The 56150-nt window shown below is 71.6% G+C and carries 51 protein-coding genes (1 of these 51 only partly in view); 22 read left to right on the top strand and 29 right to left on the bottom strand.

All coding sequences use genetic code 11. The annotated features are described in order from the left end of the window. The first annotated feature begins 39 nt into the window (after positions 1 to 39). The 3 genes from ACIHFD_RS50385 (at position 40) to ACIHFD_RS50375 (ending at position 3853) form a co-directional block, all read left to right on the top strand. A complete protein-coding gene (locus ACIHFD_RS50385; protein WP_397372978.1) occupies positions 40 to 1029 on the top strand; it encodes a trypsin-like serine peptidase in 990 nt (329 codons plus the stop codon). A 153-nt stretch (positions 1030 to 1182) separates the two neighbouring features. Then, positions 1183 to 2439, top strand: a complete 1257-nt coding sequence (locus ACIHFD_RS50380; protein ID WP_397372977.1) for a serine hydrolase domain-containing protein — start codon at positions 1183 to 1185, stop codon at positions 2437 to 2439. A 73-nt stretch (positions 2440 to 2512) separates the two neighbouring features. After that, entirely contained in the window at positions 2513 to 3853 is a 1341-nt protein-coding gene (locus ACIHFD_RS50375; protein WP_355197786.1) for an MFS transporter, read from the top strand. 1 nt (position 3854) lies between these two features. Here ACIHFD_RS50375 and ACIHFD_RS50370 read toward each other — a convergent pair whose 3' ends face one another. After that, entirely contained in the window at positions 3855 to 4400 is a 546-nt protein-coding gene (locus ACIHFD_RS50370; RefSeq protein ID WP_397372976.1) for a GrpB family protein, read from the bottom strand. A gap of 159 nt (positions 4401 to 4559) precedes the next feature. Here ACIHFD_RS50370 and tnpA point away from each other — a divergent pair, with 159 nt between their 5' ends. Together tnpA and ACIHFD_RS50360 are read left to right on the top strand one after the other, a co-directional pair. Then, positions 4560 to 4991 carry an IS200/IS605 family transposase gene (gene tnpA / locus ACIHFD_RS50365; RefSeq protein ID WP_397372975.1) on the top strand — a complete coding sequence of 144 codons (432 nt, stop codon included), beginning with the start codon at positions 4560 to 4562 and terminating at the stop codon, positions 4989 to 4991. Beyond that, positions 4984 to 6210 (top strand): RNA-guided endonuclease InsQ/TnpB family protein, encoded by a 1227-nt coding sequence (locus ACIHFD_RS50360; protein WP_397372974.1) that lies wholly within the window; start codon positions 4984 to 4986, stop codon positions 6208 to 6210. Before tnpA ends, ACIHFD_RS50360 begins: the two co-directional genes overlap by 8 nt. Before the next feature lie 31 nt (positions 6211 to 6241). On the opposite strand, the gene ACIHFD_RS50355 is transcribed toward ACIHFD_RS50360, so the two are convergent. The 3 genes from ACIHFD_RS50355 to ACIHFD_RS50345 are packed head-to-tail and all read right to left on the bottom strand — an operon-like array spanning position 6242 to position 8247. Next, positions 6242 to 6379 carry a hypothetical protein gene (locus tag ACIHFD_RS50355; protein WP_397372973.1) on the bottom strand — a complete coding sequence of 46 codons (138 nt, stop codon included), beginning with the start codon at positions 6377 to 6379 and terminating at the stop codon, positions 6242 to 6244. Between the two features lie 18 nt (positions 6380 to 6397). Continuing rightward, complete coding sequence (gene add, locus ACIHFD_RS50350) at positions 6398 to 7312, bottom strand: adenosine deaminase (RefSeq protein WP_397372972.1); 915 nt, start codon at positions 7310 to 7312, stop codon at positions 6398 to 6400. Next, positions 7309 to 8247, bottom strand: coding sequence for a nucleoside hydrolase (locus tag ACIHFD_RS50345; protein WP_397372971.1), 939 nt, complete (start codon positions 8245 to 8247; stop codon positions 7309 to 7311). Before ACIHFD_RS50345 ends, add begins: the two co-directional genes overlap by 4 nt. Before the next feature lie 74 nt (positions 8248 to 8321). Between ACIHFD_RS50345 and ACIHFD_RS50340 the strand changes: the two genes are divergently transcribed. Together ACIHFD_RS50340 and ACIHFD_RS50335 are read left to right on the top strand one after the other, a co-directional pair. Further along, positions 8322 to 9323, top strand: a complete 1002-nt coding sequence (locus ACIHFD_RS50340) for a LacI family DNA-binding transcriptional regulator (RefSeq protein ID WP_397372970.1) — start codon at positions 8322 to 8324, stop codon at positions 9321 to 9323. A gap of 16 nt (positions 9324 to 9339) precedes the next feature. After that, positions 9340 to 10260, top strand: a complete 921-nt coding sequence (locus ACIHFD_RS50335; RefSeq protein WP_397372969.1) for a slipin family protein — start codon at positions 9340 to 9342, stop codon at positions 10258 to 10260. On the opposite strand, the gene ACIHFD_RS50330 is transcribed toward ACIHFD_RS50335, so the two are convergent. After that, a complete protein-coding gene (locus ACIHFD_RS50330; RefSeq protein WP_397372968.1) occupies positions 10234 to 11487 on the bottom strand; it encodes an alpha/beta hydrolase family protein in 1254 nt (417 codons plus the stop codon). The two genes, ACIHFD_RS50335 and ACIHFD_RS50330, sit on opposite strands and share 27 nt — an antisense overlap. Positions 11488 to 11576: 89 nt before the next feature. Between ACIHFD_RS50330 and ACIHFD_RS50325 the strand changes: the two genes are divergently transcribed. Further along, positions 11577 to 12395, top strand: a complete 819-nt coding sequence (locus ACIHFD_RS50325; protein ID WP_350726141.1) for an AraC family transcriptional regulator — start codon at positions 11577 to 11579, stop codon at positions 12393 to 12395. A gap of 42 nt (positions 12396 to 12437) precedes the next feature. Continuing rightward, positions 12438 to 13817, top strand: coding sequence for a pyridoxal phosphate-dependent decarboxylase family protein (locus tag ACIHFD_RS50320; protein ID WP_397372967.1), 1380 nt, complete (start codon positions 12438 to 12440; stop codon positions 13815 to 13817). A gap of 9 nt (positions 13818 to 13826) precedes the next feature. On the opposite strand, the gene ACIHFD_RS50315 is transcribed toward ACIHFD_RS50320, so the two are convergent. The 8 genes from ACIHFD_RS50315 to ACIHFD_RS50280 form a co-directional block, all read right to left on the bottom strand. Further along, positions 13827 to 14684 (bottom strand): thermonuclease family protein, encoded by an 858-nt coding sequence (locus tag ACIHFD_RS50315; RefSeq protein WP_397372966.1) that lies wholly within the window; start codon positions 14682 to 14684, stop codon positions 13827 to 13829. A 141-nt stretch (positions 14685 to 14825) separates the two neighbouring features. Beyond that, positions 14826 to 15581 (bottom strand): GntR family transcriptional regulator, encoded by a 756-nt coding sequence (locus ACIHFD_RS50310; RefSeq protein WP_397372965.1) that lies wholly within the window; start codon positions 15579 to 15581, stop codon positions 14826 to 14828. After that, positions 15539 to 16375 carry a tryptophan synthase subunit alpha gene (trpA, locus tag ACIHFD_RS50305; protein ID WP_397372964.1) on the bottom strand — a complete coding sequence of 279 codons (837 nt, stop codon included), beginning with the start codon at positions 16373 to 16375 and terminating at the stop codon, positions 15539 to 15541. Before trpA ends, ACIHFD_RS50310 begins: the two co-directional genes overlap by 43 nt. Further along, complete coding sequence (trpB, locus tag ACIHFD_RS50300; RefSeq protein ID WP_397372963.1) at positions 16372 to 17565, bottom strand: tryptophan synthase subunit beta; 1194 nt, start codon at positions 17563 to 17565, stop codon at positions 16372 to 16374. The genes trpA and trpB overlap by 4 nt, the downstream gene beginning before the upstream one ends. A 64-nt stretch (positions 17566 to 17629) precedes the next feature. Further along, positions 17630 to 20104 carry a PQQ-binding-like beta-propeller repeat protein gene (locus tag ACIHFD_RS50295; protein ID WP_397372962.1) on the bottom strand — a complete coding sequence of 825 codons (2475 nt, stop codon included), beginning with the start codon at positions 20102 to 20104 and terminating at the stop codon, positions 17630 to 17632. After that, positions 20080 to 20955, bottom strand: coding sequence for a hypothetical protein (locus tag ACIHFD_RS50290; protein ID WP_397372961.1), 876 nt, complete (start codon positions 20953 to 20955; stop codon positions 20080 to 20082). Before ACIHFD_RS50290 ends, ACIHFD_RS50295 begins: the two co-directional genes overlap by 25 nt. Continuing rightward, positions 20952 to 22631 carry a PQQ-binding-like beta-propeller repeat protein gene (locus tag ACIHFD_RS50285; protein ID WP_397372960.1) on the bottom strand — a complete coding sequence of 560 codons (1680 nt, stop codon included), beginning with the start codon at positions 22629 to 22631 and terminating at the stop codon, positions 20952 to 20954. Before ACIHFD_RS50285 ends, ACIHFD_RS50290 begins: the two co-directional genes overlap by 4 nt. 21 nt (positions 22632 to 22652) lie before the next feature. After that, a complete protein-coding gene (locus ACIHFD_RS50280) occupies positions 22653 to 23075 on the bottom strand; it encodes a hypothetical protein (RefSeq protein ID WP_363970373.1) in 423 nt (140 codons plus the stop codon). A gap of 192 nt (positions 23076 to 23267) precedes the next feature. Here ACIHFD_RS50280 and ACIHFD_RS50275 point away from each other — a divergent pair, with 192 nt between their 5' ends. From ACIHFD_RS50275 to ACIHFD_RS50265, 3 genes are read left to right on the top strand one after another with little or no spacing between them, the layout of a single operon-like run. After that, a complete protein-coding gene (locus tag ACIHFD_RS50275) occupies positions 23268 to 23789 on the top strand; it encodes a SigE family RNA polymerase sigma factor (RefSeq protein WP_363970374.1) in 522 nt (173 codons plus the stop codon). A gap of 23 nt (positions 23790 to 23812) precedes the next feature. Beyond that, positions 23813 to 24670 (top strand): hypothetical protein, encoded by an 858-nt coding sequence (locus ACIHFD_RS50270; protein ID WP_397372959.1) that lies wholly within the window; start codon positions 23813 to 23815, stop codon positions 24668 to 24670. A gap of 55 nt (positions 24671 to 24725) precedes the next feature. Continuing rightward, on the top strand, positions 24726 to 25139 hold the full coding sequence (locus ACIHFD_RS50265) for a DoxX family protein (protein WP_397372958.1): 414 nt from the start codon (positions 24726 to 24728) through the stop codon (positions 25137 to 25139). 8 nt (positions 25140 to 25147) lie between these two features. On the opposite strand, the gene ACIHFD_RS50260 is transcribed toward ACIHFD_RS50265, so the two are convergent. Continuing rightward, a complete protein-coding gene (locus tag ACIHFD_RS50260) occupies positions 25148 to 26314 on the bottom strand; it encodes an FAD-dependent oxidoreductase (RefSeq protein ID WP_397372957.1) in 1167 nt (388 codons plus the stop codon). A 19-nt stretch (positions 26315 to 26333) separates the two neighbouring features. After that, complete coding sequence (locus ACIHFD_RS50255) at positions 26334 to 26801, bottom strand: SAM-dependent methyltransferase (protein WP_350726122.1); 468 nt, start codon at positions 26799 to 26801, stop codon at positions 26334 to 26336. 121 nt (positions 26802 to 26922) lie between these two features. On the opposite strand from ACIHFD_RS50255, the gene ACIHFD_RS50250 reads away from it, so the two are divergent. Further along, a complete protein-coding gene (locus ACIHFD_RS50250) occupies positions 26923 to 29646 on the top strand; it encodes an AAA family ATPase (RefSeq protein ID WP_397372956.1) in 2724 nt (907 codons plus the stop codon). An 8-nt stretch (positions 29647 to 29654) separates the two neighbouring features. Here the strand turns inward: ACIHFD_RS50250 and ACIHFD_RS50245 are convergent, their stop codons facing one another. The 8 genes from ACIHFD_RS50245 to ACIHFD_RS50210 form a co-directional block, all read right to left on the bottom strand. After that, positions 29655 to 30629, bottom strand: a complete 975-nt coding sequence (locus ACIHFD_RS50245; protein WP_350726117.1) for a sugar-binding transcriptional regulator — start codon at positions 30627 to 30629, stop codon at positions 29655 to 29657. Positions 30630 to 30701: 72 nt separating this feature from the next. Continuing rightward, on the bottom strand, positions 30702 to 31700 hold the full coding sequence (locus ACIHFD_RS50240) for a D-ribose ABC transporter substrate-binding protein (RefSeq protein ID WP_397372955.1): 999 nt from the start codon (positions 31698 to 31700) through the stop codon (positions 30702 to 30704). A 16-nt stretch (positions 31701 to 31716) separates the two neighbouring features. Continuing rightward, the gene (locus tag ACIHFD_RS50235; RefSeq protein WP_397372954.1) at positions 31717 to 32799 is read right to left on the bottom strand and encodes an ABC transporter permease; all 1083 of its coding nucleotides are present in this window, start codon (positions 32797 to 32799) and stop codon (positions 31717 to 31719) included. Next, positions 32796 to 34349, bottom strand: a complete 1554-nt coding sequence (locus tag ACIHFD_RS50230; RefSeq protein WP_397372953.1) for a sugar ABC transporter ATP-binding protein — start codon at positions 34347 to 34349, stop codon at positions 32796 to 32798. Before ACIHFD_RS50230 ends, ACIHFD_RS50235 begins: the two co-directional genes overlap by 4 nt. Continuing rightward, the gene (locus ACIHFD_RS50225; protein WP_397372952.1) at positions 34346 to 34990 is read right to left on the bottom strand and encodes a DUF2291 family protein; all 645 of its coding nucleotides are present in this window, start codon (positions 34988 to 34990) and stop codon (positions 34346 to 34348) included. The genes ACIHFD_RS50230 and ACIHFD_RS50225 overlap by 4 nt, the downstream gene beginning before the upstream one ends. Further along, on the bottom strand, positions 34987 to 36453 hold the full coding sequence (locus ACIHFD_RS50220) for a glycerol kinase (RefSeq protein ID WP_397372951.1): 1467 nt from the start codon (positions 36451 to 36453) through the stop codon (positions 34987 to 34989). Before ACIHFD_RS50220 ends, ACIHFD_RS50225 begins: the two co-directional genes overlap by 4 nt. Further along, on the bottom strand, positions 36446 to 37399 hold the full coding sequence (locus ACIHFD_RS50215) for a transketolase family protein (protein ID WP_397372950.1): 954 nt from the start codon (positions 37397 to 37399) through the stop codon (positions 36446 to 36448). The genes ACIHFD_RS50220 and ACIHFD_RS50215 overlap by 8 nt, the downstream gene beginning before the upstream one ends. Further along, positions 37396 to 38283: a transketolase gene (locus tag ACIHFD_RS50210; protein WP_397372949.1), complete on the bottom strand. Its 888-nt coding sequence runs from the start codon at positions 38281 to 38283 to the stop codon at positions 37396 to 37398. The genes ACIHFD_RS50215 and ACIHFD_RS50210 overlap by 4 nt, the downstream gene beginning before the upstream one ends. A 205-nt stretch (positions 38284 to 38488) precedes the next feature. On the opposite strand from ACIHFD_RS50210, the gene ACIHFD_RS50205 reads away from it, so the two are divergent. The 5 genes from ACIHFD_RS50205 to ACIHFD_RS50185 all read left to right on the top strand — a co-directional run bounded on the left by ACIHFD_RS50205 (position 38489) and on the right by ACIHFD_RS50185 (position 44169). Further along, positions 38489 to 39766 (top strand): ABC transporter substrate-binding protein, encoded by a 1278-nt coding sequence (locus tag ACIHFD_RS50205; RefSeq protein ID WP_397372948.1) that lies wholly within the window; start codon positions 38489 to 38491, stop codon positions 39764 to 39766. Positions 39767 to 39838: 72 nt separating this feature from the next. Then, positions 39839 to 40780 (top strand): carbohydrate ABC transporter permease, encoded by a 942-nt coding sequence (locus tag ACIHFD_RS50200; RefSeq protein ID WP_397372998.1) that lies wholly within the window; start codon positions 39839 to 39841, stop codon positions 40778 to 40780. Continuing rightward, the gene (locus tag ACIHFD_RS50195; protein WP_397372947.1) at positions 40777 to 41616 is read left to right on the top strand and encodes a carbohydrate ABC transporter permease; all 840 of its coding nucleotides are present in this window, start codon (positions 40777 to 40779) and stop codon (positions 41614 to 41616) included. The genes ACIHFD_RS50200 and ACIHFD_RS50195 overlap by 4 nt, the downstream gene beginning before the upstream one ends. Before the next feature lie 13 nt (positions 41617 to 41629). Further along, complete coding sequence (locus ACIHFD_RS50190) at positions 41630 to 42622, top strand: sugar phosphate isomerase/epimerase family protein (RefSeq protein ID WP_397372946.1); 993 nt, start codon at positions 41630 to 41632, stop codon at positions 42620 to 42622. Beyond that, positions 42622 to 44169 (top strand): DUF4038 domain-containing protein, encoded by a 1548-nt coding sequence (locus ACIHFD_RS50185; RefSeq protein WP_397372945.1) that lies wholly within the window; start codon positions 42622 to 42624, stop codon positions 44167 to 44169. Before ACIHFD_RS50190 ends, ACIHFD_RS50185 begins: the two co-directional genes overlap by 1 nt. 48 nt (positions 44170 to 44217) lie before the next feature. Here ACIHFD_RS50185 and ACIHFD_RS50180 read toward each other — a convergent pair whose 3' ends face one another. The 3 genes from ACIHFD_RS50180 to ACIHFD_RS50170 form a co-directional block, all read right to left on the bottom strand. Then, a complete protein-coding gene (locus ACIHFD_RS50180; RefSeq protein ID WP_397372944.1) occupies positions 44218 to 45477 on the bottom strand; it encodes a serine hydrolase domain-containing protein in 1260 nt (419 codons plus the stop codon). 101 nt (positions 45478 to 45578) lie between these two features. After that, the gene (locus tag ACIHFD_RS50175) at positions 45579 to 45704 is read right to left on the bottom strand and encodes a hypothetical protein (protein ID WP_397372943.1); all 126 of its coding nucleotides are present in this window, start codon (positions 45702 to 45704) and stop codon (positions 45579 to 45581) included. Between the two features lie 100 nt (positions 45705 to 45804). Beyond that, positions 45805 to 50106 carry an HAD-IC family P-type ATPase gene (locus tag ACIHFD_RS50170; protein ID WP_397372942.1) on the bottom strand — a complete coding sequence of 1434 codons (4302 nt, stop codon included), beginning with the start codon at positions 50104 to 50106 and terminating at the stop codon, positions 45805 to 45807. A gap of 42 nt (positions 50107 to 50148) precedes the next feature. Between ACIHFD_RS50170 and ACIHFD_RS50165 the strand changes: the two genes are divergently transcribed. Then, a complete protein-coding gene (locus ACIHFD_RS50165) occupies positions 50149 to 50808 on the top strand; it encodes a hypothetical protein (protein WP_397372941.1) in 660 nt (219 codons plus the stop codon). A gap of 50 nt (positions 50809 to 50858) precedes the next feature. Continuing rightward, entirely contained in the window at positions 50859 to 51089 is a 231-nt protein-coding gene (locus ACIHFD_RS50160) for a hypothetical protein (RefSeq protein ID WP_397372940.1), read from the top strand. Positions 51090 to 51202: 113 nt separating this feature from the next. Here the strand turns inward: ACIHFD_RS50160 and ACIHFD_RS50155 are convergent, their stop codons facing one another. Next, entirely contained in the window at positions 51203 to 51847 is a 645-nt protein-coding gene (locus tag ACIHFD_RS50155; RefSeq protein ID WP_397372939.1) for a TetR/AcrR family transcriptional regulator, read from the bottom strand. A 59-nt stretch (positions 51848 to 51906) separates the two neighbouring features. Here ACIHFD_RS50155 and ACIHFD_RS50150 point away from each other — a divergent pair, with 59 nt between their 5' ends. Continuing rightward, positions 51907 to 53313, top strand: a complete 1407-nt coding sequence (locus tag ACIHFD_RS50150; protein ID WP_397372938.1) for an MFS transporter — start codon at positions 51907 to 51909, stop codon at positions 53311 to 53313. A 28-nt stretch (positions 53314 to 53341) separates the two neighbouring features. On the opposite strand, the gene ACIHFD_RS50145 is transcribed toward ACIHFD_RS50150, so the two are convergent. Next, the gene (locus tag ACIHFD_RS50145) at positions 53342 to 53809 is read right to left on the bottom strand and encodes a PPOX class F420-dependent oxidoreductase (RefSeq protein WP_350726078.1); all 468 of its coding nucleotides are present in this window, start codon (positions 53807 to 53809) and stop codon (positions 53342 to 53344) included. Between the two features lie 142 nt (positions 53810 to 53951). On the opposite strand from ACIHFD_RS50145, the gene asnB reads away from it, so the two are divergent. Further along, the gene (gene asnB, locus ACIHFD_RS50140) at positions 53952 to 55796 is read left to right on the top strand and encodes an asparagine synthase (glutamine-hydrolyzing) (protein ID WP_397372937.1); all 1845 of its coding nucleotides are present in this window, start codon (positions 53952 to 53954) and stop codon (positions 55794 to 55796) included. An 81-nt stretch (positions 55797 to 55877) separates the two neighbouring features. Here the strand turns inward: asnB and ACIHFD_RS50135 are convergent, their stop codons facing one another. Next, a protein-coding gene (locus ACIHFD_RS50135) for a hypothetical protein (RefSeq protein WP_397372936.1) crosses the window boundary here: on the bottom strand, positions 55878 to 56150 show its 3' end. It continues 285 nt past the right edge of the window; 273 of the gene's 558 nt are visible here — the last part of the coding sequence; the start codon falls outside the window, past its right edge; its stop codon occupies positions 55878 to 55880.

Genomic DNA, 56150 nt, shown 5'->3' with positions numbered 1-56150 from the left:
GTGGTAAATCTTCTCCGTCACGTTTGTCACGGAGGCCCCATGCGTACCTTGCCCATCGTCGGCTTGACCACCTTGATGCTCGGGCTGGGTACCCACGCCGCCGTCGCCGAGCCCCCGGACGACAAGGCGGCGGATGCGCCGCTCGCGCACCAGGTCCCGACGACGTTTGCGGCCGGAAACGACTACTGGACGCCCGAGCGGATGCGGGCCGCCCGGCCGCTTGCCGCCCCCGATGATGCGGGGAGCGGCGCGACCAGGAGCGCGACGCCGTACGCGGCGCAGGAGCAGGTGGACATCGCACCCACCCCTTCGAAGGACACGATGCGCTGGGTCACCCCGTATGCCACCTCGGCGGCCAAGCAGCGGACGTGGAAGTCCGGCGGCCTCATCGCCAAGACGGCGGGCAAGGTGTTCGGCACCGGCGGCAACGGCAGGGACTTCGTGGCCTCCGGCAACGTCGTGACCAGCGCGGACGGGGACGTCGTCGTCACCGTCGGGCACGCGATGATCGACGGCGAGGGCCGGTGGAGCACCAACCTGGTCTTCGTCCCGGCGTACAAGAACGGCGCGGCGCCCTACGGCAAGTTCGTGGCGCGGACCATGTACATCTGGTCCGGCTACTACAAGAACGGCGCTCACCAGCCGCCGTTCGACTTCGGCATGCTGGTCGTCAAGCCGGTGAAGAGCAAGACGGTCGTGCAGACCGTGGGCGGCCAGGGCCTCAGGTTCAACTCCACCGCCGTCGGCTCATCCAACCTGCTGCTCGGCTATCCGAGCAACGGCAACGGTGGACAGACGCTGCAGTACTGCAGCGGCGCCTCGGTGACCCCGGCGTACGGGATGAAGTACGCGTTCCTGTGCGACATGGGCGGGGGCTCCAGCGGCGGTCCGTGGTTCCAGAGCTTCAACAAGATCACTGGTACCGGCTACCAGATCTCCACCCACGCGCTGCGCAACAGCACCACCAGCTACGGCTCCTACTTCGGCCCCGAGGCGCTCAAGACCTTCCGCGCGGCAGAGGCCGCCTGAGCGCGCCGCCGACCACGGTTCAGCGGCTGCCTGGGGCGCTGCCGACCACGTTGCAGCGGCCGTCTGAATGCGTCGCCGACCATCTTGGCCCGCCGCTGACCACCTGGCCCGCCGAAGGCTACTCTTGAGGCTTTTGTGACAATAGGGGGAAATGTGACCACACTCAGCCGCCGACGGCTTCTCCAGGCGGGCGCGGGTGCCGTGCCGGCGATCGCGCTCGGGGCGCGTCCCGCGTCGGCCGCCGTGGCCGAGCCGCTGACCACCGGTGTCGTGCCGAGCGCGATGGCCGGGTTCGACAAGGCGATGAAGACGTTCATCACGGAACGGGACATCTCCTGCGCCCAGCTCGCGGTCGCCAAGAACGGCAAGATCCTGCTCGCGCGCGGCTACGGGTTCTACTCCAAGACGGGCGCCCCCATCGTGCGGGTGCAGCCGACGTCCCTGTTCCGGGTCGCGAGCCTCAGCAAGAGCCTCACGGCGGCCGCGATCGTCCGCCTGGTCCAGGACGGCAAGCTGACCCTGGGCGCCAAGGTGGCCACCGTGCTGGGGCTGTCCACCACGGCGGACCCCCGGCTGGCGAACGTCACCCTGTGGCGCCTGCTCCAGCACCTCGGCGGCTGGGACAGGAACGTGTCGAAGGACCCGCTGTGGAACGACGCCACGATCTCCGCGTCGCTGGACGCGCCGCTGCCGATCGACCACGCCGACATCATGAAGTACGTCACCGCGAGGAAGCTCGACTTCGACCCGGGCACGAAGTTCGTCTACAGCAACTACGGCTACATGCTGGCCGGGCGGATCATCGAGAAGGTCTCCGGCATGAGCTACGAGTCGTACGTGCGGCAGAAGCTCCTCGCCCCCGCCGGGATCACCCGGCCGCGGCTCGGCCGCAGCCTCCGCTCCGAGGCCTTCTCCACCGAGGTGACCTACGCCTCGAAGTACACCAACAAGAGCGTCGTGGACCAGTCGGGCGCCGTCGTGCCGTACCCCTACGGCGGGTTCAACATGCCCAACCAGGACGCGAACGGCGGCTGGCTCGCCTCGGCCGTCGACCTGGTCAAGTGGGGCTTCGTCTTCGACGCCGCCGGGCCCGTGCTCAACTCCACGTCGATCTCCCGGATTTTCGCCAAGCCCGAGACCGGCGTGACCGCCGGCGGCTCCTGGTACGGCCTCGGCTGGAACGTGCGCAACAACAACGCCGGAGGGCTGAACACCTGGCACACCGGCAGCATGCCCGGCACGTTCAGCTTCCTCGCGCGGGTGCAGAACGGCGTCAGCTACTGCGCGATCTTCAACCGCAGGGAGGAGGAGGGCACGCCCGACTTCGACGCGATCGACCCCATCCTCGGCGAGGCGATCGGCACCGTGAAGACGTGGCCCACCACGGACCTGGCCCCTAGATACTTCTGAAAGCACCCTCGTGACCGCCAATGTTGCGTCATGTAACGTCGCGGGAAAGGTAAGACCTACCGAGGAGCGGTAGATGGCCGAGGAGCAGCGACTCGACGCGACAGGTCAGCAGCAGACGAGAAGGCAACTGGTCAGGGCGGTGATCGCCTCCGCCGTGGGGACCTCGATCGAATGGTACGACTTCTTCCTCTACGGCTTCGCCGCCAGCACGATCTTCGCGGAGCTGTTCTTCCCCAAGAGCGACCCGACCACGGGCCTGCTCCTGTCTCTCGGCACCTACTTCGGAGGGTTCGCCGCCCGCCCGATCGGGGCGGCGATCTTCGGGCACTACGGCGACCGGATCGGCCGCAAGGCCACGCTCATCATCACGCTCGTGAGCATGGGCATCGCCACCGCGCTGGTCGGGCTGGTGCCGACGTACGAGCAGATCGGCATCTGGGGCGGCATCCTGCTGACCGTGCTGCGGCTGCTGCAGGGCATCAGCGTCGGCGGTGAGTGGGGCGGGTCCGTGCTGCTGGCCACCGAGTGGGGGAAGTCGCGCGGCGGGCGGCGGGGGTTCCTGGGGAGCTGGCCGCAGTTCGGGGTGCCCGTCGGGCTCGTGCTCGGCTACCTGGCACTCGAGGTGTTCCAGCCGCTCGACCCCGACTGGGGCTGGCGCATCCCGTTCCTGCTCAGCATCGTGATGGCCGGCGTCGGCCTCTACATCAGGCTCGGCATCCTGGAGACGCCGGTCTTCACCAAGGTCCTCCAGGAGAACCGGGTCGAACGCGTCCCCGTACGCGAGGTCATCGTCAGGAACTGGCGGGAGATCGTGCTGAGCGCGCTGCTCCGGACCGGGCAGCAGGCGCCGTTCTACATCTTCACCGTCTTCATCCTCACGTACGCCACCAAGACCCTGGGGTTCAAGGCCGGCGACATCTACCCGTACGTCATCGCCGCCGGGATCGTGTCGCTGTTCACCGTGCCCTTCTGGGGATACGTCTCGGACATCGTGGGGCGCCGCAAGCTCTACATCATCGGCTCCGCGGCCATGGTGGTCTGGTCGTTCGTCTACTGGCCGCTGCTGGACACCCGCGTCCCCTCGCTGGTCCTGCTGGCCATCGTGCTGGCGGCGCCCATTCACGACATCCAGTACGGCCCGCAGGCCACATTCATCGCCGAGAGCTTCACCGGGCGGCTGCGATACAGCGGGGCCTCGCTCGGCTACCAGCTGGCCTCGGTGACGGCGGGCGGGCCCGCGCCGCTGATCGCGGTCTGGCTGTACGCGACGTACCAGAGCTCGTTCGCCATAGCCGTCTATATGGCGATATGTGCGCTGATCAGCGTGGTTGCGGCGTTCGCTTTGAAGGACCGGTCGAAGCAGGACTACGCCGTCGAGTACGACGACGTACGCGAGACCGAGACCAGCCCTTGAGTCACGCGTCGCTCGGGCCCGGCGTCCAGCCGGTGATCTGAGACCAGTCGTCGGCCTGGCGGAGCGTGTCCCAGATGAACGGCCGCTTCGCCTCGACGTATCGGTGCCGCTCGTGCCGGAACTCGGCCGCGAGACGCCGCTTGACCGCCGCGTACTCGGCCGCTGCTCCGGGGTGGGCGCGCAGGTAGTCGCGGAAGAGCAGGGAGAGCTGCTGGGCGAAGCTGCCCAGCACGCGTACGTGCACATGCGTGCGGCGCTCGCCCGGCGCCTCGCGGAAGTAGCGCTTGGTCAGGTCGGGATTGTCCGCCCGGTACACCAGGCCGAGGCTCTCCAGCGGCGACCTGAACGCCTCCGGCGGCTCGAACGACCGCACCGACACCTGGACGTCGATCACCGGCTTGGCCGCCAGGCCGGGCACCGCGGTCGATCCGATGTGATCGATCCGCGGTGCCACGTCGCCGAGCCGCCGGCGCAGGGCCTCACCGATCCTGGCGAACTCCTCGTGCCAGGCCGGGTCGTGGTCGGCTATCTCGACGGGGTCTGCCATGCGCCGATTATGTCGAAGGCAGGGGACTGTCGCCTTCAGACGAGGGGGAATGCCCAGCTGGAGTGCCCGCTGGGGCGCGCCCGTGCATGAACTCACAGGTTGGAACCCTTGCTTGCCGTCTCCTGGAATTATGTGAACATCAGTTCTTATAATGATCGTGTGACCCGTCAGGTGCGGATCTCTCCAGGGGCGGCGTACGACTTGGGCTACCACGTGTGGTGCCCCAGGTACTGCCGCCGTGTCCTGGGCGGCAGCATAAAGACCCTGGAGAAGTTGATCCGTACCAAGGCGGCCGAACGCGACGGGGAGATCGACGCCCTTGAGGCGATGCCCGATCACGAGCATCTGTTCTTCAAACCGCACCCGAAGAACTCGCCGTCGTATGTGACCGACCAGTTCAAGGGTTACACCGCGCACGTGCTCCGGGCGGAGTGCTCGCACCTGCGCTCCGCGTTGCCCATGGTGTGGTCGCGGTCCTCCTTTGTGGCCTCGGTGGGTGCGGTGGCGTGGTCTCGGCCGCGATCGTGCAGCGCTCCACCGAGACCCCCGGACGACAAAGCCCCCAAACCGGGGGCGGTGAGCCGTGCGTAGGTCGTTCAAGTTCGTGCTGCGGCCGACCCGGCACCAGGAAATCGCCTTGATCGCGATGCTCGAAGATCACCGAGTGCTATACAACGCCGCGCTGGAGGAACGCCGTGAGGCATACCGGCGGGCGAAGGTGAGCATCCGCTACGGTGACCAGTCCGCCCAGCTCAAGGAAATCCGCTCCGATGATCCGGACGGGCAGGGGCGGTGGTCGTTCACCAGCCAGCAGCAGACCTTGCGGCGGCTGAACAAGGCGTTCGCCGCGTTCTTCCGCCGAGTCACGGCCGGGCAGAGGCCGGGCTACCCCCGGTTCAAGGGCAAGGGCTGGTTCGACACTGTCACCCTAGTCGAGGGCGACGGCGCGAAGTGGGACTCCCAACCCCAGCGCTCCTTGGCGACCTACGTCCGGATACAGGGCATCGGGCACGTGCGGGTCCACCAGCACCGCGCGGTGGCCGGTCGGGTCAAGACGGTCGAGGTCAAGCGCGAAGCCGGGCGCTGGTACATCATCCTGTCCTGCGACGAGGTGCCCGCCCAGCAGCTGCCGGCCACCGGGCGGGAGATCGGCGTCGATATGGGCGTCGTCCACTTCGCCACCATCAGCGAACCACTTTCCGGGCTGACCGACGACGATGGGCATATCGAGAACCCCCGCTACCTCAAGACTGCCGCCGCCGAACTCGCGACGGTCCAGCAGGCGTATGCCCGGACCAAGCGGGGCTCCCAGCGGCGGAAGAGGGCCGCACAGAAGATCGGGCGGATTCACCGCAGGGTCGCCCGTCAGCGGACTGATCACGCGCACAAGACCGCCCTGAGACTGGTGCGGAACGCCGACTTCGTCGCGGTCGAGGGCCTCAACATCGCGAACATGACCAAGAGTCCTGCCCCGAAGCCGGACCCTGCGCAGAGGGGAACCTTTCTGCCCAACGGGGCCGCGGCCAAGGCCGGACTCAGCAAGAGCATTCTGGACGCGGGTTGGGGGGTGTTCCTGACGATCCTCACCAACAAGGCTGAAAGCGCTGGTCGGCACGTGATCGCGGTGAACCCCTGCAACACCTCCCGCACCTGCCCGCACCCCGAGTGCGGGCACGTCGGCGGCGAGAACCGCATCAGCCAGGCCGACTTCAGGTGCGTCCGGTGCGGTTACACTGCGAACGCCGACGTCGTCGGAGCGCAGAACGTCTTGAGGGCCGGGCTGGTCCTCCACTACGCCCGAGGGGCGTAGTGAGAAGCCACCCGTTTACGGGGTGGAGGAGTCACAACAAGATGAAGTTCGCTGCCGATCCCTTCGTACGGGTGCCGGCCCACGGCACTTCGCCGGTGCTCTGCCAGCGCTCGGGGATGAAGACGGTCTTCGCCGCCGGGGTGGTGGCGAGAGACGCGGTGACAAGCATCAGAAGTCGGTGAAACTTTCAGTTCTGAAAGGCTGCCTCCGCCGCGTTCGCCTGCGCGAGCTTCTCCTGCTCGGCCGTCCACCCGGCGAACTCCCGCTCCAGCGTGGTCCCGGCGGTGGTACGCGCGTCGGTGCTGATCGTGACCGCCAGCCCGTCCTCCAGGAGCGGGATCGCGGGGTGCTCCGACATGCCGGGGACGGCGCCGGTCAGCACGTTGCTGACCGGGCACATGTCCAGGGCGATCCGGTCGCGGCGCAGCCGTTCGAGCAGCGCGGAGTCGCCGGTGCAGCGGACGCCGTGCCCGATCCGGCGGGCGCCGAGCACGTCGATCGCCTCCCACATGCTCTCCGGGCCGGCCGCCTCGCCGGCGTGCACCGTGCAGGGGAGACCGGCCGCGTGGGCGAGGTCGAACGCCGCCCGGTGCGGCGTGGCCGCGTACAGCAGCTCGTCGCCGGCCAGGTCGAGCCCGGCCACCTTGTCGCGGTGCCGCAGCGCCGTCTCGGCGACGGCCAGGCTCTGCTCCGGCGTCTGGTGCCGCAGGCAGCACAGCAGCAGCCCGGTACGCACTCCCGTCGCCGCCTCGCCCGCCGCCAGGCCCTCGGCTACGGCCTCGACCGCCTCGTCGATGGTCATGCCCAGGCGCCCGTGCTGCTGCGGCGCGAAGCGCGCCTCGCCGTAGACCACGCCGTCCGCGCTCCAGTCCTCCACCAGCTCGCGGGCGGCCCTGCTCAGCGCGTCGGGCGTCTGCAGCACCTGGAGGGGCACCTCGATGTACGTCAGGAACCGGCCCAGGCTGCCGCACCCGGCGGGCGCCGTCACCAGCTGCTCGACGGGGGCCTCCAGGGTGATGCCCTGGCGGCGCGCGAGATCGGCGACCGTGCTCGGGCGTACCGATCCGTCGAGGTGGCAGTGCAACTCGTAACGCTGGTTCATCGCGGTCCCTCACAGGTGTCGAAGAGCAGTTGCTTGAAAGCGGTCTCGTCGACCCGCCGCACCAGCGTCAGGTTCGGGGCGGGGGCCGAGCGGCGGCGGTCGATGATGAGCTGGCCGCGGGTCTCGTCGCCGAGCGCGACGTCCACGTAGGCCCGCTCCCGCTCGACGGCCAGCTCGGGCCGGAGCGCCACGGCCATGGCGACGGGGTCGGGCAGGTCGTAGCCGGACAGGCCGGTGACGTCGCGGGCCCACTCGGCGACCGTGCGGTTGACGCGGTGGGCGAAGGTGGCCATGGGGGTGCCGAGCTGCTCCAGCCGGAGCTGGTCCGCCGGGGTCATCACGGCATCCCGGCGCGAGACGTCCCAGCCGATCCAGGTCACCTGGTCCGGCGTGGCGGCCTGGAGCACCACGCGGGCGGCCTCGGGGTCGGCCCACACGTTGAACTCGGCGGTGGCCGAGACGTTGCCCCACAGGTCCGCGGCGCCGGCCATGCAGTACACGTGCCGGTAGCGGGAGAGCAGGTCGCGGTCGCGGAGCAGGGCGGCGGCGAGGTTGGTGAGCGGCCCCAGGGTGACCAGCGTCAGCTCGCCGGGGAGGTGGCGGGGCGCGGTCAGCAGGACGTCCACGGCGTGCTCGCGCTCGGCGACCCACTGGGGGTCGGGGAGTCCCAGATCGCCCATCCCGTCCTGGCCGTGCACGTGCTGGGCGGTGGACAGCGGGCGGGTCATGGGGCTCTCGCAGCCCTCGTGGACGGGGATCTCCGGGCGGCCGGCCGTCTCCAGGGAGATGAGCGCGTTGCGGGTCGCGGTCGCCAGGGGCACGTTGCCCGCCACCGTCGTCACCGCACGTACGTCGGCCAAGCCGCTGGCGGCGGCCAGCAGCAGCGCCACGGCGTCATCCGAGCCGGTGTCGGTGTCGACGATCAAGGGCAGCACGGTCACCTCTTGTCTAATCGTTTAGAACTGCCAAGTGCATATCTAATCGATTAGATGCGAGAATGTAAACCGCCATGAGGAAACGTCCGAGCACTCTGGCCGACGTGGCCCGCCGAGCGGGGACCTCGACGGCGGTGGTCAGCTATGTGATGAACAACGGGCCCCGTCCCGTGGCGGCCGCCACCCGCGAGCGGGTCCTGGCCGCGGCGGCGGAGCTCGGCTACCGGCCCAACCGCATCGCCCGCGCGCTGCGCTCGCGCACCACGGGCGTGGCCGGGCTGGTGCTGGCCGACGCGTCCAACCCCTACTTCGGGGCCCTGGCCAGGCACGTCGAGCGGGCGCTCGAGAGCCGCGACCTGCTCACGCTGGTCGGCAACGCCGGCTACTCGGCGCAGCGCCAGCGGCATCTCGTCGAACGTTTCCTGGCCGCGCAGGTCGACGGCCTGGTGATCGTCTCGGCCGACTCCGTGGGCGACGTGGCCGAGGTGGCCGAGGCAGCCGGCGTACCGGCCGTCTACGTCCACAACGGGCCTCCGGGCGCGCCCGTGGCGGCGGCCGACAACCAGGACGCCGCACGGGAGGCGGTCGCGCACCTGCGTGGGCACGGGCACCGGCACATCGCCTTCCTGGCCGGCCCCGACGACGAGGGGCCCGTGGGCGTGCGGCGGGCGGCCTGGCACGCGGCCGTCGCCGGCGACCCCGGCGCCGCGCTCCTGCGCTGCGACTACTCGCGGGCCGCCGCGGACGCCCTGACCCGCAGCCTCGCCGACGCGGGCACCCTGCCGCATGCCCTGGTCACGGCCACGGACGAGCAGGCCATCGGGGTCCTGTCCGGCGCCTGGGCCCGCGGCGTCGCCGTCCCCGACCGGCTGGCCGTGATCAGCCTCGACGGGACCCCGGAGAGCGCCCACACCGCTCCGGCGCTCACGGTGACCGAGCAGCCGCTCCAGGCCATGGCCGAGCAGGCTGTCGCCCTGCTGTTCGACGAGGCGGCCGCCCCGCTCGCCACTCGCGCCGCCCTGATCCCGCGGCGCAGCTGCGGCTGCGGAGGAGGAGATCTGGACCTACTCTCGTAAGAGAAGGGATAGGTCCATGGACATCAACATCGTGCTCGGAGTCATCGCCTTCTTCCTCTTCTTGGTGATGGTCGCCGGGGTGAGAGTCGTCAATCAGGTCGAACGCGGCATCGTCTTCCGCTTCGGCCGGGCACAACAGCAGATCCGCGACCCGGGCCTGAGGTTCCTGATCCCCGGGGTCGACCGCATGCGGAAGGTCAACGTCCAGATCGTCACGATGCCGATCCCCACGCAGGAGGGCATCACCAGGGACAACATCTCCGTACGGGTCGACGCCGTCGCCTACTTCCGGGTGCAGGACCCGATGCGGGCCGCGATCGAGGTGCAGAACTACCTGTTCGCCGTCGAGCAGGTGGCGCAGACCTCGCTGCGGTCCATCATCGGCAAGAGCGAGCTGGACGACCTGCTGACCAACCGCGAGGAGCTGAACAGGGGCCTCGCGCTCATGATCGACAGTCCGGCGCTCGGCTGGGGCATCCACATCGACCGCGTGGAGATCAAGGACGTGCAGCTGCCCGAGGCCATGAAGCGGTCGATCGCCCGCCAGGCCGAGGCGGAGCGCGAGCGGCGCTCCAGGGTGATCGTCGCCGACGGCGAGCTGCAGGCCGCGAGCAAGCTGGCCGACGCCTCGGGCATCATGGCCCAGACGCCGGGCGCGCTGCAGCTGCGCCTGCTGCAGACCGTGGTGGAGGTCGCCGCGGAGAAGAACTCCACGCTGATCATGCCGCTACCGGTCGAGCTGCTGCGCTTCTTCGAACGGGCGACGCAGAACGCCGCACCGGCCGAGCCCGCCACGGTCGGCTCCGAACGGGTGCGGCCCGAGCGGCCCGCGCTCACGGAGGAGGAGGGCGTTCCCGAGCTGCCGGCGCAGCGGAGCGAGAGCGAGTCGGCCCTTGAGACCGGACAGAAGTCAGGTGATCTCCCGCTGACCCGGTGAGAGCCACTCGGCGATGTCGGCGACCACGGCCGGATCGACGTGCTGGGGCGGCTCGTACTCCGCCGGGGTCGAGGGGCCCGCGCCGGGGAAGAACAGGTGGTTGCCGGCGTCGTGGACGCGGAACGTGACGTCCGGCCGGTGCGCGAGCCCGGCCCGCCACCGCGCCAGGTCGTCGTCGACGGTCACCTGGTAGTCGCGGCCGCCCTGGAGGATGAGCATCGGCTTGTCCAGCGCCGCCGCGGTCGCCACGGGGTCGTAGCCGCGCATGTCCAGCCAGTACGAGCCGGAGAAGCCGAACGGCAGGTCCTCGGCCGGCGTGGCGGGCGACAGGTCCGGGCCGGCGACCGTGGCAGCCTGTTTGGTGATCATCTCGACCGCCGCCTGCCAGTCGGGATTCACCGAGGCGAGGTAGCGGACGACGCGTACGGCCGCCTCGTGCATCGGCTGGGCGTCCCCGGCCATGATCACCAGACCGGCCACCGACGGCTCGGCGGCGGCGATCCGCGGGGCCGCCTTGCCGCCCATGCTGTGGCCGAGGACGAAGACCCGCCCGGGGTCCACCTCCGGCCGCCGCCGGAGCAGGTGGACGGCGGCGACCGTGTGCGGGACGTACTCGTCGGCCATCGTGAAGTCGCCGGCCAGCCGGTCGGCGTGGACGTGGGTGACCTTGTCGTAGCGCAGCACCGCCACACCCCGGCTCGCCAGGCCCCAGGCCAGATCCTTGAGCGGCTTGTTCGGCCCGCTGGTGGCGTCGCGGTCGAACGGCCCGCCGCCGCTGAGCAGCACCACACCGGGCCACGGGCCTGGACCGCGCGGCAGGCTCAGCGTCCCGGGCACGGCCGGCGGGCCGGAGCCGACGGTGACCTCGTGCTCCTCGAACCGCTCCGGGCGGGCGTAGGCCGGCGGCTCCCACACCGCGGCGTCCAGGGGCGCGAGGCGCAGGCCGTTCAGCAGGCCGGCGTCGTCCACCGACATGACGACCGCGAGCCCTCCGCGCTCGCACGTCACCGGAACGCTCACCCGGACCAACCCCGCCCGGATCGGCTCGCAGGCCGGCTCCCCGACGGCGGAGACGGGCCCGATCTCGGCGGCCCAGGCGGCCCGCAGCGCCTCGGCGGACACCTGAGCCCGCAGCGGCCCCGCGAACAGGCCCTCGATTTCCGTGAAGCGTCCCTCGCGGGCCATCTCGACGACCGTCGTGGCGGTCGCCGCCGGGTCGGCTGCCATCACGTCTCAGCCTTTCTCGATTTATGCGAAAGGTAGCACAGGATGAGATCGTAGAAAATGCCTACTCTGGACCTAACGGGGAGGACGCCATGGCATCTGCGGAGTTCGCCAGCTATTGGCGTTATCGCGGTCTCGGCGGCCTGGATCTGATGCGGGCGCGTTTCGTCCGGCGCCGGTTCGCCCGGCACAGCCATGAGACGTACGCGATCGGGACGCTGGAGGCGGGCCTGGAGGAGATCCGTTTCGCCGACGGCGTCGAGTACGCGGGCATGGACGACGTCGTGCTGATCGAGCCCGGCATCGTCCACACCGGCGAGCCCCCGACCGCCGACGGGTGGACGTACCGGGTGCTGTACCCGAGCGTCGAGCAGGTGCGGGAGGTCGCGGACGAGCTCGGCCTGCCCGCCGGGATCCCGTCGTTCGACCGGAGGGTGGTGTCCGACGTACGGGTGGCCCGGCGGGTGACGGCGGCCCATCGCGCGGCGGAGTCCGGCCCTTCGCTGGCCGCCGACTCCCAGCTGCACGCACTGCTGACCCTCGTGCTCGGCGCGTACGGCACGCGACTCCCGAGGCGCCCGGCCCGCTCGGCCGGGCGGAGGAGCATGGCCCGGATCCGCGACCTGCTGCACGCGACCATGCCGGACCCGCCCGGCCTGAACGAGCTGGCCGCCGCGGCCGGGGTCACGCCGTTCGCGCTGTTGCGCTCGTTCCGGCGCGCGTACGGCATGCCGCCGCACGCGTACGTGACCCAGCTGCGCGTCGCGAAGGCCCGCGAGCTGCTGCGACAGGGTACGCCGCCGGCCGAGGCCGCGGTGGCGGTGGGGTTCTGCGATCAGTCGCACCTTTCGCGGCACTTCCGGAGCCTCGTCGGCGTCCCGCCCCGCGCCTACCAGCGCGGAGTGCAATAACGTCCAATCCTTGACCTCCGCCACCGGTCTACGGTGCCTCGCGTGACGACCGACGAAAGTGCTCTTCCCCTCGAACTCGACCGATCCGCCGTCGCCCGGCTGGGTCGCCAGGCGGTGGACTTCCTGGCCGACTGGGTCGCCGAGCTGGACTCGGCGCCCGCGAGCGACTACGGGCAGGCGGACCGGCCGGCCACCGCGCTGCTCCGGCCGCCTGCCGACGGCCCCGGCGACTTCGGCGCGCTCCTGGAGACGTTCCGCCAGGCGGCCGGGCAAGGCGTGAACACGGCGGGGCCCGGCTATCTGGCCTACTTCCCGGCGGGCGGGCTGGTCACCGCGGCGCTGGCGGAGCTGCTCGCCCAGACCGCCAACCGCTTCACCGGCGTGGCCCAGATGTCACCCGCCCTGGTCGCCATGGAACACGGGGTGCTGACCTGGTTCTGCGACCGCTTCGGCCTGCCCGCGGGAGCGGGCGGGCTGGTCACGACGGGCGGCTCGCCGGCCACGTTGTCGGCGCTGCTCGCCGCCCGGCACGGCCGCCCGGGCGACGGCACGTTGTACGTGACCGAGCACACGCACTACTGCGTCGCCAAGGCCGCCCGCATCGCGGGCCTGCCGCCGGAGCGGATCCGCGTCGTGCCCGCCACCGCGGACCTGCGCATGGACGTCGCGGCGGCGGCCAGGATGATCGCCGACGACCGCGCGGCGGGACTGCACCCGTTCCTGCTGGTCGCCACCGCCGGAACCACCAGCTCCGGCACCGTCGACCCCCTGCCCGAGCTGGGCGAACTGGCCCGCCGCGAAGGGCTCTGGTTCCACGTGGACGCGGCCTACGGCGGCGGCTTCCAGCTCACCAAACGCGGCCGGACCCGGCTCGCCGGGATCGAGGCCGCCGACTCGATCGTGCTGGACCCGCACAAGAGCCTCTTCCTTCCGTACGGCACCGGCCTGCTGCTGGTACGCGACCCGGCCGTGCTCCACGCCGCCCACGCGGCCGACGGCCGGTACCTTCAGGACCTGCGGGCGCTGGACGGCCTGCCCGACTACGGGCACCTCGGGGTGGAGCTGACCAGGGAGTTCCGCGGCCTGCGGCTGTGGCTGCCGCTGCACCTGCACGGCGTGGGCGCCTTCGAGCGGGAGCTGGACGAGAAGCTCGACCTCGCCGGCCACGTCCACCGCCGGCTGGCCCAGGACCCGCGCTTCGAGGTGCCGTGGCGGCCGGACCTGACGGTCGTGCTCTTCCGGCTGCGCGGCTCGGACGAGCGCAACCGGCGGCTCCTGGCGGACATCAACGAGACCCGGCGCGTGTTCCTGAGCAGCACCACCGTCGACGGGCGGTTCTTCCTGCGCCTGTGCGTGCTCAGCTTCCGCACCCACGCCGACCGGGTCGAGGAGGCCCTGGGCATCATCGGCACGGCGGCGTGAGCGACGGGCCTAGTGCTTGATGGGCAGGTCCTTGCGGGCCTGCTCCAGATCCTTCTTCCAGATCCACAGCCGGTTCGGCGGCGGGACCTGGTGGTAGCCGAACAGGCCGACCTCGGTCAGGGTGCGCAGGTCCACGCACACGCGCTCGTAGGCGTTCGCGACGGCCTCCGCGGGGTTCTTCAGGTCCTTGGTGCCGAGCTTGACGCAGGCCCGGTACTCGTAACCCAGCAGCAGCTCCGGGCCGAACTGCGCCCACGCGCCGCGCTTCTGCTGCCAGGCCACCTCGGCCTCGTCGAGCATCAGGTTCAGGTCGAACGAGGGCGGGATGGAGGGGTAGATGAGGAAGCTGGCGGCCCACCCGAGGGACAGCAGGTCGAGGTTGAAGGTGCGGCGCTGCGGGTCGTCGCGGGGCGGCATCGGGTCCGACGTCCCGCCAGCGAACCAGGGCGCGGTGTAGGCCAGCAGGCGGCCGTGGTTCTCGACGAGCTCGCCGGTGGCGACGACGGCCAGCTTGCGCTGGGTGCCGTCCGGCCGGGTCAGGCGGGTCTTCACCATGGTCTTGTGCGCCTCGGCCGCCAGCTGGCCGGCGGTCATGTGGTGGTCCGCGGCGTTCGGGGTGATGCGCGAGATGAGGTATTCGCGTAGATGCTCGGGGATGGCGTTGTACGTGCCGTCCTGCAGGCGGGCCTTGGTCCGCTCGAGCGCGGCCTGGGCCGTGACCGGGGTGCCCCCGAAGTGGGTTTCCGGGGTGTCGATGGACACCATGCGGACCGACATTTCGATCTTCGGGGTGTCACCGTCGACCACATCGGTGAGCTTGTAGTCATTGGCGGGACGGCTGGGCCCGACGAAGCCGAGATTGATCATTTTGCGCTCCAACACCGGGTGAGACCTGGAGCGCCAACATCGCAGCCGATCGGTCTTCCCTGGCGACTGACACGCTGACCTGGGCCGACGTAGATCGAAAACATTGACCAAGATCTACCTGGGCGGCCTTGCGTGTGGAGGTCAGGTGCTCGGGCCCCAGGTGAGGGAGAGGCCGGTGGCGGCCCGTTCTGTGCGGATCTCCATCATGCTGCCCAGGATGGTGGCGTGGTCGGCGACCAGCGCGGTGGCGTCGAGCGCGTACGTGATCCGCTCGCTGAGGAAGACCGGGCTGCCGGGCGGCTCCCCGAGGTGCGCCGCGACGGCCGGGTCGAGCCGGCCGGGCCGGATCTTCTCCGAAGCGCGCGCCACCGCCACGCCGCAGTCGGCGAGGGCGCCGTAGAGGGAGACGGCGGTGAAGTCGCGATCGCGGATCTGCTCGGCCGCCGGCCGCCGGATCCAGGAGACCTGGTGGATCGCGGGGCGGCCGGCGAACTCGCGCACCCGTTCCAGCCGCAGCGCGCTCTCGCCGGGAGCGGTGCGCAGCTGCGTGGCGACCCCGGCCGGGACCCGGCGCAGCGAACGCCCGAGCACGACCGTGCGTACCTCGTGGCCCTGCTTCCTGAGGTCGTCGGCGAGGCTCTGCAGGGAGCCCAGCTGGTAGGCCAGGTGCGGCGGGGACACGAACGTGCCCCGGCCGGCCTGCTGCACGATCAGCCCTTCGTCGCTGAGCTGCTGGAGCGCCTGGCGGAGGGTCATCAGGGTGACCCCGTACGAGGCGCTCAGCTCGCGTTGGGGCGGCAGCGCCGCGCCGGGGGCGTAATGTCCCGACCGGATCTTCGCGGCGAGGTCGGCGGCTATGGCGCGGTACCTCGCCTCGTGTCCGGCGTCGCGGGCCATCGTGTTTCGTCACGCTCCTGGTCAAGGGCCCGCCGCAGGCCCGTCAGGTAGGCGCCGACGTCGTCCGGCGCCGCCCCGTCGAGGATCCGGCGCATGATCGCGGCACCGATGACGACACCGTCGGCGCGCCGGGTGGCTTCCACGGCCTGTTCCGGCGTGGAAATGCCAAATCCTAGCAAGACCGGCCGGTCGCTGCCCTGCTTGATCCGTTCGGTGAGGGCCGCGGCGGGTTCGGCGAGCGCGGCCCGCTCGCCGGTGGTGCCCATCACCGAGACGGCGTAGACGAAGCCCCGGCTGCGGCGCGCGATCTCGTCCAGCCGTCGCCGCGGAGTCGCGGGGGAGGCGAGCAGGACCAGGTCGACGCCGGTGGCGGCGGCCGCGTCCGCCAGCTCGCCGGCCTCGTCCAGCGGCAGGTCGGGCACGATGAGCCCGGCGATCCCCGCCCGGCGCAGCGCCCGGCAGAACTCCGCGGGCCCGTCGCGCAGCACCAGGTTGTAGTAGGTGCTGGCGACCAGCGGCACGTCCAGGCGCAGCTCGGCGACCTCGGCCAGGATGCCGTGGGCCGTCGCGCCCCGGGCCAGCGCCGCGTCCGACGCCTCCTGGATGGTGGCGCCGTCGAGCGTCGGGTCGGAGAACGGCAGGCCGAGCTCGATCGCGTCCGCGCCGGCGGCGGCGAACGCCCGCAGGTAGCCGGTCCAGCCGGGGGCGATGCCGCCGGTCACGTACGGCATGAGCAGCTTGTGGCCGCCGTCGCGCCGGGCGCGCAGCGGGCTTTCGAGCAGGCCGGTGCTCATACCAGCTCCTTCAGGGTCGAGATGTCCTTGTCGCCCCTGCCGGACAGGGTGAGCAGGACCGTCGCACCCGGCGGCAGCTCGCCCGTACACGCCGCGCGGATCACCCACGCGACCGCGTGCGCCGACTCCAGCGCGGGCACGATGCCCTCGGTACGGGCCAGCCGCACCGCCGCGTCCACCACCTCCTCGTCGGAGACCGTGACATAGCGCGCCCGGCCGAGGTCGCGCAGGTGGGCGTGCTCCGGCCCGACCCCCGGGTAGTCGAGGCCGGCGGCGATGGAGTGCGCCTCGGTGATCTGCCCGTGGTCGTCCTGGAGGAACAGCGAGCGGAAGCCATGCAGCACGCCGAGGCTGCCCCTGGCCGCCCCGGCGCCGCCCTCCGCCTCCACCCCGACCAGCCGGGCGGCGGTGTCGACGAACCCGGCGAACGTGCCCGCCGCATTGGAGCCGCCTCCCACGCAGGCCACGACGTAGTCGGGCACGGCGGCCGGGAGCGCCCCGGCGCACTGCCCGCGCGCCTCGTCGCCGATGACCCGCTGGAACTCGCGCACCATCCACGGGTACGGGTTGGGCCCGATGACCGAGCCGACGCAGTAGTACGCCTCCTCTGTCGCCGTCACCCAGTGGCGCATGGCCTCGCTGGTGGCGTCTTTGAGGGTACGGCTGCCGGTGCCGACCGGTACGACCTCGGTGCCCAGCATGCGCATCCGGAACACGTTCAGCTCCTGCCGCTCGACGTCCCGTTCCCCCATGAACACGGTCGCCGGCAGCCCCAGCACCGCGGCGGCGGTCGCGACGGCCACGCCGTGCTGCCCCGCGCCGGTCTCGGCGATCAGCCGCTTACGGCCCATCCGGAGCGCGAGCAGGGCCTGGCCCAGCACGTTATTGATCTTGTGGGAACCGGTGTGGGCGAGATCCTCCCGCTTGAGCAGCAGGGTCACGCCCAGCTCCGCCGACAGCCGCCGCGCCGGGGTCAGCGGCGTGGGCCGCCCCACGTGCAGGGCCAGCGACTCCGCGAGGCTCTCGCGGAACGCCGGGTCGGTCCTGGCCTCCCGGAAGGCCGCCTCCACCTCCCGGCAGGCCGCGACCAGCGACTCCGGCACGTAGAGCCCGCCGTACTCCCCGAACCTGCCCCGCTCCCCGGGATCCTCCATCACACCTGGCCGCGTCGCCAGGACTCCTGTCGTCATGTGCCTCACCCATCTAGAACTCTTCGGACTGTTCTATAACTGTGGCACAGATGCCGTGGAAGCGCTACGCCGCCCCAGCGACGAGCCGCAGTCCGTCGTGTCCGTAGGCCCTGGCGAGGTGGGTGAGAGGCTGGCCGAAGAAGTCGGTGACCGCGAGGGCCTGTTCCTGCGAGGTGAGCGCGTGCCAGCCGAGGAACCGCTCGTCGCCGTACCAGGAGACGAAGAAGTCCGGCTCGAAGGGGATCCGGGCGGCCCGGGCGCCGTCGGCGGTCCGCCAGAGACAGGTCTGGCTCGTGCGTCCGGGGCAGCGGGTGGCGAAGAGCAGGCCGGAGGGGGACGCCCACTTCTGTCCGTCGATCAGCTTCCCGACGTTCTGGAGGCGCCGTTCGACGGTGCCGCCGAGGTCGAAGAACGTGACGTCGAGATCGTCGTTCGCGGTCTCGTAATCGCTTTCGGGGCCGGACTGCACGGCGACGGTCCTGGCGTCGCCTCCCCAGCGGAACGCTCCGGAGTAACGTTCTCCGTGGGTGACGCGGACGAACCGGGGTCGCATCGTGGCCAGGTCGATGATCACGAACCCGGTGATCACGCCCCGGTCGGTGGCGGTCAGCAGCAGCAGCCGGCCGTCCGGTGACCAGACGGGCGAGGCCACGCCCATGGGAGCTTCGACCGTGGGGATCCGCCGGACCGACCGCGTCCGGGTGTCCAGGAGCGTCACCGGGTCCCGGCCGCGCGAGGGGTAGTTCTCCGTCGTCCGGGCTCCCCAGGCGCCGCTCGGCGAGAGCGCGTGCACCTTTGTGCCCAGCCGGGTGAAAGTTCCCTTCGCGCGGACGTAGGGGTGCCCGTCCAGCAGGTACGCGGTGACCACGGGTGGGGCCGTGACATCTTGGGCCACCGTCACCTTCGTCCCCGGCAGACGGGACAGGCCGAGCCGCCGCGAAGGCGCGACGGGAAGCGTGGTCCGCGCCTGGACGCCAGGGCCCGCGTCGCGTATCCGGTCGGCGATCGAGCCGGCGAGCGCCGTCAACCGGCGCCGGACGGGGAGGTCGCTCGACACCACGGTCGCCACCACCGGGCCGGCCCGGAAGTAGATCCTGGCCGGCGGGGAGGAGTCCGCCACGGCCTGGTCCCCGATCCCGGCGGCGGGCCGATACGCGTAGACGTCTCCCAGCGTCTCGACCATGTCCGCGGCCTCGTCCGCGTCGCCGGCGATCCAGAGCACGCGGACGCTGAAGGAGCCGCCGCCCGGCTCGGCGTAGCGGCAGGAGACGGATCTGGGCAGCGTGTACCCGTACAGGGTGGTCTGGGGTGGGCCGGGGGAGAACGTCCCTCCCGGCAGGAGCGCGCAGGCGTCCGGCCAGCGGCCCGGGTCCACGCCCCCGAGCAGCGAGGAGCCTCTGCCCGGCGGGAGGCGCCGCAGGGCCGAGAAGCGCACGCGGCGCGTCTGTCCCGCCGCCGGAATGACGCTCCCGACGTAGAGCCGCTGACCGGCCGACGCCAGCACCTCGGCCGGGACGGGCAGGGTGTACGAGGTCGCCGCGCCGGTCCCGGGATCGATCGCATCGACGACCGGGAAACCGCCGAGCCCTGCCCGGGCTGCGATGCCGCCCTCGACCAGCTTCGCGTACACCGGGGCGGGCCTCACCTGCCACAGGGGCGCGCCGTCCGGCCAGGACGTCGCCGCCAGGACGTCGTCCTCGCCGCTGTGATAGGTCGTCAGCACGAGGCCGGGCCCCCGGGCCACGGCGCATCGCGGCCAGCATTCGCCGTGGTGGAGCACGGCCCGCCCGCGGTCGTCGAACAGGGTCATCGCGCGGTCGCCGAAGACCGCGATCATCCCCTCGGCCACCTGGAAGTCCGGGGAGGTCCCCGCGGGGAGCGGGATGGAGCGGAGTGTCGTGCCCGTGGCGGCGTCCAGCAGGAGCACGCGCGGCGACCGGCCGCAGGCGAGGAACAGCACCACGTCGGCGGCGCGGGCCGCCGAGCCGGAGACCTCACACCCGGCGGGCATGCGGAAACTCCACACGTCGCGGCCCGCTCCGGTCGAGATCCCCCTGATCGCGCCGGTTTCCAGATCCTTGACGGCGAACACCGGCGAGCCGGCCCGGGGAGCCGACGATCTCCGCCAGCCCGGCGGGAGGGACGTCCGCTGCCTGCGCCAGAGCTCCTTGCCGGTGGTGCTCGACACCGCGACCAGCTCATGCCTGCCGCTCGCCTGCTCGGCCGGCCGGTAGTAGTCGATCACGGCGACGTCCGAGGCGAGGTCCCAGCCCGTGGCGGACGCCGTGGTGAGCTGGTGCTTCCACCTCGGGCGCCCGTCGTCCACCCCGAACGCGAGCACGCCCCGCGCGGTGCGTACGAGGAAGTCGCGGGAGGTCACGGCGTGCTCGTAGCCGTCGCGCGTGATGGGCACGTCGGCGTGCCAGAGGGGGACGAGCCGCGCGCTCGGCAGGGCGCCGGCCGGCGCGCTCGCCGGCAGCAGCGCCAGGCCCAGGAGGAGGGCGGCCAGGAGGGCTATCTTTTCGGTGGCTCGTGGCACGGCCGGTTCCTCTTCCACGCCCGATAGCCCGCGCCGAGAGTGGGATCGCCGTAAACGGCGGCGTACTTCTTGGCCTCTCCCGTGACCCTGAACGGCTGCCCGTCGGCCTCGCCGAAGAACGCGCTCGTGGGCTGCCCGTCGGCCTTGTAGACGTAGACCACCTCGATGTCCCACTCGTACCAGCGGTGCTCGGCCCGCACGGTGAAGTCGACCGTGACGCGCTCGCCATCGGCCAGGTCGATGCTCTTGGGCAGGTACCGCGAGCCTCCGCCTTCAGGCGCCTGGAGGTCGAGGTTCACATCGATCTTGTACTCGGTTCCCTCCCCCTGGGCTGGAATGGTGAGGCAGGTGCCCGCGGGAACGGGACCGGACCGGAGGACCCGGGGCCGGACGTCGATGATCCTGATCGGCTCGCTGCGCTGCCCTTGGAGGACGATGACCACGTTCATCTTCCCCACGCGCGCCGCGTGATTGCGTGACAGCATCTCGACCAGCTGCTTGAAGCTCGGGCCTCGCATCAGCAGGGCGTGATCGACGGGCGGCAGCCGGTCGCGCGTCGCCACGGACTCCGTCACGTAGAGCCTCGACGTGACCGTGCCGGCCAGCGCCGGTGCGCCGGTCAGATCCCGGGCCGCGTCCACCAGAGTGGGCCACATGCCGGCCACCACGCCGCAGAGCACCAGCACGACCCCGGCGGCGATCAGCCGGGGGAGCCTGGGGATGCCCCGTGAGTTGATCGTCACGTCCCGTGCGGACGTGATCTGGATGTTGTCCCCGCCGACCACCGCATCGCGCAGCACCGGGGCCGCGGCGGCCGGCTGATCCGGCTCCGTGCCGGGCAGGCGGGTCATGCTGCCGCCCGGAGGCTACCGGCCACCGCACGGGCGAGCCGCATCGTGACGTCGCGGTCCCCCGCGCCGTCCATGCGGACCAGTGCGCCGCCCACTCGTACGACCGCCGCGTCGGTCATCGAGCTGTTGACGTACAACCGCACCCCGGGCTCGGGGCTGGAAATCCCGCTGAAGTCATCCTCGCCGAACCTGACGACGATGGCTTCGAGCGTCGTCTCCGCCTCACCCGCCGTCGCGCTCACCCACAGGACGCTGAGCGTGAGCACGGGGTGCTTCGCGTCGTCGGGGACCAGGTCACAGCCGGTGGGTGTGTTCAGGCCGAGTTCGGGCGGGCCCGGCCGGGGGAGGGGCCGGTAGCGGGCCTTGGGGAACTCGGCCGCCAGCGCCGAGGCCGGGACGAGTGAGCACGCGTCCGGCCATCTCCGGCGCTCGACGCCGCCTCTCGCCGTGAGGCCGGGGTCGGTCACCGGCGGCGGGACCGTCTTGTACGCCAGCACCGGCTTCATGTCCTTGTCCGTCTCGGGGGCGACGAGCAACGCGTACCGGCTGATGCCGATCACTTCCTCGTAGATCGGGTTCGTGGCAACAGGTGTCTGCTTCCCCGTCACCGGATCCACCGCCACGATGACGGACCTTTGGAGTGCGGCGAGCCGCCTCGTCCCGTAGATCCGCCCGTCGACCGCCGCGACCGTCTCGAACTCTCCCGCCTCGCCGTGGATGGGCGTGACGCGGCGCGAACGGCGGTCCACCGCGTCCGCCACCACGGACTTGCTGACGTCGTCCTGCCGCACGACCAGCAGGCCCTCGGCCGTGGCGACCCACGAGCACGAGCACGTCTCCCCCGCGAGGTGCTCGTAGAGCAACCGCCCGTCGGCGTCGTAGACGGTGAAGGCGTTGTCGCTCTCCACCCCGATCGCCCGGCCGAAGACCGAGATCAGGGGAGTCCCCGACGGGAAGACCTCCCGTTCCCAGAGGAGACGCCCGGTGGAGACCTCCAGCGCGCGCAGGCGGGAATGTCCCGCGCAGTTCATCAAGAACGCGGCCACCGACTCGTCCGCGCTTCCCGAGGCGAGGTGGCATCCGGGGGAGACGGCGGACTCCCACCGCGGCTGCCCGTCCACGGCGTCGAGAGCCCGCACCACGTCGACGGAGGGAATGTGGATCAGCACCCGTTGCCCGCCTGTACCGAGGTACGTGAAGTAGGGATCAGGCAGGTCGGAGCCGTAGAACCCGGACGTGAGGTTCCAGAGGATCGCCCCGGTGCGCCCGTTGAAGGCGAGCAGGCTGTCGCCCGAAGGGACCACCTCGCCATCCTCGTCATCGCGCGTGGCCACCGAGACCACGTAGTCACCGGTGGCCTCGAGTGTTTTGTCCGTCGGCATGGGGACGCCGCTGTCCGACTTGCTGAAGGACCACAGGATCTGACCTGTCGCGGCGTTCCTGCCTTCGACCTGGTCGTCGTGTGTCAGGACGAGGACGTCGTCCAGGAACAACGCGCCGGGCCAGTAACCGACGAAATCGGCCTGCCATAACAGGGAACGGACTCCGGAGGGAATGGCCGGTCCCCGCGGCTCCACGGGAAAACGCGGGGCCGGTGGGGCGAGAATCGCGAGGCAGAGGAGGCACAGCAGGGCGTGCCACACCCACGACTCGCGAATCCGCCATCCCGTGATCACGAGATATGCCTGGTAAACGCTTCAGCGCCGGCGGATGTCGATATCCCGCGCCTGCCCTATCTGGATGTTGTCACCGGATATCGAGCTGCCGGAGACTATCTGGCTGCCGTCGTTGGCGACGATCGCGCCGGCGGGGGCCGTCCGCAGCAGCTCCGTGACGTCTCTGACCAGCTCGGGATCGGCGGCCATGGCCCTTTTCAGCTGGCCGCGCAGCGCGGCGACGAGGTCCTCGTCCTCGGGCGTCTCCACCACGTCCTGTACGGCGGATTCGATGCGGTCGCGGCTCTCCTCCCGCTTGACGAAACGCTGCAGCAGCCGGCGCCCGAGATTCACCGACTCGTCGGCGGCCAGGTCCTGCGTTTTGGTCAGCACCGCGGCCCCGTAAGCGCCGATGGCCGCCGTTATATAGGGCATGACCTGGCCGGCGATCGCAACGATGTCCACGCGCCCCTCCTCGCTTTCTCATTTCATCAACTCCGATAAGGAAAGGGTTACATCATTCGTGATCGCCGGGCCATGGATGACGGCGCAAGCGTGGCTCGCGGGCGGGCGGGGATATTTCCGGTGCTCTCCGGTCAACCGGACGTGAGCCTCAGGGAGTGTCAGGAGGTGGCACGACCGACGAGAGGAGCGCGGGTGGATGCGGAATTCGTGAGTTTCGTGCGGCACCGGGGAGACCATCACCTGAAAACGGCGGTCCTGCTCACCGGCGACTGGCACACGGCTGAGGATCTGGTCCAGTCCTGCCTGGGCAAGCTGTATCGCGTGTGGCATCGGCTGGACACCAGCAGCGACCCCGACGCCTACCTGCGCCGGATCCTGGTCAACACGTACCGGTCCTGGTGGCGTGCCCGGTGGCGGCGCGAGATCCCGCGCGCCGAGCTGCCCGAGTTGCCCGGTCCCGGTGACGTGGGGGACACCCGGGCCGTGGCCGAGGACGTACGGCAGGCGCTGGCGCGACTGCCTGCCAGGCAGCGGACGGCCCTGGTGCTGCGGTTCTTCGCCGACCTGCCGGAAGCCGAGGTCGCCGATCTGATGGGCTGCTCACCGGGGACGGTCAAGACCCACACGCATCGCGGCCTGCAGGCGATGCGGCGGCTGATCTCTCCCGACACGCTGGTCAACCGAACCGAGGACGAAGGGAGTGGGATCCGGTGAGACACCGACACGAGGAGCCGTCCATGAACGAGCACGAACTCCGCACGCTGCTCATCAAAGCGACCGACGACCGGCCGGCGGGCATCGACCTCATGCCGGCGATGCCGAGGCGCCGGCTGGCCAGGGCCCTGGTCCCGGCCGCCGCGCTGGCCGTCGCCGCCGCGGTGGCCGCGGTCGCGGTGGTGCTGCCCGCGACCCAGTCGTCGGCGCAGGCCCAGGTGATCGCCGCGGTCGAGAACACCAGCCAGGAGAGCTACCGCATCCATGTCACGTCCGATACCAAGGTGTTCGACGGCGCCATCGACCCCGTCCGGCGGATGGGCGTCATCACGAGGCAGGACGGGGCCGAAACCCGGTTCGTCGGCGACCTGATGTACGTCCGGGAGAGCGGCGCCGCGACGTGGCTGGTCTCGCCGCGCGCCGACGCCGAGCTGGCGGGCGCGCCGCCAATCATCGCCCTGGTCAAGCTCGCTCCCATCGACCCTCATGCGGCCCTGGAGCGGCTCCGTACGGCCACTGACGTCCGCGAGGCCGGCACAGCCTCCGGGCAGGGCTGGGCCGGGCAGCGGTTCGCGTTCTCGCTGGAGGCCGGGAGCGGTGCCGATGTGAAGGCGGGCACGGCGGAAGCGGCCACGGGCACCGTGGACGTGGACGACCAGGGCCGGATCCGGCACCTGGAAGTCGCCTTCGGCGATTCCGGCAACCGGAACGTCATGGACTTCAGCGACTTCGGCACCCCCGTCTCGGTCACCGCTCCGCCCACCGACCAGGTACGGCAGCCGCCCGCCGACAAGCTCGGCAAGCCGACCGGGAAGCCGACCGACAGGGCGCGGCAGGAATCCGGTGACAAGGTCGGGGAGCCCACCACCAAGACGTCCTGACCGGCCACGCGCGAGGCCCGGACACGTCGCCGCGGGCGATGTCACACTCGCCGGCATGGAGAGCTCTCAGGAGGCGAACACCGCCTTCCAGGGAGCTCTCTTGACCACCGCCTATGTCGTCACCGCCCTCGTGACCATCGCCGCCAACACGTTCTCGGGCTTCGCCGCCATCACCCGGCTCGAACCGATCATGCGGACGCTCGGCCCCGCCCTGAAGACGGCGGGAGTGCCCGAGTCCTGGCTGGTCTTCCCGATCGGCGCGCTCAAGGTCGCGGGCGCGCTCGGGCTGGCGCTCGGCCTCCTCGGCGTGCCGCTGATCGGCACGGCCGCCGCGGCCGGGCTCATCCTCTACTTCGTCTGCGCCCTCTACACCCACCTGCGCGTCAGCGATTTCTCGCCGATGTTCTTCCTGGCGATCGGGTTTCTCGGGCTGGCGGCGGCCACGCTGGCGCTGGACCTCCTGAGGTGAAGGAGCGGCTACGAGTCTGCCGTCGCCAGCTCGGACAGGTTCATCGCCATCGCGTGGTGGACCGCGGGGACCCAGTCCAGCGCGCGCAGGGCCGTGTTGCGCAGGGAGCGCAGCGGGCCGTTGCCGACCGTCGCGATCCTCGTCATCCGGTGGGTGAAGGCGACCACGTCCTCGGCGACGGGACGGCGCTCGGTCCCGTACGTGTCCAGGATCGTCTCGGGAGCGCCGTCGCGCAGCACGGCGGTGAGCTTCCCGGCCAGGGAGAGGGCGTCCTGGATGCCGGTGTTCATGCCCTGGCCGCCGGCCGGGCTGTGGACGTGGGCCGCGTCGCCGGCCAGGAAGATCCGGCCCGCCCGGTAGCGCTCGGCCAGGCGGTGGTGGACGCGGAACCGCGAGCTCCAGACGAGGTCCGTGACCGTGGCCGGCTGGGTGCGCGGCCCGCGGGTGTCGAGGAGCGACTGGATGTCGGCGACGCGGGGGCGTTCGGGGGCCTCGTCGAGCGTCGCGACGATCCGGTGGCGGCCGCCCGGCAGCGGGGCGACGACGGTCAGCCCTTCGGGGGCGAAGTACAGGGCGACCTCGTCGGTGGGGCCCGCCCAGTCGAGGCGGACGTCGGCGAGGACGAACGACTGGGCGTAGGTGTCGCCCGTGAACGCGATCCCGGCCTGCTCGCGCACCGTGCTGTGCATGCCGTCGGCGCCGACGGCGTACGAGGCGCGGATCTGGCGGCCGTCGGACGTCGTGGCGGTGACCCCGGTGGCGGTCTGCTCGACGGCCGTGACCGCGTACGGGCGGTGGACGGTGCCGCCCGCGGCCCGGAGCCGGTCCAGCAGCACCTGCTCGGTGATGTCCTGGGGCACCATCAGCGTGTACGGGAAGTCGGTCGGCAGCTTGTCGAAGGCCACGGTCAGCAGGACCCGGTCGCGGTCGCGTACGGTGAAGCGGGGCACGATGACCCCCCTCGACACCAGCTCGTCGCTGACGTCGATCGCCCGCAGCACCTCAAGGGTGCGGGCGTGCACGACCGCGGCCCGCGAGGTGTTGGCGCCGCTCGCCACCTTGTCCACCAGGACGGCGTCCACGCCCTGCCGGGCCAGCGAGGTGGCCAGGGCCAGGCCGGCCGGGCCCGCGCCGACGATCAGGACGTCCGTGCCGGCCGGAAGTTGTGCGTTCATACCGCGAAATCCCCTTGTCTCAGTAGTAGTTGCGCATCAGTTCGGTCGCCCAGGCCGGCTGTACGGTCTCGCCCTGCGGCCCGAACTCCGCCATGTAGGGCTTGAGATCGAGGACCGGGCTGCCGTCGATGGCGTCCAGACCGCGTACGCGCACGTCGAGGCCGTCCACGGCGAGCAGGCGGCAGCGGGAGACCCCCAGCCTGTTCGGCCGGTTCTTGGCCCGCTGCGCGAAGATGCCCACCGGCGGCCAGTCCGGATTGCCCCTCGGGCGGCGGGCCGCGGTGTGCACCGACTCCGGGTCCACCAGGTGGAAGAGGAACACCACCTCCAGGTGCGAGAACGCGTCCAGCCCCGCGAGGGAGTCCGGCTGGAACTGCGTCCCGTCGAGGCGGATCACCGCTTCCTCGGTGTTCCAGTCGTCGTCGAACGCCTCGGTGCGCCCGCCCACGACGGTGCCCACCGGTTGCAGGGTGACGGCGTGCTCCACGGCTTCCTCCAATGTCGGGTTTCCGCTCACGACCGTACGGGCCGGGGCTCGCCGGTGAATAAGTCACGATGACCGGGTTGCTCGCGGGCGGCGGAGGCCGCTTAGGTAAGGTCGGGGCATCATGATCGGGCGAAACGCCGAGATCGCCCTCCTTAGCGGGCTGATCGCCGAGTCCGGGACCGGCCGGGGCAATGCCGTCGTCGTGTACGGAGAGGCCGGGATCGGCAAGTCGGCGCTGCTGGCGGAGGCCGCGCGGGCGGCGGGCGACGACGTGCTGGCGCTGCGGATCACCGGCGTGGAGGCCGAGGCCGAGCTGCCCTTCGCCGCCCTGCACCTGCTGCTGCGGCCGGCCCGGCACCTCGTCGCGGGGCTCCCAGAGGCGCAGCGGGCGGCCCTGCTCGGCGCGTTCGGCGAGAGCCAGGGCGGGGCCCAGGACCGCTTCCTCGTCGGGCTCGCGGTGCTGACCCTGCTCGCCGAGCTCGCCGAGGAACGTCCCCTGCTGTGCCTGATCGACGACGTGCAGTGGCTGGACCGCGCGTCGGCGGACGCGCTGGTGTTCGCGGCGCGCAGGCTGGGAGCCGAGCGGATCACCATGATCCTGGCCGCCCGCGACGACGGCGCGCAGCCGCCCGTGCAGGGCGTCCCGGAGCTGCGGCTCGCCGGTCTCGGCCGGGCGGACTGCGAGCGGCTGCTCGCCGGGCCGGCCGCCGATCTGGTGCCCGAGGCACGGGACCGGGTGATCGAGGAGGCCGAGGGCAACCCGCTCGCGCTCCTGGAGTTCGCCGCCGCCCTCGTCCCCGAGCAGCGGGCGGGGCGGCTGGCTCCGCTGCCCCTGCAGGCGCCCAGGCTCCCCCTGCCCGGACGGCTCGAACAGTCGTTGCGTGCCGCCATCCGGCGGCTCCCCGAAGCCACGCAGCTGCTGCTCCTGGTCGCCGCGGCCGAGGGCTCGGGCAGCCTGGAGCTCGTCCTGCGGGCCGCGGAGGGCTTCGGGGCCGGCCTGCCCGACCTGGAACCGGGCGAGCGCCACCACCTGGTGCAGATCTCCGACGGCCGGCTGCGCTTCCGCCATCCCCTGGTCAAGACCGCCGCGTACCACGAGGCGCCGCTCGCCCGGCGGGTGGCCGCCCATCGCGCGCTGGCGGACGCCCTCGACGGCGACGAGCACGCCGACCGCAGGGCCTGGCACCTGTCCGCCGCCGCCGTCGGTCCCGACGAGGAGATCTCGGACGTGCTGGCGGCGGCCGGGGAGCGGGCCCGGCAGCGTGGCAGCCACGCATCGGCGGCGACCGCGTACGAGCGGGCGGCGCAGCTGACCGTCGATCAGGACCGGCGGGCCCGCCGGCTGGCCGCCGCCGCCGAGTCGGCGATGGGCGCCGGGCAGCTGGCCCGCGCCGGCGCCGCGGCCGACCGGGGCCGGCGGCTGACCGGGGACCCCGTGGTGCTGGCCCGGCTGGTCGCCGTGCGGGCCGCGGTCGACTCCGAGCACGGCAGCCCGACGCCGGCGGCGCTGATCGACGCGGCCGCCGGCATCGCCCGCACCGCGCCGGCCGACGCCGCGTCCCTGCTCGCGACCGCCGCCGCCGAGGCCTGGTTCGCCGGGGACCACGCCGCGCTCGGGCGGGCCGCGGAGCTGCTGGAATCCGTCGTGCCCGGCGACGACCCCGTGGCCGGAACGGTACGCGGCATGGAGCGGGTGGCAGCCGGCGACCCGGCCGCGGGGCTGCCGCTCATGCGCGCCGCCATCTCGCCGCGCGCCGCCACGGACCCGGTCGCCGGTACGTACGCGGTGTTCGGCGCGTTGATGACCGGCGACGACGAGGCGGCCTGCGAGCTGGCCGCGGCCCGCGTGGCCGCCTGCAGGGAGCAGGGCCTGATCGGCGCGCTGCCGCATGCCCTGCAGCTCCTCACCCAGGCGCAGCTCCTGCGGGGAAGGCACGCGGAGGCGGCGGAGTCGGGCGCCGAGGCCTGGCGGATCGCCCACGACACCGGGCAGGCGGGGCGGCTGCGGCACCTGCACGGCATCCTGGCGTGGCTCGCCGCCGTCGAGGGCGAGGACGACACGTGCGTACGGCTCGCCGGCCAAGCCGACGGCGCCGCGCGGGAACGCCACGGATCGGGGTGGGGCGGCTGCGCGCTGATTCTGCTCGACCTGGTACGAGCCCGGTACGACGCGGCGGCCGAGCGGATGGCGCGGATCCTCGACGGCCCGCTCGGGCACACCGTGATCGTCACCTTCGCCATGGCCGACCACGTCGAGGCCTGCGCCCGGCTGGGCGACCCGGGCCGGGCGGCCGAGGCGTTCGCCCGGTTCGACGCCTGGGCGGCGGCCAGCGGACGGCCGGGCGCCGCCGCCGTCGCGCACCGCTGCCGCGCTCTCCTCGCCCCGCGCGGCGAGGCCGAGGCCCACTACGGCGCGGCGCTCGAGTGGCACGCCCGGGGCGGGCGGGTGTTCGAGCACGCCAGGACGGAGCTGCTGTACGGCGAATGGCTGCGGCGGGCCCGCCGGCGCTCCGACGCCGGGGCGCAGCTGCGATCGGCGATGGGCCGCTTCGCCGCGCTGGGCGCCGCACCCTGGGCAGAACGGGCACGTACGGAGCTGGCCGCGACCGGCGCCCGCGCCGACCTGCCGGAGCTCGGCGTGGCGGCGAAACCGCTCGACGCGCTGACCCCGCAGGAGCTGCAGGTCGTCCGGCTCGCCGCGACGGGCGCCACGAACCGGCAGATCGGCGCGCAGCTCTTCCTCAGCCCGCGGACGGTGGGATTCCACCTGTACAAGGCGTACCCGAAGCTGGGGATCTCCTCGCGCGCCGACCTGGCGGCCCTCGACCTGGGCCACCCCGCCTAGCGTCGCGATCAGGAGCAGAGCAGGCGGGCGATCGTCAGGTCGGTGATGAGGACGTTGACCCAGCCGCCCTCGATCGCGGCCTTGATCGCGGAGAGCTTGCGCATGCCGCCCGCGACCCCGACCCGGCGCTCGACGGCACGGAAGGTCGGCGCGTCGATGCCGATGACGCGCTGGTCGAAGCCCGAGTCGACGGGTTTGCCCGTGGTGTCGAAGAAGTGCAGGCAGACGTCGCCGACGGCGCCGAGCCCGCGCAGCTCCTCCTGGTCGGCCTGGCTGACCGCGTTGCCGCTGCTGAGCAGCAGGGGCGAGGGCTCCAGGCTGCCGATGCCGACCAGCACGACGGTCAGGTCGTGCCACTGCGCCTGCACGTCCTTCACGCTGGGGTCCTCTAGCAGCGCGTCGCGGATCGCGGTGGTCGCGACCACGCCGGGCAGGGGCACGAAGATCGGCCGGGCGTAGGTGAGGTTGGCCAGGCGGGCGACCAGCCGGGTGGCGTGCACCTGCGCCTCGGGGCTGCCGACCCCGCCGACCAACTGGATGACGCGGTCGGCGACCTGGGAGTTCTTCTGCGGCAGGCGTTCGACCGTGGCCAGCAGGGTCTCGCTCCAGGAGGAGATGCCGATCACGTCGCCGCCGGTGAAGGTGACGCCGAGGTAGGCCGCCGCCGCCGAGGCCAGCGGCGGGATCACGTCGTCCTGGTAGTCCTCGACGTCCACGACCACGGCGTCGCGCAGGCCGTAGCGCCGCTGCAGCTCCTCCTCCAGCTCGGTGTGCACCCCTTCGGGGAGCGTGACCACCGTGCGGACCATGCCCCGCGTGACCGCCTCCTTGAGCAGGCGGGACACGCGGGGCTGGGAGATGTTGAGCGTGGCGGCGATCTCGGGCTGTCGCATGTTCTGCTCGTGGTACATGCGCGCGACCCGGGCCAGGAGGCGCAGGTGATCCTTGGTCGTGTCGCGCCTACGTTCCGCGTTCTGGACCACCGCGTACTCCTTTCTATTCACTCCTGAATGAAGCCTATTGTCCGAACCACCGTGGCGGAGACGCCGGCGGGGTCACTTCCTGGCGAACACCCCGAACTCGTCGGCGTTGTCGGCCGTGACGAGCTCGCAGTCGATGGACTGCTTCTCGTCCTTGCCCGTCTTGCCGGTCTTGATGAACTGGTCGGCCTGGTCCACGGCGCTGGTGGCGCCGAGCGCGGCGGGCTGCAGCCCGGTGGCGTGCATCTCGCCCGCCTTGATGGCGGCGATGGCGTCGGGGCTGCCGTCGAAGCCGACGACCACGACCTTCTTCAGCAGTCCCGCGGCCTTCAGCGCCGCGACCGCGCCCAGGGCCATGGTGTCGTTGCCGGCGATGACGCCCTGGATGTCGCGGCTCTTCTGGATGATGGTCTCCATCTTGGTGAACGCCTCCTGCTGGTCCCAGTTGGCGCTCTCCTTGGCCACCGGCTTCATGTCCGGGTACTGGGAGATCACGTCGGCGAAGCCCTTGGAGCGGACGCTGGCGTTGGTGTCGGACTCCTTGCCGACCAGCTCGACGTAGTTGCCCTTGCTCTTCATGGCCTCCACGAACGACTGCGCGACCAGCTGGGCGCCCTGGGAGTTGTTGGAGACGATCTGGGCCTTGGCGACGCCGGTGGCGTTGATCTCCCGGTCGATCAGGAAGACCGGGATGCCGCCCTGCGCGGCCTTGCGGACCGGCCCGATGGAGGCGTCGGCGCCCGCGTTGTCCAGGATGATCGCCTTGGCCTGGCGGGAGATGGCGGCGTCGATCAGCTCGCTCTGCTTGTTGGGGTCGTCGTCGTGGGAGGCCACGGACGTCTGGTAGCCGAGCTTCTCGGCCTGCGCCTTGGCCGCCTCGGCCTCGGCCTTGAAGAACGGGTTGTCGTGCGACGGGGTGATGATCGCGATCAGGCCGCCGGCGGCCGCGGCGCTGCTGCGGCCCGCCTTCGCGGTGCTCGCGGGCTGGTCGCCGCCACCGCTGCCGCAGGCGGCGAGCGTGGTGCAGCCGAGCAGGACGGAGAGTGCCAACGTGACGATGCGGGTGGGGGGCATGGTGTCTCCTTGTCGTTCAGTCGTGCTTCTTGCTTGCGGCGACCGCCGCCGCGGCGGCTCCCCGTCGCTTGAATCGCTGCTGGCCCTGGTCGAGCATCACGGCGAGGATGATGACCGCGCCCTTGATGAGGATCTGCCAGAACGTCGACACGCCCAGGATCACCAGGCCGTCGGCGAGGAAGCCGATGACGAACGCGCCGACCAGGGTGCCGCGCACGGTTCCCCGGCCGCCGCTGAGCGCGGCGCCCCCGATGACCACCGCCGCGATGGCGTTGAGCTCGTACGTCTCCCCGGCCTGCGGGGCGGCCGAGGTGAGCTCCGAGGCGATGATGAGCCCGGCGACCGCCGCGCAGGCCCCGGAGATCACGTACACGGTCGTCTTGACCCGCCGGATCGGCACGCCGGACAGGTCCGCGGCCCGCTCGTTGCCGCCGGTGGCGTAGAGCCAGCGGCCGAACGGGGACTTGGCCAGCAGCAGCACGGCCGCCACGGCCAGCAGGATCATGATCCAGATGGAGGTGGGCAGGCCGAGCGGGCGCCCGCTGCCGAGCAGCTCGAAGCCGGTGTTGCCGAGTGCCGGGTTGCCGCCCAGGTTGGGGTAGGTGGCGCCGTTGGAGATGAGCATCGCCGCGCCGCGGGCCACGTACAGCATGCCGAGCGTGGCGATGAACGGCGCCACGTTGAAGCGGGTGACGAGGATCCCGTTGATCAGGCCGACCGCCATGCCGACCGCGACGCACAGCACGATCACCACCCACACCGGCGGATAGGCGATCACGCCGCCGACGTGCAGACCCTGCAGGAGCTCGCCGGCGACCACCCCGGACAGGCCCACGATGGAGCCGACGGACAGGTCGATGCCGCCCTTGAGGATGACCAGCAGCATGCCGAGCGCGATCACGCCGTTGATGGCGACGTGCTTGGTCATCGTGATCAGGTTGGGGACGGTGAGGAAGGAGTCCGACAGCAGGCCGAAGATGACGATGAGCACGGCGAGCGCGATGAAGGCGCGCAGCTCGAAGGCCACGTTCAGCAGCGAGAGGCGGCGGGCCCGGGTGGCGGCCTGCTCCGGGGCCGCGGTGGTCGCCGTCGCCGTCATGACGAACCGTCCTGGGTTCCGCCGTCGGACACGCGCATCAGTTCCTCCCGGGTCAGCCCCCCTCGCCCAAGCTCGCCGCGCCGAAACTCGCCGACGAGGGCGCCGCGGGCGAGCACGAGCAGCCGGTCGGGGATGTGCAGGGCCTCTTCGGCGTCGGATGTGGTGAACAGCACGGCCAGGCCCCGCCTGGCCTGGGCCGCCATCAGCTCGAAGATGTCGGCCTTGGCGCCCACGTCCACGCCGCGGGACGGCTCGTCCAGCAGCAGGACGCGCGGCCCGGTCAGCAGCGCCTTTCCGATGATCACTTTCTGCTGGTTGCCGCCGCTCAGCGACCCGATGGCCGCCTGGGCGCCGCTGGTCTTGACGGTGACGTCGGCGATGGTGCGGGTGACGGCGGCGCGCTCGCGCTCCTGGGAGACGAACAGGCCGCGGACGAACGTGCCGAGCGCGGACAGGGACAGGTTCTGCCCGACCGACATGGTCTGGACGAGGCCGTCGCGCTGGCGGTCCTCGGGCACCAGCACCACGCCCCGCTCGATGCGGTCGCGGATCCCGGCCTCGTGCAGGGGCGCGCCGTCCAGCAGGACCTCGCCGGAGGACGGCCGCAGGCGGCCCGCCAGCGTCTCCAGCAGCTCGGTGCGCCCGGAGCCCATCAGTCCGTAGACGCCGACGATCTCGCCCGCGCGCACGCTGAGCGACAGCCCGTTCACGGCCAGCCGGTCGGGGACGGCCGGGTCGGCCACGGTGAGCCGGCGCACGGCCAGCGCCTCCTCGCCGAGCACCGGCTCCCGGCTGGGGAACAGCGTGTCCTGGTCGCGGCCGACCATCTGCTCGACGATCCAGCGGATGTCGACCTCGTCGGCCCGGGCCGTGGCGACCAGCCGCCCGTCGCGCAGCACCACGACGTCGTCGGCGATCTCCAGCGCCTCGTCCAGGTGGTGGGAGATGTAGACGACGGCGACGCCCGCGGCGGTCAGCTCCCTGATCACCCGGAAGAGCACGTCGACCTCGGGCGCGGTCAGGGCCGAGGTCGGCTCGTCCATGATGAGGACGCGGGCCTGCTGCAGCAGCGCGCGGGCGATCTCCACCAGCTGCTGCTGGCCGAGCCGCAGGTCGCCGACGAGCCGGTCCGGGTCGACGTCCTCCTCCAGCCGGTGCAGGACCGCGGCCGTGGCCTCGCGCTGTGCCTTGCGGTCGATGGAGCCGTACGCGGTGCGGACCTCGCGGGCCAGGAACAGGTTGTCCTGGATGCTGAGGTTGGGGCAGAGGCTGAGCTCCTGGTGGATGATGGAGATGCCCTGGTCGGCCGCGTCGCGGGAGGAGTGCAGCCGCACGGGCCGCCCGTCGAGCTCGACGTGGCCGGTGGTGGGCCGTTCGATCCCGGCCAGGATCTTCATCAGGGTCGACTTGCCGGCGCCGTTCTCGCCGAACAGCGCGGTCACGCGGCCGGGCGCCACGTCGAAGTCGACGCCCTTGAGCGCGTGCGTGCCGCCGTACACCTTGGTGACCTCGCCGGCCCGCAGGACCGGGCCAGAGACGGGCGCGCTCATGAGATCGCCACCGGCGTGATGGTCACGGTCTGGGGTGTCAGCAGGGTGAACGCCCCGGTGACGGAGATCTGCTTGCCCTCCAGCCCGGCCGCGTCCAGCCCTTTGAGCAGTTTGTCGCGCAGCTGGTTGTTGAGGGCGGTGGCGGCGTCGGCGTACTCCACCTGGTTGGTGAACTGGCCGAACGTGATGAATCCCACCGCGTCGCGCAGCGCGGTGCCGTTGATGGCGGGACCGGTCTGCACGGAGACCCGGGTGCCGTCCGGCAGGCCCTTGACGGTGACGGGCAGCAGCCCGGACTTGGCCGCGCCGGCCTCGCCCGTCACCTTGACGGCGAAGGTGTAAGGGCCGGTGCCCTGGCGCTTGCCGTACTTCTGGCTCGCGGCGTCCTTGTCGGCGGCCAGGGCGTCGAGCAGGACGGGCAGGTCGACGGCGGCGCTCTTGACGGCGGGGACGATCTTGGCCTCGTAGTTCTGGGCCCCGAACGCGGCCGGGTCGAACTTCTTCGGAGCCGCCGCGGCCGCGGTCTCGGCGGTCCGGTACTCGGTGCTGACGGCCATGAGGACGACCAGCACGGCGACGGCCGCCGTGGTGATCCAGCGGATCGGGACGCGCCGACGGGGGGTCGGCGCCGTTGCTGTCATGTGCTGCTCCCTTCACCGGAGGGGCGGGATCTGCGCACGGCCTCGTGCCAGGCGGCCTTCCTGGCCGCGCGGTCCGTCTCGTCCAGGGCGGGCTCGAACCGGTCCGCGGGTCGCGGGCGCCGTTCCAGCTCGCCGAGCGTCCACAGCTTGGCCGCGAGCCCGGCGGCGTCGGCCACGCCGAGGCATGACAGGTCGTGCTCGCCGGAGCGGGCGACGGCCCGGCCGCTGACGTCGGCCTGGAACTGCATCAAGCGGGCGCTGCGGGTGAGCCCGCCGTCGGCCATGAGCACGCTCACCTGGCCGACGGCCTGATCGACGGCGGCCACCACGTCCTCGACCTGGAAGGCGACCGCCTCCAGGGCGGCGGCGACGAGCTGGGCCCGGCGGGTGGCGAGCGTCAGCCCGATGATGACGGGGCTCGCGTCCGGGTCCCACCAAGGGGCGCCGAGGCCGCCGAAGGCGGGCACGAAGTGGACGTCGCCCGGGTCTGCGGCCTCGGCCAGCAGCACGTCGGCGGGTACGTCGAACAGCTCCGCCAGCCAGCTGACGGTGCGACCGGTCGCGCGGATGTTGCCCTCGACGGCATGAACAGGACCGTCCCCGAGGTCCCAGGCGATGCTGCGGCACAGGCCGGGCGCCTCCGGAGGGCCGCCGATGGCCATCACCGAGGAGCCGGTGCCGTAGGTGGCCTTCACCACCCCGGGCCGCCAGCCGGCATGGGCGAACATCGCGGCGTGCGAGTCGCCCATGACCGCCAGCACCGGCACCCCGTCGGGCAGCGGCGCGAGGTCGCGGACGGCGGGGAAGGCGCCGCAGGAGGCGACAACCCTCGGCAGCACCTCGGCCGACACCCCGAACAGCTCCAGCAGCCGCGGGTCCCACTCCCCGGTCCCGACGTCGAGCAGCTGGGTGCGCGAGGCGTTGCCGACCTCGATGACGTGCTCCCCGCCCAGGCGGCTGAGCAGCCAGGAGTCGACGGTGCCCAGGCACAGCTCGCCCGCCCGGGCCCGGCGCCGGTCCGGATCGTACGCGTCGAGCAGCCAGCGGGCCTTGAGCGCGGAGAACATCGGGTCCAGCGGCATCCCGCTCACCGACCGCACCAGGCCGGCGGCCCCGGTGGCGGCCAGCTCGTGGCACTGGGCGGCGGTGCGCTGGTCCTGCCAGCTGATCAGCGGCCCGACCGGCTCGCCGGTGCGGCGCTCCCACAGCACCAGCGACTCGCGCTGGTTGCCGAACCCCACGCCGGCGACCCGGGCGGCCTGCTCGGGGCCGACGCACTCGGCGACCGCCCGCCGCACGCTCTGCCACAGCTCGTCGGCGGACTGCTCGACCCAGCCCGGGCGGGGCTGGCTCTCGGCCACCGGTACGACGGCGCGGGAGACGACGCGGCCGCCCTCGTCCACGAGCAGCGCCTTGGTGGAGCTGGTGCCCTGGTCGATGGCCAGGATGAGCGGGCTAGCCATGGCGCAGCAGGTCTTTGACGGCGCTGACGATGCCGTCGGCGGACAGGCCGAAGTGGTCGAGCAGGAAGGCGGTGTCGCCGGTGGGGGCGAACACGCGAGGCACGCCGAGGATGCGCATGGGGACGGGGTGGCGGGTGACGACGGTGGCGGCGACGGCCGCGCCGAGCCCGCCGCTGATGGTGGCCTCCTCGGCCGTGACGATGCCGCGGGTCTCCCGCGCGGCGGCCACGATGGCCTCCTCGTCCAGCGGGTCGAGGAAGGGCATGTTGAGAACCCGCAGGTAGACGCCCTCCTCGCGGAGCCGGGCGGCCGCCTGCAGCGCGCGGGAGGTCAGCGAACCGATGGCGATCACCGTGGCGTCGTCGCCGTCGGCGAGCAGCACCGCCCTGCGCGGCTCGAAGGGCGCGCCCTCGGGCGTGACCACGGGCACCTTGAACCGCGGGATGCGCAGGTAGCTGGGCCTGCCGGAGGCCGCCGCCCAGCGGACGGCGGCGCGGGTCTGAACGGAGTCGGCCGGGACGATCACGTCGAGCCCGGCGACCGCGCGCATCCAGGACAGGTCCTCGATCGAGTGGTGGGTGGGGCCGAGCTCGCCGTAGGCCATGCCCGGGCTCTGCCCGCAGAGCACGACGTGCGCCTCGCTGTAGGCGACGTCGGCCTTGATCTGCTCCAGGGCGCGGCCGGTGAGGAACGGCGCCGCCGCGCACACGAACGGGATCTTGCCGGCGTTGGCGAGCCCCGCGCCGACTCCGACGAGGTCCTGCTCGGCGATGCCGACGTTGATCAGCCGGTCGGGGAAACGCTCCCGGAATCCGACGAGGTTGCTGGAGCCCACGGAGTCGTTGCAGACGGCCACGATCCGCTCGTCCTCGGCGGCCAGGGCCAGGAGCTCCGCGGCGAAGTCCTGCCGGCAGTCGAAGGCGGTCTGCTGGTCGGTCACGGTCATCGTGCCAGCTCCGCGAGGGCCGCTTCGACCTGGTCGGGGCTCGGCACCTTGTGGTGCCACTCCACGCGGTCCTCCATGAACGACACTCCCTTCCCCTTGATCGTGTGGGCGATGACGGCGACCGGCCTGCCGGTCGACGAGCCGCTCATCGCCTGCAGGAGGGCGAGGTGGTCGTGGCCGTCGACCTCGCGTACCTCCCAGCCGAAGCTGCGCCATTTGTCGTCCAGCGCCCCCAGGGCGTTGGTGTCCTCCGTCCTGGCGCCCTGCTGCAGCCGGTTGCGGTCGATGACGGCGGTCAGCGACGACAGGCCGTGGTGGGCGGCCGCCATGGCCGCCTCCCAGTTGCTGCCTTCCTGCAGCTCCCCGTCGCCGAGCACGACGAACGTGCGCCAGTCCGCGCCGTCGAGCTTGGAGGCCAGCGCGCACCCGGTGGCCACGGGCAGACCGTGCCCGAGCGCACCGGTGTTGGTCTCGATGCCGGGGACCTTGATGCGGTTGGGGTGACCGTTGAGCGCCGACAGCGGGGCCATGAAGGTGTCCAGCTCGGCCTCGGGGAAGAAGCCGCAGTGGGCGAGGGTCGAGTACAGGGCGGCGGCGCAGTGTCCCTTGCTCAGCACGAAACGGTCGCGCCCGCTCCACCGCGGACGTTCCGGATCGACGGACAGCACGCCGTAGAAGCAGGTGACCAGGATGTCGGTGACCGACAGGTCACCCCCGACGTGCCCCAGCTGGGCACGGTCGATCATGCGGATGATGCTCCGGCGCACCTCGGTGGCCAGCTGGTCCAGCTCCGCGGCCGCGGTGTGCCGGTCGGCCCGGCGAATCCGCTCGGCCGCCTGGCGATAGACGGCCGAACGCGTCGGATCGGCAGCAAGCAACGACATCACCGGGCCACGTCTTGAATATCTATTCCAATATGACTAGGCATATTTTGAAGCTAAGGCCGCCATCGCGTTCATGTCAATGAGGTGCGGAAGCTTGCGACTCGCCTGCTTCTTGACGGCTGTATGTCGCCGACGTTACATTCCGCTCGAATAGACAGGCGGTATTGAATAGCTATTCAATCGCCTCCAGCCCTCTGGAGAGGCAATGAACATCCCAAGCAAAGCGGCAGCTCTGGCAGCGTCTGCGCTGCTCCTGACCGCCTGCAGCGGCCGAGTCCAAGACAACACCAGCGCGACCAGCGGGGGGCAGGTCAAGCTGAGCTGGTGGATGGTCACGCAGAACGCGGACACGGCGAACGCCGCGTTCAAGTCGATTATCGGCGACTTCGAGAAGCAGAACCCGAACATCAAGGTAGATCTTCAGTACCGCGCGGTAGATGCGCACAAGGACGCGCTGCGCACCACGGCCGGCAGTAGTTCCGGCCCGGACATCTACTACAACTGGGCCGGGCCCGGCCTCGGCGGCGAGCTCGTCAAGTCGGGCGTGAGCCTCGATCTGAGCAAGTACTACCAGCAGTACAAGTGGGCCGACCGGTTCAACCCGTCGACCCTGGCGGCGTACAAGCAGTACGGCGGTTACCACGGCGTGCCCTGGACGCAGCGCACCGAGGTCGTCTACTACCACAAGGACCAGTTCGCCAAGGCGGGCATCAGCGCGCCGCCCACCACGTACCAGGAGTGGGCCACGGCGGCGCAGAAGCTCAAGGACGCCGGGCTCACGCCCATCACCATGGGCGGCAAGGACAACTGGCACGTCATGCGCCTGCTGGACACGTTCATCGAGACCAACTGCGGCGCCGAGCTGGGCGACAAGCTCAACACCCGCTCGACGAGCTGGGCCGGGCAGCCGTGCGTGGACAAGTCCTTCGAGCAGCTCAAGCAGTGGTCGGGCAACTACTTCAACAAGGGCTTCGCCGGCCTGCCGGTGGCCGAGGCGGGCGCGATGTTCCACTCGGGCAAGTCGGCCATGCAACTCGAGGGTGACTGGTTCACCCAGCAGAACATCGACGCCGGCGACGACCAGAACAACGTGGGCGTCTTCCCGATGCCCACGGGCACCGACCGGCTCTACGGCTTCTCCGAGGGCATGTACATCAGCAAGTCGAGCAAGCACCCGGACGAGGCCGCCAAGTTCCTGGACTTCTTCACCTCCGCCGCCGTGGAGGGCAAGTACCTGGGCGTCTTCTCCTCGGTCCCGGTGAACAAGGAAACCAAGGGGGAGAACCCGCTCGCGCCGATCAACACGCAGATCGCCGAGCTGACCGGCAAGGCCAAGGGGTTCTTCCTCAACAACGACCAGAACTTCCCCACCGACGTGACGACCGAGTACTGGCGCATCCAGAACGGGGTCACCAGCGGCTCGATCGCCCCCAAGGAGGCGGGCGCGCTACTGCAGAAGTTCATCGACACCCATAAGGACTGACCAGCCGTGACCGGCCGGGGGGATCGCTCCCCGGCCGGTCCGATCAACCGAGGAGGAGCGGCCTTGGCCACCGTGTCCACCGCCCCGACCACGTCACGACCCACCCACCCCTCGCACCGCCCCCGCACGCCACGCCGCGGCCTGCCCATCCTGGGCGCGCTGCCGTTCCTGGCGCCCGCGCTGGCGCTCTACGGGATCTTCCTGCTGTTCCCCATCGTGTCGGCGATCTACCTCAGCTTCGTGCGGTGGAACGGCTTCCCCACCGTGCCGCAGATCTGGGCCGGACTGGCGAACTACCAGGACATCTTCACCAACGACACGGTCTTCCACACCGCCCTGCGCAACAGCGTCGTCTGGGTCGTGCTCTCGCTCGTCGTGCCCACGGTGCTCGCCCTGCTGCTCGCCCTGGCGCTCAACCACCGGCTCCTCGGCCGCAACCTGCTGCGCTCGGCGTTCTACATCCCGGCCGTGCTGGCCTCGATCGCCGTGGCGACCATGTGGACGTGGATCTACAACCCGAACTCCGGCCTGGTCAACAGCACGTTGACGTCCCTCGGCCTGTCGTCGTGGATCCAGGACTGGCTCGGCGACCCGCAGATCGCCCTCTACTCCGTCTTCGTCGCCTTCGTCTGGCAGACGACGGGCTTCTCGATGGTGCTGTTTCTGGCCGGGCTGCAGACGGTGCCGGCCGACCTGGTCGAGGCGGCCAAGCTCGACGGCGCCTCCGCCTGGCAGACCTTCCGGAACGTCACCCTCCCGGCACTGCGGCCGACCTTCACCGTCGTCCTGGTGCTCACCGTGATCAGCTCGCTCAAGGTGTTCGACCTCATCGTCGGCATGACCAACGGCGGCCCGGCCCAGTCGAGCCAGGTGCTGGCCCTGTGGTCCTACAGCCAGTCGTTCATCAACCACAACTTCGGAGGGGGCAACGCGCTGGCCGTCGTGCTCCTCGTGATCACCCTGGCGCTCGTCCTGCCGTACCTGATGTGGACCTTGAAGGAGGACGAGCGATGAACGCGGTCCGCCGTGCCAACTACCCGCTCATCGGGCTGTGGATCGCGCTGGTCGTCTGCGCGCTCATCTGGCTCGCGCCGTTCGCCTTCATGGTGCTGACCTCGCTGAAGTCCACGGCCGACATCGGCCGCTCGTCCATCTGGGCGATGCCGGAGGTGTGGCGGTGGGACAACTACAGCGCCGCCGCGGAGCGGGGCGAGCTGTGGACCGTGGCCAAGAACAGCGCCTACATCGCGCTCATCAAGGTGCCGCTCGGCCTGATGATCTCGGCCGCGGCGGCGTTCGCCATCGCGCGGCTGCGCTTCAAGCGGCAGCGGATCCTGCTCATCGTGATCACCCTGGGTGCGATGGTGCCGGTGCAGGTCGCCATCGCCCCGATGTTCACCACGCTGTCGAGCATGGGGCTGCTGAACTCCACGAACGGGATCATCCTGCCCTACCTGGCCTTCGGCATCCCGTCCCAGGTGTTCTTCCTGTACGGGTTCTTCCGCTCCCTGCCCCGCGAGCTCGACGAGGCCGCCCGCATCGACGGCTCGGGGAACTGGCGCCTGTTCGTACGGGTCATCCTGCCGCTGGCCAAGCCCGCGCTGGCCGCGCTGTTCATCCTGGACTTCGTCGCCACCTGGAACGAGTACGGGATGGCCCTGGTGCTGCTGCAGGACCAGGACGCGCGTACGGTGCCGCTGGCGCTGCAGGCCTTCCAGTCGCAGTTCGCCTCGAACTACGGGCAGCTCAACGCCTTCATCATCATGTCCATCCTCCCGGTTCTCATCGTCTATCTGATGTTCCAGCGCTTCTTCACACAAGGCGCCCTCGCCGGCGCGATCAAGGGATAGGAGACCATTCCGTATGGCAGCAGAACCACTGTTCGGCGCCGGGCTCTGGCACTTCGGGCAGTTCCGCGACCGTTATGCCACGGACGGGTACGGCCCGCCCGTCTCCACGCTGGAGGCGATCGACCGCGCGGGCCAGGTCGGCAGCCTGTCCGTGGTCGACATCAACTACCCGTTCAACCCCGCCGACCTCGACGTGGACCAGCTGGAGGACCGGCTGAAGGCCAACGGGCTGCGGGCCATCGCGCTGACGCCGGAGATCTACACCAGGAAGTTCGCCCGCGGCGGCTTCACCAACCCCGACCCCGGGATCCGGCGCGCGGCCATCGAGCTGGTCAGCGAGTCCGCCGACCTGGCCCGCCGCCTCGGCTGCGACTACGTCAAGCTCTGGCCCGGCCAGGACGGCTGGGACTACCCCTTCCAGGCCGACTACAAGGCGCTGTGGCAGATGTCCATCGACGCCGTCCGCGAGCTGGCCCAGCGCCACCCCGACCTGCGCTTCGCCATCGAGTACAAGCCGCGCGAGCCGCGTAACCGCATGACCTTCTCCTCGGCCGCCCGCACCCTGCTGGCCATCGAGAAGATGGACGTGCCCAACGTCGGCATCCTGCTGGACTTCGGCCACTCCCTGTACGGCCTCGAGTCCCCGGCCGACGCGGCCCAGCTCATCCTCGAACACGACCGGCTCTACGCCATCGACGTCAACGACAACTTCCGCGGCTGGGACGACGACATGGTGGTGGGCTCCATCCACCTCGTCGAGACCTTCGAGTTCTTCCACACCCTGCGCCAGGCCGGCTGGCAGGGCGTCTGGCAGCTCGACCAGTTCCCCTTCCGCGAGGACTCGGTGGAGGCCGCCCGCGCCGGCATCGAGGTCATGCGGACGATCTGGCGGGCCCTGCAGGTCCTCGACGTGGACGCCCTCGCCGAGGCCCAGGCCCGCCAGGACGCCCTGGCCGCGCAGCGCATCGCGCGCAAGGCGCTGCTCAGCGCCCAGGTGGACGGCTGATGGGCGACGTGACGCGCGTCGGGGGAGCCTGGCGCGAGGTGGAGATCACGCTCACCGCCTCGGCCGACCTCCCCGACGCCTACACCGCCGTCGAGGTGTGGGCGGACTTCACCCACGACACCGGGCTGTCCCTGCGCAGGCCGGCGTTCTACGACGGCGGCCGCACGTGGCGGATCCGGTTCAGCTCGCCGCTGGCGCACGGCCGCTGGCACTGGACCACCGACGCGTCCCTCGACGACCGGGGGCTTCGCGGGGCGTCCGGGATCATCGAGGTGGACGCCGCCGAACCGCCTGCGCACCGCTTCCGGCGGCACGGCTTCTGGACCATGTCGCCGGGCGGGCGCAGCCTCGTGCACGCCGACGGCACCCCGGCGATCATGGTCGCCGACACCGCCTGGGGCCTGCCCTGGCGGGCCACCGAGGAGCAGGTGCGCACGTACGCGGCCGACCGGCAGGCCAAGGGCTTCAACGCGGTGCTGCTGATGTCGGTCCAGCCCGACATGCGGGCCGTCGGCCCGCGCGACCGCTCCGCCGACGAGGGCTTCGACGTCGCCTTCGAGGACCTGCCCGGCGGGCACGTCAACGCGCTCAACCCCGCCTACTTCCAGTATCTGGACCGGCTCCTGGACATCCTGGTGGAGCACGAGATCGTGCCCGTGCTCCAGCCGGTCTTCCAGGGGTTCGGCTGGAAGGGGCTCGATGTGGCCGGCACGGTCGTGCCGCCCGAGGAGTACGCCCGCTACTGCCGCTACCTGGTGGCCCGCTACGGCGCCCGCCCCGCGATCTACCTGGTCGGCGCCGACGGCTCCGGCCGCGAGCCGCAGATCGCGGCCGGCGGCGCCGAGGTCCACGCCTGGGACTGCTACGCGCAGCCCACCGGCATCCACTACCGCCCGCACGCCGACAACCGGGCCTGCCAGGACGCCGACTGGCTGGACTTCCAGTGGTGCCAGACCGGTCACGGCGGCGAGCACGTCCCCGAGCGAGTCGCGGTCATGCGGCGCGACACGCCCGTCAAGGCCGTCGCCAACGGCGAGCCCACCTACGAGCAGACCCGCAGCGTCACCAACGCCGCCGGCTGGTGGCAGGGCCACGAGGCGTGGAGCAACCTGTGCGCGGGCGGGGCCATGGGCGTCGTCTACGGCGCCGCGAACATCTGGCAGTGGAAGCTGCACGCCGACGAGCCCGGACACGCGCCGTACTTCCTGGCCCCGTCGGGCGGCTGGCGCGAGTCCCTCGACTTCGAGGGCTCCACGTACGTCGGGCTGCTCGGCAAGATCCTGGACGGCCTGCCCACGACCGACATGGAGCCGGACTGGGAGACGTTCATCAGCCCGCGCTCCCTGCGCGTGCCCGGCCGCCTGCACGTGGTCTACCAGGAGCACGGCGGCGCGCTGCGCCCGACGCGCGAGGACGGGCTGCCGACCGCCTACCGCGTCGTCGACCCGCGCACCGGCGACGTCGTCGCCAGTGGCCGGCGCCGGCCCGGCGAGGCCGTCGAGGACGAGCGGCAGGTGGCCCGCGTGGTCATCTTCTACGACGAATAAGACGAATGACCCGCCGCCACGCCTTGGAGGGGGCGTGGCGGCGGGGCTTCAGGCGATGGCCTGGTAGGCGGTGGTCCAGAAGTCCTTGTGGAGGCGGGGCGTGTGGACGGAGTCCATCGCGCTCTGGGTCAGCAGGATGCCGACCAGGTCCTCGGCCGGGTCGGCGTACCCGGTGGTGCCGAGGCCGCCGTCCCAGCCGAACTGGCCCGGCGAGGCCAGATCGCGGCGGTGGGTGCGGACCGCCAGGCCGAACCCGTACCCGCCGTGCCGGCCGAAGTGGTCGCCGAACGCGTCCTTCTCGACCTTCTGTCCCGGCGTCAGGTGGTCCGTCGTCATCAGCTCGACCGAGGCCCGCGACAGGACGCGCGCGCCGCCGAAGGCGCCCTTGTCCAGGAGCATGCGGAAGAAGGCGTGGTAGTCGTCGACGGTCGAGACCAGCCCGTCGCCGCCGGCCTGGAAGAGCGGCGGGCGGCTGTACTTGCCGCCGGCGGCCTCGTCCCAGACGACCGGTTCGCCGTTCTCGGGGTTGTGCGCGTAGCTGGTGGGCAGGCGGTGGATCCGGTCGGCGGGCACGTGGAAGCCGGTGTCCTTCATGCCGAGCGGCCCGAACAGCCGCTCGCGCAGGAACTCCTCCAGCGGCTGCCCGCTCACCCTGGCCACGAGCACGCCGAGCACGTCGGAGCCGACGTGGTACTGCCACAGCTCGCCCGGCTGGCGCATCAGCGGCAGCGTGCCGAGCCGGCGGATCCACTCGTCCGGCCCGAAGTCCGGCGAGGTGGTGTCCAGGCCGAGCTCGCGGATCGCGGTCTGGATCGGGTACGTGTCCGGCGCGGCCAGCACCACCCCGAACCCGAAGGTGAACGTCAGCAGGTCGCGCACGGTGATCGGCCGGGCCGCGGGGACCGTGTCGTCCAGCGGCGCGTCGATGCTCCTGAGCACCTGGCGGTCGGCCAGCTCGGGCAGCCACTCGTCGACCGGGTCGTCCAGCCGCAGCCGGCACTCCTCGACCAGGATCATCACCGCGGCGGCCGTGATCGGCTTGCTCAACGACGCCATCCGGAAGAGCGTGTCACGCCGCATCGGCTCGGTGCCGCCCGCGTGCAGGGTCCCCAGGGCCTCGACGTGCGTCTCGTCGCCCCTGCCGACCAGCGCGACCAGCCCGGGTACGCTCCCGGACCCGACATGTCCGGCCAGCACGTGCCGCATCCGGTCCAGCCCCGCCTGTGACAGGCCGGGCCGCTCGTGCACGTCCCACCGGCCCTTGGTGTCCCAGGTGCCCTTCATGTCCCAACTGGTGCTCATGGACATCGTCATCTCCCCGCGCTGCGTACGGCGTTCCCTCTTGCGAACACTGTACTCATAAGGAACGGTGTGCGCAACGAGGAAACGCCGGACGGCGCGCGGGGTGGTCAGGCGATCCGGAGGCCCGCCGGGCTGAGGATCGACGTGGCGAGGCTCTGGACGAACCGAGCGAGCAGTGCCTCGAGGAGCATCATCGCGGCCTTGGCGAGCAGGGAGGCCAGGAATTCGGACAACTCTCTACCTCTTCATTGAAACTACGCTTCAAGTCACATTGGGGTAGAAAGATGTATATACGGTGAGAAACCGGATGTCCATAGGGTGAACTCCAGATGACTATCCCTGGGCGTTCGACCGTTCGATCATGGTGGTCACCCAGGCCGTGGCCCCGGCGCATCCGAGCGCGATCCCCCACGCCAGCGGCCCCACCGGCTGGCAGCCGAAGAGCTGGCTCAGACCGGGCACGGAGACGATCACGCCCAGCGCCGCCAGGGACGACACCGAGGCGAGCACCACCGTGCGATCCCCGCCGCCCAGCGCCAGCGTCTGCAGCAGCTGCGCCGCCACCAGGCCGATGAGCCCCACCGTATCGGCCCGGCCCCGGGTGCCGGTCATCCGGGCAAGCACCCAGGCCGCGCCCGCCGCCACGGCCGTGGTGATGGCGCGCAGGTAGATGTCCCTGGTCAGCGCGGCGCCCAGCGACGCCTCCGGGCCCTCGGCCAGGAGCTTCTCCGGGCTCGCGGCGCTCGGCGGCCGGATGGCCACCGCCATCGCGGGCAACATGTCGGTGAGCAGGTTGACCAGCAGGAGCTGGCGGGCGTTGAGCGCGCTGCGCCCGGTGAGCAGGCTGGAGCCGAGGGTGAAGGCGATCTCCCCGACGTTGCCGCCGAGCAGGATGCCCAGCGCGTCGCGCACGGAGGTCCACATCGCCCGGCCCTCGACGATCGCGTCGATGATCGTCTCGATGCGGTCGTCCACCACGACGATGTCGGCGGCGGCCCTGGTGGCCGGCGCGGCGCGCGACCCGAGGGCCACGCCCACGTCGGCGAGCCGGATCGCGGGCACGTCGTTGGCGCCGTCGCCGGTCACGGCCACGACCTTGCCGGCCTTGCGCCAGCAGGTGACGATCCGGGCCTTGTGCTCGGGCGTCACCCGGGCGAACACCGCCACCTTCGGCAGCTCCTCGGCCAGCGCCTCGTCGTCCAGCTGCTCCAGCTCCGGGCCGGTCATCACGCGCAGGCCGTTCAGGGCGCCGATCTCCGCGGCGATGGCCTCCGCCGTGCTGGGGTGGTCGCCGGTGAGCATGGCGACCCGCACGCCGGCCCGCATCAGGTCCTCCACGCTGCGCTTCGCCGTCGGGCGCACCGGGTCCGCCAGGCCCAGGAACCCGAGGAAACACAGGTTCTCGATGCGCGACTCGTCGAGGTCGGCGCGGCTCGAGGCGGGGCGCTCGGCGACGGCGAGCACGCGGTAGCCGCGCAGGGCCAGCCGGTCCACCTCCTCCTCCAGCTGCCGCCTCATCCGATCGTCCAGCGGTACGGTCTCCCCGTCGACGACGATGCTCGTGGAGCTGGTGAGCACGATCTCGGGAGCGCCCTTGACGCTCAGCAGCTGTCCCGCCTCCGACCGGCCGAGGACGGCGTGGTAGCCGCGGGCCGGCTCGAAGGGCAGCTCGTCCACGCGGTGCCACGTACGCAGGCCGTACCTCGGGGTGACGCCGAGCTTGCCGGCGCCCTCCACGATCGCGCGGTCCGTGGGGTGCGGGATGGCCCGCCCGCCCTCGAACCTGGGCCCCGCGCGCAGCGCCGCGCCCACGATGGCCCGCAGCTCCGGCGTGGCCTCCTCCACCGACTGCTCGGCCCGGCCGTCCGACACCCGCCGCAGGCTGATGTGGCCTTCGGTGAGCGTTCCCGTCTTGTCGAAGCAGAGCACGTCCACGCGGCCCAGCGCCTCGATCGTGGACGGGTTGCGCACCAGCGTGTTGTGCGCCGACAGCCGCTTGGCCGAGGCCAGCTCGGCCGCGGTGGCGACGAACGGCAGCCCTTCGGGGACCGCCGCCACCATCATGCTCACCGCCGGGGCGAGCGCCTGCGACAGCGGCGAGCCGCGTACCAGCTCGACGACCATCAGGAGCAGGCCGGAACCGAGAGCCGCCGGGAGGATCCGGCGGCTCAGCGCGCGCAGGCGCAGCTCGACCCCGCTCGGCGGCGGGCCCTCCTGGCTGAGCCTGGCCGTCCTGCCCGCCTCGGTGGCCGCTCCGGTCGCCACGACCACGGCGTACCCGTGGCCCGCCGCGACGGTCGTGCCCTCGTAGACCATCGAGGTGCGGTCCGCGACGGCGGGCGCCGCGGTCGGCGTGTCCGTCTTGGAGACGAGCTGCGACTCGCCGGTGAGGGTGGACTCGTCGATCTCCAGCCCGGCCGCCTGGATGAGCCGCCCGTCCGCCGGTACGGCGTCGCCGGCACGCAGCTCGATCACGTCCCCGGGCGCCAGGTCGTCGGCGAAGCCCGCCACGGCGCCCGTGGGCCGGCGGATCCGTACCCGGATGGCGGTGGTCTCGGTGAGGCGGTGCAGCGCCCGCGCGACGTTGCGCCGCTGCGCGCCGCCGAGGACGGCGTCCACCACCATCACGCCGCAGATGAGCACGGCGTCCAGCGCGGAGCCGAGCCCGGCCGACACGCCCGCGCCCGCTGCGAGGACCGGGCTCAGCGGGTTGGCCAGCTCGTGCAGGGTCGCGCTGAGCATGGATTCGGGGCCGGCCGCAGCGGGCCGCGCCGGGCCCGTCCTGCGGCGTGCGGCCTCCGCCTCGCTCAGCCCCTCGGGCGAGGTGGCGAGCCGGGCCAGGACGTCGCGGGCCGCCATGGCGTGCCAGGGCGTGTGGTCGGCGAGGATCGGCGCGGGCCTGCTCCCGGCGCTGCGCCCCATCCACTCACCGACCGTGAGGGTGGCGAGCGCGGCGCAGTCGCGTGCCAGGTTGGCGCGTCCGACGGCGAGCGTGGCGGGGCCGAGGAGCGCCAGGCCGGTGCCGACGACCGAGCCGGCGGCCGCCACGAGGACCCCGCGGACGCTCGCCTTCCTGGCCGACGACAGGCACTGCAGCAGCAGGTGCACGCCTTCGAGCCCGCCCATCACGTCGGCGTCCCAGGGGACGCGCCGCGCCCCTTCGAGCACCCCGATGCCCAGGTCGGCCTGGCGCAGCCCGCTGCGCCCCCGCTGCGAGACGACGGCCACGGCGTGGCCCTCCGACTGCAGCGCCCGCACGGACGCGCCCAGCCGCGGCCCGTTCTGGACCACGCGGTCCATGCGCAGCCGCTTGGCGAGGGCGGGATCCCCGCCGGCCAGGACCATGTCGCAGGTGCCCCGCGCCGCCGCGACCAGGGCCTCGGCGAGCGGATGCAGCTCGGGGACCAGCTGGACGAGGGCGATCGGGGTCCCGTCGCGTTTGACCATGACGGTGGTACGGTCCTGCGCCCCATGGGGCTCGGCGCTCCACCCGTCGCGCTCGCGCCGGGCCGAAGGGTCGGCCAGGTCGATCAGCGCGTAGAGCCGGGTGTACAGATCGTCGCCGTCCACGTCGGGGCCGAGCGAGGTCACGTCGTCGATCGCCCACGCGCCCGTGGTGAGCAGGGCGGCGTCGAGGACCACGGTGTCGATGCGATCCATGCGGACGAGGACGTCACGGTTGAGCACGATCGTGTCGCGTCCGGCGAGGCCGCGCGCGACGGCGCTGGCGAAGGCCTCCCTGCCGAGGTTCGCGGCCTTGGGGATGCCGGCGATCAGCACGGACAGGCCCCGCTCGCGGTCGCTGCTGAGCACCGTGGTCAGGCCGAGCCCCGCCAGCGACACCGCGCTGGCGGCGTCGGCGTACCGCTCCACGGGCCCGCGGGGCAGCCGGCCCGGGCGCGGCGGCGAGGCGGCCCTGGTGTGGCGGTAGGCCCCCGTCACGGTCGCGAACTGCTCCTCGCGCTGTTCCCACGCCTTGAGCCCGGCACGCGAGTCGACGTACCGGCCGGCCGCGGCGACCGAGTCGATCAGCAGGGACATGGGCCGCATGGCCAGCGTGTGGGCGACGACCCGGGTCATCGCGATCATCGCGTCCGCGCCGGGCTTGCCGATGCGCTCCTCCAGCTCCCTGCGTACCAGGGGGGTGTGCTCGGCCAGCGAGAGGAGGCCGGGCACCGCCGCGGACAGCCGTGGGACACGGGCCAGCCGGCCGGCCAGGGCGAGCCCGGTGCCGGCCAGGTGCAGGCCGAGGCTGACCACGGAGCGGTCCTGCTGCTCCACGCCGTCCCGGGCGGGGGCTGGGGAGCCGTCCCCGGCCCCGTCCTCGGCATCGGCCTCGTCGAGCTCCTCCACGACGGCCACGAGCTTGTCCATGTCGTCCGTCGTGACGTCGCAGGCCACGAAGACGCAGCCGAGCGCCCCGTTCACCTCGGCGCGCGGCACTCCAACCGCTTTGAGGCGGTCTTCCAGCTCGCGGGCGCGCCGCTCGGTGCGCGGGCCGCCGATGGTGCGCAGCTCGATACGAGCTCCGCCCGGGCACGGCTGAACCCGGCGGGAGCGCGGGAGGACGCTCCGCACCGGCTCCGGGAACATGTTCAGCAGCGTGCCAGCGTTGAGCAGGCCGAACAACGCCATGTGGTCTCCCGTCTACGGCGTCGTGGTCACCTGCTCGGTGCGGTGCTCTTTCGCCTGCTTGTCGAGCTCGAAGTCGAGGTGGTCTACCTGGTGGTGGTGCCGGAGGTCCCGGTCGCCTTGCGCGTGGTGCTTCTCGTGGTGCGGGTGCTCTTGGCGGCGGTGCCTCTGGTGGTGCTCTTGGTGGTGCCGGTCGCGCCGCTGGTCGTGGCCGCCCTGCGCCGCGTGGTGGTGCCGGTCGTGCCGCCGGCCGTGGTGGCCCTGCGCCTTGTGGTGGTGCCGGTCGTCGTGGCCGGCTTGGCGGCGGTGCTCCTGGTCGTGCTCCGGGTGGTGCCGCCGGTGGCGGCGGTCGTGCCGCCGGTCGTGGCGGCCCTGCGCCTCGTGGTCGTGCCGGCGGTCGTGGTCCCGGCCGTGCCACCGGTCGTGGCGGCCCTGCGCCTCGTCGTGGTGCCGGTCGTCGTGGTCCCGGCAGTGCCGCGCCGGGTGGCGGTCGTGGCGCGCTTGGTCGTCCCGGTCGTGGCCCGCCTGCTCGGGGTCGTGGTCTCCCGGGCCGCGGGCTCCCTGGTCGGTGTGGTGGTCGCGCGCTGCCTCCCGAACGCGGCCCGCGGCAGACCCCGCCGGGCGAGGATCGTCCCGGCGCCGATGGCGGCCGCGACGGGCCATTCGAGCACCCCGACCGCGGCGAGCGCGCCGAGCGCGCCGTAATAGGCCATGCGTTCGGGCGGAGGGAGGAACGTCCGGGCGACGTCGACGTAGTGACCGAGCTCCTGCTTGCTGACACGTGGGATCGGGATGTTCGGCATCTGCATCCGTGGCATGCGTGGCATCTCGATGTGTGGCATTTCTATGTGTGGCATCCGCATTTCGGGCTGCCGGACCTGGATGCCGAGCATCGGCAGGTCCAGGCTGAACCGCTTGGTGCCATTCCCGTCGGGTCCGGCGGTCGTGCGCCCTCGCGGCTGGGTGACGGCCATGATCCCTCCTAGCAGGACGCGAATTCCTTATATGTCCCTATCCACGGCACGGGTCCTCTAATTCCAGACGAGAGAGATTTGGGGATTTTTGCTGTCCTTTATCTGTTCCTTGGCTAAAGCCCAGGTCAGGACGAGGATGATCGAGCTCCCGCGAATCCCTCGACGACGCGGCGGACCTTGCCCACGGCCTCGTGGTCGCCCAGGCGCAGCGCGGTGTTCGCCGCCATGAGCACCGCGTCGATCTGGAAGGCCGCGAGCTCGGCGTCCAGGTCGGCGATCTCGCCGGCGGCCACGGCGCCGCGCAGCTCGCCGGCGATGATCGCGAGCCAGTCGCGGTGGTGGCCGACGAGCGCGTCGCGCACCGGCCCCGGCCGGCTGTCGAAGTCGGGGAGGTTCGCCGCCCAGAAGCAGCCGCCCGCGAACAGGGGAGTCTCGGCGTAGGAGATCCAGCGCTCGGTGAGCGCGCGCAGCCGGGCCACGCCGTGCGGCACGTCCGAAACCGGCCGGATGACGGCGTCGCGGAACGCCTCGCGCGCCGAGGCGACGGTGGCGAGCTGCAGCTTCTCCTTCGTTCCGAAGAGCGTGGCGACCCCGCTCTTGCTGAGCCCGAGGTCGGTGGCCAGCCGGCCGATGCTGAGCCCGTTGAGCCCTTCCAGCGACGCGACGTCCACGGCGTGGCGCGTGATCGTCTGCCTGGCCCGCGCGCCGCGCAGCAGGCGCTGGTCGGAGATCCCGGCCGTCGCGGGGGCGGGTTGCTCTAGCTCGCTCATGAGCCCTCATCATGTCACTTGCTATTAAGTACGAACGATCGTACGTTTTCTTCGTGACTATGACAACAACGCCTCGCACCGTGGCCGCCGCGCCATGGGGCGCCGTGTCGATCGTGCTGGTCGGCGCGTTCATGGCGCTTCTGGACTCGTACATCGTCATCGTCGCGGGACCGGCGATCCAGGCCGACCTGGGCGCCTCCGGCGGCGAGCTGCAGTGGATCCTGGTCGGCTACCAGCTCACCTACGCGGTGTTCCTCGTCACCGGTGGCCGGCTCGGCGACCTGTACGGCCGCAAGCGGACCTTCGTCGCCGGCATGGCCCTGTTCACGCTGGCGTCCGTCGCGTGCGCGCTCGCCCCGGCCGCGCTCGCGCTCATCGCGGCCCGTCTCGTGCAGGGCCTGGGGGCCGCGCTGATGCTCCCGCAGGTCTACGCGGTCATCACCGTGCTGGTCCCGGAGCAGGGCAGGCACCGCGCGTACGGGGTGCTCGGAGCCGTCATGGGGCTCGCCACCGTCGGCGGCCAGCTCGTCGGCGGCCTGCTGATCGGAGCCGACCTGCTCGGCTCCGGCTGGCGCCCCGTGTTCTGGATCAACGTCCCGATCGGCCTCGTCGCGATCCTGCTCGCGGCCAGGCTCCTGCCGGAGTCGCGGGCGCCGCTCGCGCGCCGGCTCGACCTGCCGGGGGTCGTCGTGCTCAGCGTCGCGCTGTTCCTCCTGGCCTTCCCGCTCATCCAGGGCCGGCAGGCGGGATGGCCCTGGTGGACCTGGGCCTGCCTGGCCGCGGCCGTTCCCGCTTTCGCCTTCTTCGTCCTCGTCGAGCGCAGGACCGCCACTCCGCTGGTGCGGATCTCCCTGTTCCGCGCGCGGTCGTTCGCCGTCGGCATCCCTCTCGTCCTGACGATCTACGCGCTGCTCTCGTCGTACTACCTCGTGCTGTCGATCTCCCTGCAGGACGGGCTCGGCATGCCGGCCCTCGGGGCGGGGCTGGTCTATGCCCCGGCCGCCCTCACCTTCTTCGTCTTCAGCATGGTCGCCGGCCGGCTCGTGCCCAGGTACGGCCGTCGCGTCCTGGAGTTCGGGGCCGTCGTGCTCGCCATCGGGTACGCGGTCACGGCGGCCGTGCTGATCGGCGGCCTGCCGTTCACGCCGGCGGTCGTCATCCCGACGCTCATGCTGCAGAGCGTCGGGGGAGGGCTGCTCATCACGCCGTCGCTCAACGCGGTGCTGGCCCGGACGGACCCCGCGGACGTGGGCATGGCCTCCGGCGTGCTGTCCACCGCCCAGCAGGTCGGCAACGCGCTCGGCGTCGCGCTCATCGGAGTCGTGTTCTTCCACGCCTTCGATCCCGCCACCGGAGACCGGGCCGCCGCGGCGGCCCACGGTCTGGGGATGTCCTCGGTGTTCACCTTCGCCGTCGCGAGCGTGGCGGCGGTCCTGGTGTACCTGCTGCCCGCCAGGAAGGACTAACAGGCGTGCCGTCGGAGAACGCCGGGCGTCACTCCGATATCAGGCGGGCGGGGAAGCCGCCGGTCGCGATGGGGCCCCAGCGGTCGATGTGGACGCGGATCAGCGACTTGTCCTGGCGCCGCATGGCGGCCCGGTACTCGTCCCAGTCGGGGTGCTCGCCGGCGATGCACCGGTAGTACTCGACCAGGGCTTCGAGGGCGTCGGGCATGTCCAGCACCTCCGCGTGCCCGTCGACCTGGACGTACGGGCCGTTCCAGTCGTCGGACAGCACGCAGATGGACACCCGCTCGTCGCGGCGGGCGTTGCGGGCCTTGACCCGGTCGGGATAGGTGGAGACCACGATCCGGCCGTCCTCGTCGACCCCGCAGCTGACGGGTGAGAGCTGCGGCCGGCCGTCCTTGCGGGTGGTCGAGAGCAGGCCGTGGTGCCTCGGGCGGAGGAACTCCAGCAGCTCGGGCAGGTCGACGTGGCGTGCGGTGGCGATGTTCGGAGCCATCTCATGTGCCTTTCGGTCATACGAAATCGCTTCGATCCTTTCATCCGGAGCGGCGGCCGCCGGGCCGGAGGCGTTCCCCGGCGTGATAAGCCGCCCGGGCGGGGCATCAGGGGGGCGTCGGGGAAATCGGGAGGAGTCGGGCATGTGCGGCATCTGCGGCTGGGTTGACTTCGAGCGGGACCTGATGGGCGAGAGGGCCACCGCGCAGGCCATGACGGACACGATGGCCTGCCGCGGTCCCGACGACCAAGGGCTCTGGATGGCGCCGCACGCCGCCATCGGCCACCGGAGGCTGGCCATCATCGACCTCCCCGGCGGCCGGCAGCCCATGGTCGCCGACGAGGACGGGCGGGAGCCGGCCGTCCTCACGTACAGCGGAGAGGTGTACAACTACCGCGAGCTGCGCGCGGAGCTGGCCGCCCGCGGGCACCGCTTCCGCACCCAGAGCGACACCGAGGTCGTCCTGCGCGCCTACGTCGAGTGGGGCGAGGACCTGGCCGACCGCCTGAACGGCATGTACGCCTTCGCCGTCTGGGACGCCGAGCGCGAGGAACTGCTGCTGGTCCGCGACCGCATGGGGATCAAGCCGCTGTACTACTACCCGACCGCCCACGGCGTGCTGTTCGGCTCGGAGCCCAAGGCGATCCTCGCCAACCCGCTCGCCCACCGGGTGATCGACGCCGACGGGCTCCGCGAGCTGGTGGCGTACGTCAAGACGCCGGAGCACGGGATCTTCAAAGGCATGTACGAGGTGCGCCCCGGCCAGCTCATCCGGGTGAGCCGCGACGGGTGCAGCAAGCGCCGCTACTGGCAGCTGGAGTCCCACGAGCACCAGGACGACGTCGACTCCACCGTCAAGACGGTGCGCGATCTGCTGGAGGACATCGTCCACCGCCAGCTCATCAGCGACGTGCCGCTGTGTGCGCTGCTGTCGGGCGGCCTCGACTCCAGCACGATCACCGCGCTCGCCGCCAAGGGCCTGGCGGAACAGGATCTGGGGAGCGTCCGCTCGTTCGCCGTGGACTTCGCCGGCTACACCGAGCACTTCAAGCCCGACGCGACCCGTTCGACGCCCGACGCGCCGTACGTCCACGAGGTGGCCGAGCACATCGCCGCCGAGCACACCGACATCGTGCTCGACTCGCGGGAGCTGATGAACCCGGCCGTGCGGGCCGCCGTGCTGCGCGCCCGCGACCTGCCGATCGGCATCGGCGACATGGACAGCTCGCTCTACCTGCTGTTCGAGGCGATCAGGGGACACTCCACGGTGGCGCTGTCCGGGGAGTCGGCCGACGAGGTGTTCGGCGGCTACCGGTGGTTCCACGACCCCGCGGCGGTGGCGGCCGACACCTTCCCGTGGTTCATCGGCGGCCTCACCGACCGCCTGGGGGTGGAGCAGCTGTTCAAGGAGGACCTGGAGCGCACGCTCGACGTCACCGGCTACCAGGACACGAGCTACCGCCAGGCCATGGCCGAGGTGCCCGAGCTGCCCGGCGAGACGGGGCACGAGCGGCGCATGCGCGAGATCAGCTATCTGCACCTCACCCGGTTCGTGCAGATCCTGCTCGACCGCAAGGACCGGATGAGCATGGCCGTCGGGCTGGAGGTCCGGGTGCCGTTCTGCGACCACCGGCTGGTGGAGTACGTCTTCAACGCCCCCTGGGCGATGAAGACCTTCGACGGGCGGGAGAAGAGCCTGCTGCGCGCGGCCGCCGCGGACCTGCTGCCGGAGTCGGTGCTCCAGCGCGTCAAGAGTCCTTACCCGGCCACCCAGGACCCCGCCTACGAACAGGCCCTGCGCGAGGAGGTCCGCGCCCTGCTCGAGCGTGACACGCCCTGCGCCCAGCTGCTCGACCTGGACAAGGCGCGTGCGCTCGTCGAACGCCCCGTGGGCGACTCCAGCTCCCTTGCGGCCCGCGCCTCGCTGGAGCGGCTGCTGCAGCTCGACGCGTGGCTCAGGGAGTACCGGGTCCATCTCGCGCTCTGACCGCCGGCCGAGATGCGGCACGCCGTTCGACGCCCGAGTGAGAGGGGAGCCGCTCGGGACGAAGACGGCGCTACCTGCCGATCAGGAGGTCGGCGTGGGCGTCGGGGTCGGGGTCTCGGAGACAGATGACGTCGGATCGGGGGTCGGGGTCTCGGTGGGTGTTTCCGTCGGAGTGTCGGTCGGTGTCTCGGTCGGCGTAGTGGTCGGCGTCGGGCACGCGGTCGGGGTCTGCCACGCAGGCGTGCCTGGCCACCACTGCCATGCCTGCTTCCAGCCCTTGTACGACCAGATCCGCTTGGTGGGCCGCGACAGGTCGTAGACGGTGGCGGCTGTGGCTGTGGCTGTGGCTGTGGA

The organism is Nonomuraea sp. NPDC051941 (assembly GCF_044593615.1).
The sequence above is the reverse complement of the archived record's forward strand: the minus strand, read 5'-3'. Positions and strand labels throughout refer to the sequence as shown.

What these genes read in the sequence shown, in the direction of transcription:
- ACIHFD_RS50385 (WP_397372978.1), top strand. Translation starts at nt 40, where the DNA reads ATGCGTACCTTGCCCATCGTCGGCTTGACCACCTTGATGCTCGGGCTG.
- ACIHFD_RS50375 (WP_355197786.1), top strand. Translation starts at nt 2,513, where the DNA reads ATGGCCGAGGAGCAGCGACTCGACGCGACAGGTCAGCAGCAGACGAGA.
- ACIHFD_RS50370 (WP_397372976.1), bottom strand. Translation starts at nt 4,400, where the DNA reads ATGGCAGACCCCGTCGAGATAGCCGACCACGACCCGGCCTGGCACGAG.
- ACIHFD_RS50355 (WP_397372973.1), bottom strand. Translation starts at nt 6,379, where the DNA reads ATGCTTGTCACCGCGTCTCTCGCCACCACCCCGGCGGCGAAGACCGTC.
- add (WP_397372972.1), bottom strand. Translation starts at nt 7,312, where the DNA reads ATGAACCAGCGTTACGAGTTGCACTGCCACCTCGACGGATCGGTACGC.
- ACIHFD_RS50340 (WP_397372970.1), top strand. Translation starts at nt 8,322, where the DNA reads ATGAGGAAACGTCCGAGCACTCTGGCCGACGTGGCCCGCCGAGCGGGG.
- ACIHFD_RS50335 (WP_397372969.1), top strand. Translation starts at nt 9,340, where the DNA reads ATGGACATCAACATCGTGCTCGGAGTCATCGCCTTCTTCCTCTTCTTG.
- ACIHFD_RS50330 (WP_397372968.1), bottom strand. Translation starts at nt 11,487, where the DNA reads ATGGCAGCCGACCCGGCGGCGACCGCCACGACGGTCGTCGAGATGGCC.
- ACIHFD_RS50325 (WP_350726141.1), top strand. Translation starts at nt 11,577, where the DNA reads ATGGCATCTGCGGAGTTCGCCAGCTATTGGCGTTATCGCGGTCTCGGC.
- ACIHFD_RS50315 (WP_397372966.1), bottom strand. Translation starts at nt 14,684, where the DNA reads ATGATCAATCTCGGCTTCGTCGGGCCCAGCCGTCCCGCCAATGACTAC.
- ACIHFD_RS50310 (WP_397372965.1), bottom strand. Translation starts at nt 15,581, where the DNA reads ATGGCCCGCGACGCCGGACACGAGGCGAGGTACCGCGCCATAGCCGCC.
- trpA (WP_397372964.1), bottom strand. Translation starts at nt 16,375, where the DNA reads ATGAGCACCGGCCTGCTCGAAAGCCCGCTGCGCGCCCGGCGCGACGGC.
- trpB (WP_397372963.1), bottom strand. Translation starts at nt 17,565, where the DNA reads ATGACGACAGGAGTCCTGGCGACGCGGCCAGGTGTGATGGAGGATCCC.
- ACIHFD_RS50290 (WP_397372961.1), bottom strand. Translation starts at nt 20,955, where the DNA reads ATGACCCGCCTGCCCGGCACGGAGCCGGATCAGCCGGCCGCCGCGGCC.
- ACIHFD_RS50270 (WP_397372959.1), top strand. Translation starts at nt 23,813, where the DNA reads ATGAACGAGCACGAACTCCGCACGCTGCTCATCAAAGCGACCGACGAC.
- ACIHFD_RS50265 (WP_397372958.1), top strand. Translation starts at nt 24,726, where the DNA reads ATGGAGAGCTCTCAGGAGGCGAACACCGCCTTCCAGGGAGCTCTCTTG.
- ACIHFD_RS50260 (WP_397372957.1), bottom strand. Translation starts at nt 26,314, where the DNA reads ATGAACGCACAACTTCCGGCCGGCACGGACGTCCTGATCGTCGGCGCG.
- ACIHFD_RS50250 (WP_397372956.1), top strand. Translation starts at nt 26,923, where the DNA reads ATGATCGGGCGAAACGCCGAGATCGCCCTCCTTAGCGGGCTGATCGCC.
- ACIHFD_RS50240 (WP_397372955.1), bottom strand. Translation starts at nt 31,700, where the DNA reads ATGCCCCCCACCCGCATCGTCACGTTGGCACTCTCCGTCCTGCTCGGC.
- ACIHFD_RS50235 (WP_397372954.1), bottom strand. Translation starts at nt 32,799, where the DNA reads ATGACGGCGACGGCGACCACCGCGGCCCCGGAGCAGGCCGCCACCCGG.
- ACIHFD_RS50230 (WP_397372953.1), bottom strand. Translation starts at nt 34,349, where the DNA reads ATGAGCGCGCCCGTCTCTGGCCCGGTCCTGCGGGCCGGCGAGGTCACC.
- ACIHFD_RS50225 (WP_397372952.1), bottom strand. Translation starts at nt 34,990, where the DNA reads ATGACAGCAACGGCGCCGACCCCCCGTCGGCGCGTCCCGATCCGCTGG.
- ACIHFD_RS50220 (WP_397372951.1), bottom strand. Translation starts at nt 36,453, where the DNA reads ATGGCTAGCCCGCTCATCCTGGCCATCGACCAGGGCACCAGCTCCACC.
- ACIHFD_RS50215 (WP_397372950.1), bottom strand. Translation starts at nt 37,399, where the DNA reads ATGACCGTGACCGACCAGCAGACCGCCTTCGACTGCCGGCAGGACTTC.
- ACIHFD_RS50210 (WP_397372949.1), bottom strand. Translation starts at nt 38,283, where the DNA reads ATGTCGTTGCTTGCTGCCGATCCGACGCGTTCGGCCGTCTATCGCCAG.
- ACIHFD_RS50205 (WP_397372948.1), top strand. Translation starts at nt 38,489, where the DNA reads ATGAACATCCCAAGCAAAGCGGCAGCTCTGGCAGCGTCTGCGCTGCTC.
- ACIHFD_RS50195 (WP_397372947.1), top strand. Translation starts at nt 40,777, where the DNA reads ATGAACGCGGTCCGCCGTGCCAACTACCCGCTCATCGGGCTGTGGATC.
- ACIHFD_RS50190 (WP_397372946.1), top strand. Translation starts at nt 41,630, where the DNA reads ATGGCAGCAGAACCACTGTTCGGCGCCGGGCTCTGGCACTTCGGGCAG.
- ACIHFD_RS50185 (WP_397372945.1), top strand. Translation starts at nt 42,622, where the DNA reads ATGGGCGACGTGACGCGCGTCGGGGGAGCCTGGCGCGAGGTGGAGATC.
- ACIHFD_RS50180 (WP_397372944.1), bottom strand. Translation starts at nt 45,477, where the DNA reads ATGTCCATGAGCACCAGTTGGGACATGAAGGGCACCTGGGACACCAAG.
- ACIHFD_RS50170 (WP_397372942.1), bottom strand. Translation starts at nt 50,106, where the DNA reads ATGGCGTTGTTCGGCCTGCTCAACGCTGGCACGCTGCTGAACATGTTC.
- ACIHFD_RS50155 (WP_397372939.1), bottom strand. Translation starts at nt 51,847, where the DNA reads ATGAGCGAGCTAGAGCAACCCGCCCCCGCGACGGCCGGGATCTCCGAC.
- ACIHFD_RS50150 (WP_397372938.1), top strand. Translation starts at nt 51,907, where the DNA reads ATGACAACAACGCCTCGCACCGTGGCCGCCGCGCCATGGGGCGCCGTG.
- ACIHFD_RS50145 (WP_350726078.1), bottom strand. Translation starts at nt 53,809, where the DNA reads ATGGCTCCGAACATCGCCACCGCACGCCACGTCGACCTGCCCGAGCTG.
- asnB (WP_397372937.1), top strand. Translation starts at nt 53,952, where the DNA reads ATGTGCGGCATCTGCGGCTGGGTTGACTTCGAGCGGGACCTGATGGGC.